51 protein-coding genes, 2 pseudogenes and 1 riboswitch are annotated in these 57,671 nt (G+C 61.8%); of the genes and pseudogenes, 36 read left to right on the top strand and 17 right to left on the bottom strand.

The genetic code is table 11. The annotated features are described in order from the left end of the window. Positions 1–82: 82 nt before the first annotated feature. The 3 genes from AC1DUR_RS10755 to AC1DUR_RS10745 all read right to left on the bottom strand — a co-directional run bounded on the left by AC1DUR_RS10755 (position 83) and on the right by AC1DUR_RS10745 (position 1,770). Entirely contained in the window at positions 83–700 is a 618-nt protein-coding gene (locus AC1DUR_RS10755) for a hypothetical protein (protein ID WP_477721578.1), read from the bottom strand. A gap of 61 nt (positions 701–761) precedes the next feature. After that, the gene (locus AC1DUR_RS10750; protein WP_477721577.1) at positions 762–1,085 is read right to left on the bottom strand and encodes a hypothetical protein; all 324 of its coding nucleotides are present in this window, start codon (positions 1,083–1,085) and stop codon (positions 762–764) included. Between the two features lie 76 nt (positions 1,086–1,161). After that, positions 1,162–1,770: a hypothetical protein gene (locus AC1DUR_RS10745; RefSeq protein ID WP_477721576.1), complete on the bottom strand. Its 609-nt coding sequence runs from the start codon at positions 1,768–1,770 to the stop codon at positions 1,162–1,164. A gap of 300 nt (positions 1,771–2,070) precedes the next feature. Between AC1DUR_RS10745 and AC1DUR_RS10740 the strand changes: the two genes are divergently transcribed. Next, the gene (locus AC1DUR_RS10740) at positions 2,071–2,994 is read left to right on the top strand and encodes a LysR family transcriptional regulator (protein ID WP_477721575.1); all 924 of its coding nucleotides are present in this window, start codon (positions 2,071–2,073) and stop codon (positions 2,992–2,994) included. A gap of 33 nt (positions 2,995–3,027) precedes the next feature. On the opposite strand, the gene AC1DUR_RS10735 is transcribed toward AC1DUR_RS10740, so the two are convergent. Further along, on the bottom strand, positions 3,028–3,693 hold the full coding sequence (locus AC1DUR_RS10735) for a LysE/ArgO family amino acid transporter (protein ID WP_477721574.1): 666 nt from the start codon (positions 3,691–3,693) through the stop codon (positions 3,028–3,030). Between the two features lie 158 nt (positions 3,694–3,851). Between AC1DUR_RS10735 and AC1DUR_RS10730 the strand changes: the two genes are divergently transcribed. Together AC1DUR_RS10730 and AC1DUR_RS10725 are read left to right on the top strand one after the other, a co-directional pair. After that, a complete protein-coding gene (locus tag AC1DUR_RS10730) occupies positions 3,852–4,760 on the top strand; it encodes an HTH-type transcriptional regulator ArgP (protein WP_477721573.1) in 909 nt (302 codons plus the stop codon). A 145-nt stretch (positions 4,761–4,905) separates the two neighbouring features. Then, positions 4,906–5,184: an acylphosphatase gene (locus tag AC1DUR_RS10725; protein WP_477721572.1), complete on the top strand. Its 279-nt coding sequence runs from the start codon at positions 4,906–4,908 to the stop codon at positions 5,182–5,184. Between the two features lie 118 nt (positions 5,185–5,302). Here AC1DUR_RS10725 and AC1DUR_RS10720 read toward each other — a convergent pair whose 3' ends face one another. Then, positions 5,303–6,607: a D-amino acid dehydrogenase gene (locus AC1DUR_RS10720; protein ID WP_477721571.1), complete on the bottom strand. Its 1,305-nt coding sequence runs from the start codon at positions 6,605–6,607 to the stop codon at positions 5,303–5,305. 223 nt (positions 6,608–6,830) lie between these two features. Continuing rightward, positions 6,831–6,922, bottom strand: a riboswitch (glycine riboswitch). 62 nt (positions 6,923–6,984) lie between these two features. Between AC1DUR_RS10720 and argS the strand changes: the two genes are divergently transcribed. From argS to AC1DUR_RS10675, 9 genes are all read left to right on the top strand, one after another. After that, entirely contained in the window at positions 6,985–8,670 is a 1,686-nt protein-coding gene (argS, locus tag AC1DUR_RS10715; RefSeq protein ID WP_477721570.1) for an arginine--tRNA ligase, read from the top strand. Between the two features lie 81 nt (positions 8,671–8,751). Further along, positions 8,752–9,381, top strand: coding sequence for an SPOR domain-containing protein (locus AC1DUR_RS10710; RefSeq protein WP_477721569.1), 630 nt, complete (start codon positions 8,752–8,754; stop codon positions 9,379–9,381). 303 nt (positions 9,382–9,684) lie between these two features. Then, complete coding sequence (locus AC1DUR_RS10705; protein ID WP_477721568.1) at positions 9,685–10,347, top strand: thiol:disulfide interchange protein DsbA/DsbL; 663 nt, start codon at positions 9,685–9,687, stop codon at positions 10,345–10,347. A 160-nt stretch (positions 10,348–10,507) separates the two neighbouring features. Further along, a complete protein-coding gene (lptA, locus tag AC1DUR_RS10700) occupies positions 10,508–11,119 on the top strand; it encodes a lipopolysaccharide transport periplasmic protein LptA (RefSeq protein ID WP_477721567.1) in 612 nt (203 codons plus the stop codon). Between the two features lie 14 nt (positions 11,120–11,133). Then, complete coding sequence (gene lptB, locus AC1DUR_RS10695; RefSeq protein WP_477721566.1) at positions 11,134–11,970, top strand: LPS export ABC transporter ATP-binding protein; 837 nt, start codon at positions 11,134–11,136, stop codon at positions 11,968–11,970. Between the two features lie 141 nt (positions 11,971–12,111). Beyond that, positions 12,112–13,659 carry an RNA polymerase factor sigma-54 gene (locus tag AC1DUR_RS10690; RefSeq protein ID WP_477721565.1) on the top strand — a complete coding sequence of 516 codons (1,548 nt, stop codon included), beginning with the start codon at positions 12,112–12,114 and terminating at the stop codon, positions 13,657–13,659. Between the two features lie 137 nt (positions 13,660–13,796). Further along, on the top strand, positions 13,797–15,221 hold the full coding sequence (locus AC1DUR_RS10685; RefSeq protein WP_477721564.1) for a THUMP domain-containing class I SAM-dependent RNA methyltransferase: 1,425 nt from the start codon (positions 13,797–13,799) through the stop codon (positions 15,219–15,221). A gap of 49 nt (positions 15,222–15,270) precedes the next feature. Continuing rightward, positions 15,271–15,681: a putative toxin-antitoxin system toxin component, PIN family gene (locus AC1DUR_RS10680; RefSeq protein ID WP_477721563.1), complete on the top strand. Its 411-nt coding sequence runs from the start codon at positions 15,271–15,273 to the stop codon at positions 15,679–15,681. 104 nt (positions 15,682–15,785) lie between these two features. Next, positions 15,786–16,625 carry a UPF0149 family protein gene (locus tag AC1DUR_RS10675; RefSeq protein WP_477721562.1) on the top strand — a complete coding sequence of 280 codons (840 nt, stop codon included), beginning with the start codon at positions 15,786–15,788 and terminating at the stop codon, positions 16,623–16,625. A 917-nt stretch (positions 16,626–17,542) separates the two neighbouring features. On the opposite strand, the gene AC1DUR_RS10670 is transcribed toward AC1DUR_RS10675, so the two are convergent. The 6 genes from AC1DUR_RS10670 to AC1DUR_RS10645 all read right to left on the bottom strand — a co-directional run bounded on the left by AC1DUR_RS10670 (position 17,543) and on the right by AC1DUR_RS10645 (position 21,549). Beyond that, complete coding sequence (locus AC1DUR_RS10670) at positions 17,543–18,013, bottom strand: OsmC family protein (protein WP_477721561.1); 471 nt, start codon at positions 18,011–18,013, stop codon at positions 17,543–17,545. 2 nt (positions 18,014–18,015) lie between these two features. After that, positions 18,016–18,969: an alpha/beta fold hydrolase gene (locus AC1DUR_RS10665; protein WP_477721560.1), complete on the bottom strand. Its 954-nt coding sequence runs from the start codon at positions 18,967–18,969 to the stop codon at positions 18,016–18,018. Positions 18,970–18,972: 3 nt separating this feature from the next. Next, positions 18,973–19,464: a nuclear transport factor 2 family protein gene (locus tag AC1DUR_RS10660; protein WP_477721559.1), complete on the bottom strand. Its 492-nt coding sequence runs from the start codon at positions 19,462–19,464 to the stop codon at positions 18,973–18,975. A 122-nt stretch (positions 19,465–19,586) separates the two neighbouring features. Next, a complete protein-coding gene (locus AC1DUR_RS10655; RefSeq protein WP_477721558.1) occupies positions 19,587–20,102 on the bottom strand; it encodes a CinA family protein in 516 nt (171 codons plus the stop codon). After that, positions 20,099–20,644 (bottom strand): phosphatidylglycerophosphatase A family protein, encoded by a 546-nt coding sequence (locus AC1DUR_RS10650; RefSeq protein WP_477721557.1) that lies wholly within the window; start codon positions 20,642–20,644, stop codon positions 20,099–20,101. The genes AC1DUR_RS10655 and AC1DUR_RS10650 overlap by 4 nt, the downstream gene beginning before the upstream one ends. After that, the gene (locus AC1DUR_RS10645) at positions 20,641–21,549 is read right to left on the bottom strand and encodes a LysR family transcriptional regulator (RefSeq protein WP_477721556.1); all 909 of its coding nucleotides are present in this window, start codon (positions 21,547–21,549) and stop codon (positions 20,641–20,643) included. The genes AC1DUR_RS10650 and AC1DUR_RS10645 overlap by 4 nt, the downstream gene beginning before the upstream one ends. Before the next feature lie 132 nt (positions 21,550–21,681). On the opposite strand from AC1DUR_RS10645, the gene AC1DUR_RS10640 reads away from it, so the two are divergent. Together AC1DUR_RS10640 and AC1DUR_RS10635 are read left to right on the top strand one after the other, a co-directional pair. Continuing rightward, entirely contained in the window at positions 21,682–21,882 is a 201-nt protein-coding gene (locus tag AC1DUR_RS10640) for a hypothetical protein (protein ID WP_477721555.1), read from the top strand. Positions 21,883–21,993: 111 nt separating this feature from the next. Continuing rightward, positions 21,994–23,391 carry an esterase-like activity of phytase family protein gene (locus AC1DUR_RS10635; protein WP_477721554.1) on the top strand — a complete coding sequence of 466 codons (1,398 nt, stop codon included), beginning with the start codon at positions 21,994–21,996 and terminating at the stop codon, positions 23,389–23,391. 85 nt (positions 23,392–23,476) lie between these two features. Here AC1DUR_RS10635 and thiL read toward each other — a convergent pair whose 3' ends face one another. The 5 genes from thiL to apaG all read right to left on the bottom strand — a co-directional run bounded on the left by thiL (position 23,477) and on the right by apaG (position 29,476). After that, a complete protein-coding gene (gene thiL, locus AC1DUR_RS10630; RefSeq protein WP_477721553.1) occupies positions 23,477–24,463 on the bottom strand; it encodes a thiamine-phosphate kinase in 987 nt (328 codons plus the stop codon). A gap of 32 nt (positions 24,464–24,495) precedes the next feature. After that, positions 24,496–25,635, bottom strand: a complete 1,140-nt coding sequence (locus tag AC1DUR_RS10625) for a YbdK family carboxylate-amine ligase (protein WP_477721552.1) — start codon at positions 25,633–25,635, stop codon at positions 24,496–24,498. Next, positions 25,625–26,884 carry a cation:proton antiporter domain-containing protein gene (locus tag AC1DUR_RS10620; RefSeq protein ID WP_477721551.1) on the bottom strand — a complete coding sequence of 420 codons (1,260 nt, stop codon included), beginning with the start codon at positions 26,882–26,884 and terminating at the stop codon, positions 25,625–25,627. The genes AC1DUR_RS10625 and AC1DUR_RS10620 overlap by 11 nt, the downstream gene beginning before the upstream one ends. Before the next feature lie 223 nt (positions 26,885–27,107). Continuing rightward, a complete protein-coding gene (locus AC1DUR_RS10615) occupies positions 27,108–29,072 on the bottom strand; it encodes a site-specific recombinase (RefSeq protein ID WP_477721550.1) in 1,965 nt (654 codons plus the stop codon). A gap of 8 nt (positions 29,073–29,080) precedes the next feature. Further along, on the bottom strand, positions 29,081–29,476 hold the full coding sequence (gene apaG / locus AC1DUR_RS10610; protein WP_477721549.1) for a Co2+/Mg2+ efflux protein ApaG: 396 nt from the start codon (positions 29,474–29,476) through the stop codon (positions 29,081–29,083). A gap of 101 nt (positions 29,477–29,577) precedes the next feature. Between apaG and rpe the strand changes: the two genes are divergently transcribed. The 8 genes from rpe (at position 29,578) to AC1DUR_RS10570 (ending at position 42,350) form a co-directional block, all read left to right on the top strand. Next, a complete protein-coding gene (gene rpe, locus AC1DUR_RS10605; protein WP_477721548.1) occupies positions 29,578–30,273 on the top strand; it encodes a ribulose-phosphate 3-epimerase in 696 nt (231 codons plus the stop codon). Between the two features lie 55 nt (positions 30,274–30,328). Continuing rightward, positions 30,329–32,053 (top strand): adenylate/guanylate cyclase domain-containing protein, encoded by a 1,725-nt coding sequence (locus AC1DUR_RS10600; protein ID WP_477721547.1) that lies wholly within the window; start codon positions 30,329–30,331, stop codon positions 32,051–32,053. Positions 32,054–32,213: 160 nt separating this feature from the next. Further along, complete coding sequence (locus AC1DUR_RS10595; RefSeq protein ID WP_477716221.1) at positions 32,214–32,966, top strand: response regulator transcription factor; 753 nt, start codon at positions 32,214–32,216, stop codon at positions 32,964–32,966. 190 nt (positions 32,967–33,156) lie between these two features. Beyond that, on the top strand, positions 33,157–35,688 hold the full coding sequence (locus AC1DUR_RS10590; RefSeq protein WP_477721546.1) for a PAS domain S-box protein: 2,532 nt from the start codon (positions 33,157–33,159) through the stop codon (positions 35,686–35,688). Positions 35,689–35,776: 88 nt separating this feature from the next. Further along, positions 35,777–37,414, top strand: coding sequence for a hypothetical protein (locus AC1DUR_RS10585; RefSeq protein WP_477721545.1), 1,638 nt, complete (start codon positions 35,777–35,779; stop codon positions 37,412–37,414). Next, complete coding sequence (locus AC1DUR_RS10580; RefSeq protein ID WP_477721544.1) at positions 37,411–40,008, top strand: hypothetical protein; 2,598 nt, start codon at positions 37,411–37,413, stop codon at positions 40,006–40,008. The genes AC1DUR_RS10585 and AC1DUR_RS10580 overlap by 4 nt, the downstream gene beginning before the upstream one ends. Positions 40,009–40,213: 205 nt before the next feature. After that, positions 40,214–41,170, top strand: a complete 957-nt coding sequence (locus AC1DUR_RS10575; protein ID WP_477721640.1) for a TniQ family protein — start codon at positions 40,214–40,216, stop codon at positions 41,168–41,170. Between the two features lie 436 nt (positions 41,171–41,606). Then, complete coding sequence (locus AC1DUR_RS10570) at positions 41,607–42,350, top strand: hypothetical protein (RefSeq protein WP_477721543.1); 744 nt, start codon at positions 41,607–41,609, stop codon at positions 42,348–42,350. A 263-nt stretch (positions 42,351–42,613) separates the two neighbouring features. Here AC1DUR_RS10570 and AC1DUR_RS10565 read toward each other — a convergent pair whose 3' ends face one another. After that, entirely contained in the window at positions 42,614–43,333 is a 720-nt protein-coding gene (locus tag AC1DUR_RS10565; RefSeq protein ID WP_477721542.1) for an NUDIX hydrolase, read from the bottom strand. A gap of 105 nt (positions 43,334–43,438) precedes the next feature. Here AC1DUR_RS10565 and AC1DUR_RS10560 point away from each other — a divergent pair, with 105 nt between their 5' ends. From AC1DUR_RS10560 to AC1DUR_RS10495, 14 genes and pseudogenes are all read left to right on the top strand, one after another. Next, positions 43,439–44,491 carry an SPFH domain-containing protein gene (locus AC1DUR_RS10560; protein WP_477721541.1) on the top strand — a complete coding sequence of 351 codons (1,053 nt, stop codon included), beginning with the start codon at positions 43,439–43,441 and terminating at the stop codon, positions 44,489–44,491. Positions 44,492–44,507: 16 nt separating this feature from the next. Next, the gene (locus AC1DUR_RS10555; protein ID WP_477721540.1) at positions 44,508–45,443 is read left to right on the top strand and encodes a diacylglycerol kinase catalytic domain-containing protein; all 936 of its coding nucleotides are present in this window, start codon (positions 44,508–44,510) and stop codon (positions 45,441–45,443) included. A 58-nt stretch (positions 45,444–45,501) separates the two neighbouring features. Beyond that, positions 45,502–46,365, top strand: coding sequence for a cysteine hydrolase family protein (locus AC1DUR_RS10550; protein ID WP_477721539.1), 864 nt, complete (start codon positions 45,502–45,504; stop codon positions 46,363–46,365). A gap of 32 nt (positions 46,366–46,397) precedes the next feature. Further along, positions 46,398–46,895 (top strand): annotated as a pseudogene (locus AC1DUR_RS10545) (beta/alpha barrel domain-containing protein); the annotation flags it as partial. Positions 46,896–47,252: 357 nt separating this feature from the next. Continuing rightward, positions 47,253–47,471: a TA system antitoxin ParD family protein gene (locus AC1DUR_RS10540; protein WP_477721538.1), complete on the top strand. Its 219-nt coding sequence runs from the start codon at positions 47,253–47,255 to the stop codon at positions 47,469–47,471. Between the two features lie 86 nt (positions 47,472–47,557). Beyond that, positions 47,558–47,812 carry a HigA family addiction module antitoxin gene (locus AC1DUR_RS10535; protein ID WP_477721537.1) on the top strand — a complete coding sequence of 85 codons (255 nt, stop codon included), beginning with the start codon at positions 47,558–47,560 and terminating at the stop codon, positions 47,810–47,812. A gap of 30 nt (positions 47,813–47,842) precedes the next feature. After that, entirely contained in the window at positions 47,843–48,286 is a 444-nt protein-coding gene (locus AC1DUR_RS10530) for a hypothetical protein (protein ID WP_477721536.1), read from the top strand. A gap of 119 nt (positions 48,287–48,405) precedes the next feature. Continuing rightward, positions 48,406–49,107: a BPSL0761 family protein gene (locus tag AC1DUR_RS10525; RefSeq protein WP_477721535.1), complete on the top strand. Its 702-nt coding sequence runs from the start codon at positions 48,406–48,408 to the stop codon at positions 49,105–49,107. 386 nt (positions 49,108–49,493) lie between these two features. Then, a complete protein-coding gene (locus tag AC1DUR_RS10520; protein ID WP_477721639.1) occupies positions 49,494–51,959 on the top strand; it encodes a DUF6531 domain-containing protein in 2,466 nt (821 codons plus the stop codon). An 86-nt stretch (positions 51,960–52,045) separates the two neighbouring features. Further along, positions 52,046–52,258, top strand: a complete 213-nt coding sequence (locus tag AC1DUR_RS10515; protein ID WP_477721534.1) for a hypothetical protein — start codon at positions 52,046–52,048, stop codon at positions 52,256–52,258. 16 nt (positions 52,259–52,274) lie between these two features. Then, positions 52,275–52,619: a hypothetical protein gene (locus AC1DUR_RS10510; protein WP_477721644.1), complete on the top strand. Its 345-nt coding sequence runs from the start codon at positions 52,275–52,277 to the stop codon at positions 52,617–52,619. Further along, positions 52,513–53,106 (top strand): annotated as a pseudogene (locus AC1DUR_RS10505) (DUF6531 domain-containing protein); the annotation flags it as partial. The gene AC1DUR_RS10510 and the pseudogene AC1DUR_RS10505, both read left to right, overlap by 107 nt. Before the next feature lie 27 nt (positions 53,107–53,133). After that, the gene (locus AC1DUR_RS10500) at positions 53,134–55,452 is read left to right on the top strand and encodes a LamG domain-containing protein (protein WP_477721638.1); all 2,319 of its coding nucleotides are present in this window, start codon (positions 53,134–53,136) and stop codon (positions 55,450–55,452) included. An 86-nt stretch (positions 55,453–55,538) separates the two neighbouring features. After that, the coding region (locus tag AC1DUR_RS10495; RefSeq protein WP_477721533.1) for a beta strand repeat-containing protein at positions 55,539–57,671 on the top strand (2,133 nt) is incomplete at its 3' end.

Here is a 57,671-nt window from a genome sequence, read left to right as displayed (position 1 = left end):
CGGAGGCGCCCATATAAGTCCATATACGACCTGTTGGGCCGCTCGCCCCATGAGCGACGGTCATTAAGCACGTTCTCCCCCCTTACTTCTTGCGAGGTGCCGCAGCTGCGACTGGGCCACCCTGCGCCGTGAATCCTAGTCCGACGGACGCATACAACTGTTCTAGATCCATTTTCTTCGCAACCTCCAACACCCGTGCCTCTAACTCCTTGCATTTGGCTGCCACGTGGTGTTGCGCTAAGCTCGCCAGCCTTCCAAGTTGTTCGACACCATCCGCGTCGTAGGTGATGAGACTCGCTGTTAGACATGCCACGCCTTCCACGTCGCGAACGGGAGCTTCCGGATGCGATAGCACCGCGCCTACCAGCATCTCCTCGAAAGGGTTCACTGAGTGCGCAATGTGCTTGTCCCGAGTGTCCTTGTATTGCTGGTGGCAGGCCAGCGGCTCACCGGAAAGGGGCGCAAATATGTCGGGAGTAAGAACGGCCCGCTTTCCTGAGCTAAAGCACCGGACGTACGCCACTAGCGCTGCCGTGAACAGACTGCGCGCAATCACCGGATCGGAAGCGCCACCTTTTAGCAAGGAGGCGAGCTTCTTTGTCGCTTGGACCACAAAACCGAGATCCTGGAAGATCGCAGCGGCTTCGGCGAGCTCTCGCGCTGCGGGGAAGTTCAGTTTCGAAATGGGGTGGTTTTCCATCCGAGAATAGTCCTGTGGCATAACTACGTTGGAAGCAACCGGACCGCAACATTCATGGCACTCAGTCGTCGACATACTTGATTTGTCCTGCTCTGAACGGGGGCGTCCATGCCTTGACCAATCTCCCGAAGGTGTCGGCCATGAATTTGTCGTCCGCAGCGGCGTCCGGGCCAACGTAACCGCCACCCTCGCCAAACGTTTCAAACCTCACCTGCATTGAGGGCGTTTCTTCCTCGAAGCCAAGCGGCGTAAGCTCCTCAGGTATGAGGGACACGTGTACCTCTCCGGCCTTATCAATCCAAAGAGAATGATGGCCTGCTTCATCGTCTGCTTCCGCAAAAAGCACTCTGAGCTGGTCCACAGTGGGGGAGCGGTTCATGTTCATAGCGATCTCCTGCATTGAAGCCCTTGTGCGTCCGTGTCGAAGGATCTGTTAGACCGCTTGTCGCCGAAACAGTACGTCATTCCAGATGGCCTTCCTGTTCCAATTTTGTAGCAGACGGCATGAACGCCGAAAGAAACATGTCGGTGACCTCTTCGATCCTTCGAAGACTCTCCAGTGTCAGATCAAGGTGGTAGATCTTCCCCTCGTACGGGGAGCTGAACCGATGATCCTCGCGAAACCCAACGAGAGCATACTCACCCTCGGGAGCATGTTTTCTTGGATTGGTATCGATTGATGCGGTGTGCGCTACCGCGTCTCTCAATTTGTCTATGTAAGGGAAGTAATCATCCAGGGCCTTTGACGCCTGCCGCAGCTTCGCGTGCTCGATCGTTTCCATCAACGAGGGGCACTCACGAATCTTGAAGCCCTTCACCTTCTTGATCCGCTCCTTCAGGTGGTAAAGCTGCATTACGCACTCGTTCGCCGCCAGGAATTTCCAACTCCGCACTGCGTCCCGCGACACTCCAGTAGGGCACGACTCTGTGAATTGATAGAGCTGCAACGCAGCGCACCACGCGTCCACGTTGTATTGCACACCAGCGAGATTGGCGTACAGGTCCTTCACTGCCTCGATCTCGTTCGCAGGCGTGACGCGCGACGGCCACAGAACTGGAACGTTGTGCATGCGGTCTAACGTGATATAGAAGTGAAAACCGTCTTATGAACAAGGCCGTCGTGCATCTGGCGCCCCTCCCGTAAAGATTTGTAAGTGCTTGATTTATATCAGATGGCGCCGTACGGATGCCCGCCCCACCGCCGCCACGAAAATCCCCGCCAAACCCTGCAAAGCTGCTGACGAACAAGGTTCGGTCAGCAAAAAGGGTAGGGCACCATGGCGGCTATTGGGGCCACCTTAAAAAGTCAGGATTGTTGGAATCGTCATCAGAAAGTAGCTGATTCGGAACATTTGTATACATAATGCGGAATGGACAAACTCAAGCAACTGGAATCTTTCGTAGCGGTGGTGGCGCGTGGCAGCTTGACGGCGGCGGCCAAGGCGGAGGGGGTGGCCCCGGCCATCATGGGCCGGCGGCTGGATGCGCTGGAGGAGCGGCTGGGGGTGAAGCTGCTGGTGCGCACCACGCGGCGCATCACGCTCACCCACGAAGGCAGTGCTTTCCTCGAGGATTGCCAGCGCCTGCTGGCCGACCTGGCCAACGCGGAGGCCAGCGTGTCGGCGGGCGGCGTCAAGGCCAGCGGCCACCTGCGCATCACGGCGCCTGCCGGTTTTGGCCGGCGCCATGTGGCGCCGCTGGTGACGAAGTTTCGCGAGCAGCATCTGGACGTGACGATTTCGCTGAACCTGAGCGACCGCGTCGTGGACCTGGCGGGCGAGGGGTTCGACTGCGCGGTGCGTGTGGGCGACTTGCCCGACTCCTCGCTGGTCAGCGTGCGCATGGCCGACAACCGGCGCCTCTGCGTGGCGACGCCGCGCTACCTCCAGCGCCACGGTACGCCGCAGCACCCCAGCGAGCTGGCCCGGTTTGACTGCCTCACCCTGTCCAGCGATGCGTCCCAAACCCGTGGCTGGGCCTTCCAGATCGACGGCGAGTTGGTCCACCTCAAACCCGGCGGGCCGCTGGACTGCTCGGACGGGCAGGTGCTGCACGACTGGTGCCTGGACGACTACGGCATTGCCTGGCGCAGCACCTGGGAAGTCGAATCAGAAATCGCCAGCGGCCACCTGGTGGCTGTGCTGGAAGCGTTTGCGGCGCCGCCCAACGGCATTTACGCCGTCTTCCCGCAGCGTAAGCACTTGCCGCTGCGCGTGCGCCTCTGGATCGACTTCCTGAAGCACCATTACAGCCAGCCGGATTTCTGGCGCTCGGCGGCGGCCTCGGCCGCTTAGTCCGCTTGGCCGCTTTGCTTTGTATTCGCCACCCTAGAGCAGGCCGAGCAGCAGCCAGCCGGCCGTGCCCCACATCATCACTGCCACCAGTCCATCGAGCGCGCGCCAGATGCGCGATGAGTTGAGTCGCTGGCCCAGCCACCACATCGTCAGGCCGAGCGCCGTGAACCACAGCAGCGAGCCAGCGGCCGCACCCAGGCCAAACAGGGCGTTGTCGGGTTGCGCGTAGGCCAGCGAGGCCGAGCCAATCAATACGGCGGTGTCCAGCCAGGCGTGCGGGTTGAGCCACGACAGGGCGAGCGCCAGCGTGATGGCCCGGCCGCGCGACACACCTTGGCCAGGGGGCAGGTGTGGCAACGGGTCTGGCTTGGCTGTGGTGGCTGCCGGTTCGGGACGGAGGAAGCGGCGCATGGCCTGGCCTCCGTAGGCCAGCAGCACCGCGGCGCCCGCGCCCACCATGGCGCCCTGCAGCTTGTCTGACAGGCCGCCGAGTTGCGCCAGCCCCAGCACGCCGGCTGCAATCAGTGCCACGTCGGTCGCGATGCAGACCGCAATGGTCAGCCACAGGTGCTGGCGCAAGAGGCCCATGCGCATCACATGCGCGTTTTGCGGGCCGATGGCCATGATCAGCGACAGGCTGAGCGCCAGTCCGGCGGCGAAAGCCGGGGCCGGGAACATGAGGGTGGAGAAGGCGGGCATGGTGATTTTCTGTTCTGTTCTGCTGTTCTGTTTTGTTCGGGGAATGATCATGTGAACGAGTCATGGAGTGTTCGGGAAAATCGCCTTGAGTTAAATGAATTTAAGTTAAATTGGTGTTGGTCAATAAATACTTGATAAGACCCCAAAGGAACACTGCGATGCTGGATGCCCGCCAACTCGATGCCCTTGCGGCCGTGATCGAATACGGCAGTTTTGGTGCGGCCGCCAAGGCGCTGAGCCTGACGCTGGCCGCCGTGTCGCTGCGCATCAAGTCGCTGGAAGACGCTTTGGGCCAGCGCCTGCTGGTGCGCGGCAAGCAGCTGCATCCCACGCCGGCCGGCCAGGCGCTGCTGGGGCATGTCAAACAGCTCAGGCTGCAGGAGGCGGACTTGCTGGCGAACCTGCAAGGAGGGCGCGGTGCGGGCGCAAAGGCCGTGCCGCTGCAAAGCCTGAGCGTGGCCGTCAATGCCGACTCGCTGACCGGCTGGTTCCTGGCCGGCGTCGCCCCGGCGCTTGAAAAACATGGGCTGCTACTCGACATCGTGGTGGACGACCAGGACCACACGCATGACGCGCTCAAAAACGGCGATGTGACCGGCTGCGTGACGACGCTGGCGCAGTCGATGCGGGGCTGTGTGGCCGAGCCGCTGGGCATCATGCGCTACCACTGCGTGGCGGCCCCCGCGCTGGTGCACAAGTGGCGCGCCGGCAAGGCAACGGTGGCGGCGCAGCGCCTGCTGGCCAGCCCGGCCATTATTTTCAACCGCAAGGATGCCCTGCAGGACGCTTTCCTGGCGCAGCATTTCAATTTGCGCGACGCCCTGTACCCGCGTCACTTTGTCCCGGCGGTGGACGCCTTTGAACTGGCGCTGGAGCTGGGCCTGGGCTGGGGCATGGTGCCCGAGCAGCACCTGGCCGCCCGTGCGCACCGCCCGCCGCTGGCCGAGGTGCTGCCCGGCAAAACGGTCGATGTGGCGCTTTACTGGCAGCACTGGGCCCGCGAGCCTGTGCTGGCCCAGCGCCTCACGCGCGCGGTGAAAGACGCCGCCCGCGTCTTGCTGAACTAGGGCCCGCGCTGGCGCCACGATCTGCGCATCCCGAATGTCGATTCGAAACGGATCGTCGCCTGCCGGCCAGCATTGGCGGAAAATACCTGACAACGCTGCTGAAGCAGCAACAGCGCATCCGGCAACAGCACAAGGGAGATGAGACATGGCAAAACAGTTGCGCATCGCCGGTCTGGTCCAGGGCATCGGCTACCGTGCGGCCTTTGCGGAGCAAGCCCACGCATTCAGGCTCTCCGGCTGGGTGCGCAACCGCCTTGATGGCTCCGTGGAGGCCACTGTGGCCGGCGAAGCCCAGGCAGTCCAGAACATCATCGACTGGGCGGGGCACGGACCGGCCGGCGCGCAGGTGCGCAGCGTGTCGGTGGTCGAGGTGGATGACACGCTGGTGACGGACGGGAAATTTCACATCCGGCCGACGGCTTAGTGCTGCTGATTCGCATGGCCCGGTTGCGCCGCGCGAATTTCAGCAGCCTGCCGGTCGCCGGCGCCGCCCGCGCAAACCGGCAGCAGCCAATCCCGCCGACTCAACCGATTTAGCCGATTTATGCCTGCGTTGCGGGCCGGCCCAGTGACACCCGTTTGCGCTCGGGCACCTGGCCGGTGAAGGCAAAGTCCACCTGAGGTGCGCGTCCGCTGACGATGTCGGCAATCGCCGCGCCCGAGCCGCAGGAGTGCGTCCAGCCCAGCGTGCCATGGCCGGTGTTGAGGAACAGGTTGCGGGTTTTGGAGGCGCCTATGTAGGGCACGTTGGATGGTGTGGCCGGGCGCAGGCCGGTCCAGTACTGCGCATTTTGCCCGTCGGTCATGTCGGGAAAGAGCTGGCGCACGCGCCGCACAATCGCCTCGCAGCGCACCAGGTTCAGGTCGGTGTTGTAGCCCCCCAGTTCGGCCGTGCCCGCAATGCGCAGGCGGTTGCCCAGGCGCGAGAACACCAGCTTGTACTCGTCGTCGGTGAGCGATACGTTGTAGGACGCGGCTTCGTTGATGACCGGCAGCGTGACGGAATAACCCTTGGCCGGGTAGATGCGCAAGGTCTGGCCCAGCAGCCTGGCCCACTGCGGGCTGTAGGCGCCCAGGCACATCACATAGGCGTCGGACTTCAGCTCGCTCACCACCCCTTCGGCGCTGGCAATCTGCACGCTGCTCAGGGTATCGCCCTCCTTGCGCGCGCCCACGATGCGGGTGTTGTACAGGAACTCCACGCCTTGCGCGGCGCACAGGGCTGCCAGCTGGCGGGTGAAGGCATGCGCATCACCCGATTCGTCGCTAGGCGTCATGCTGCCGCCGACGATTTGCGGGCGGCTGGCCGCCAGGGCGGGCTCGATGGCCACGCATTCGTCTGGCGTTTTCATGTCCAGCTCGCAGCCGTGCTCGCGCATCACGGCGGCCGGGCCCTGCGCATCGGCGTACTCCTGCTCGCTGGTGTAGAAGTGCAGGATGCCTTCGGTCTTTTGTTGGTAGTTGATGCCGGTGTCGGCGCGCAGCTTTTGCAGCGTGGCCCGGCTGTACAGGCCCAGGTTGACCATCTGCTTGATGTTGTGCCGGGTACGGCCCGGCGTGCACTGGCGCAAAAAGTCCAGGCCCCAGAGCCACTGGTTCAGGTCGGGGCGCAGGCGAAACAGCAGCGGCGCGTCTTCGCGCATCAGCCACTTCAGCACCTTCAGGGGCGCGCCCGGGTTGGCCCAGGGTTCGGCGTGGCTGACCGAAATCTGCCCGCCGTTGGCAAAGCTGGTTTCCAGGCCGGCGCCGGGCTGGCGGTCGACCACGGTGACCTCGTGGCCGGCCTGGCGCAAAAACCAGGCGGAGGTGATGCCGGTCACGCCGGCGCCCAATACGGTGACTTTCATGATGAAATTCCCAAGGAAAACAAGGCAACAGGCCAGCACGGATGCGCGCAGGCAGCTATGAAATCAATCGTGAATTTCAGGGCGGCAGCGTGCACCAGTGCTGGTGCCGCTCCCACTGTCCTTGGTACCTGAGAGATTCAGCCCGGTATCAGCAGGTGCTGATGGCCAGGATTTGCTCCTTCGGTGGCGGCAGCGTTGCGCTGCAGCTCTCTCCAGATTCGGCATGTTTCATTCAATACGGGGACCTGAGCGATCATGGGAGATTGCGCCTTCGGCGGCTGTTGCAGGGCAACAGCGCTCTCTTGAATGAAAGCAGATTCTCGCATATTGCCCAAGCGCTGGCCAGAAGCGCGGGGCCCACGCCCTAAAATCTCTCCATGCTTCAAATCAAACAAGACTTGCTGGACGCCCTGGGCCAGGCCCTCAAAACCATGGCGCCCGACAGTACCGTGGCGGCAGCCTTCGAGTCGCCCAAGGTGGCGGCCCATGGCGACTTTGCCTCCACCGCGGCCATGCAGCTGGCCAAACCGCTCAAGCTCAACCCGCGCCAGGTGGCGGAAAACCTGCGCGGGCTGCTGCTCCAGGCGCCCGCGTTTGCGCGCTGGGTGGACGCGATCGAAATTGCCGGCCCCGGTTTTCTCAATATCCGGCTCAAGCCCGAAGCCAAGCAGCAGGTGGTGCGGGAAGTGTTGCAGGGTGCAGACCAGTACGGCATGCAATTGGCCGACAGCCCGCATCGCATGATTGTGGAGTTCGTCTCGGCCAACCCGACCGGGCCGCTGCATGTGGGCCATGGCCGCCAGGCGGCGCTGGGCGATGCGATTTGCAACCTGTTTGACACGCAGGGCTGGGATGTGTGGCGCGAGTTCTATTACAACGACGCCGGCGTGCAGATCCAGACCCTGGCCACCAGCACGCAGGCGCGCGCCAAAGGCCTCAAACCGGGCGATGCCGGCTGGCCCGAGCCCGCCTACAACGGTGACTACATTGCCGACATCGCCAATGACTTTCTGGCCAAAAAGACCGTCAAGTCCGACGACCGGGAGTTCACCGCCAGCGGTGATGTCGAAGACATCGACTCGATCCGGCAGTTTGCCGTGGCCTATTTGCGCCATGAGCAGGACCTGGACCTGCGGGCCTTCTCGGTCAGGTTTGACAACTACTACCTCGAGTCCAGCCTGTACAGCTCGGGCCGTGTCGACAGCGCGGTGCAAAAGCTCAAGGACGCCGGTAAAACCTACGAGCAGGACGGCGCGCTGTGGCTCAAGTCGACCGACTACGGCGACGACAAAGACCGCGTGATGAAAAAGGGCGACGGCAGCTACACCTACTTTGTGCCGGACGTGGCCTACCACCTGGCCAAATGGGAGCGCGGTTTCAGCAAGGCCATCAACATCCAGGGCATGGACCACCACGGCACGATTGCCCGCGTGCGCGCCGGGCTGCAGGCCGCCAGCGCCGGCATTCCGCAGGGCTACCCCGACTACGTGCTGCACACCATGGTGCGCGTCGTGCGCCATGGCGAAGAGGTCAAGATCTCCAAGCGCGCCGGCAGCTATGTCACGCTGCGCGACCTGATCGAATGGACCAGCGCGGACGCCGTGCGCTTCTTTTTGCTCAGCCGCAAACCCGACACCGAGTACGTCTTTGATATCGACCTGGCGCTGGCAAAAAATAATGAAAACCCGGTGTACTACGTGCAATACGCCCATGCGCGCATCTGCTCGATTCTCGGCACTTGGGCCGCGCAGGGCGGCGATCAGGGCCAGCTGAAAAGCGTGGACCTGTCGGCACTGGTCAGCCCGCAAGCCCAGGCCCTGATGCTGCTGCTGGCCAAGTACCCCGACATGCTCAGCAACGCGGCCGCCGGTTTGGCGCCGCACGACGTGGCCTTTTATCTGCGCGAGCTGGCCGCCTGCTACCACAGCTATTACGACGTCGAGCGGATTCTGGTGGACGATGAAGCCGTCAAGCTGGCGCGCCTGGCGCTGGTCGCCGCGACGGCGCAGGTGCTGCACAATGGCCTCAAGGTGCTGGGCGTCAGTGCGCCCCACAAAATGTAGGCAACCATGAAGCACACACAGCGGAATTCAGAGCGAAATTCAGAGCGGGATTCAGAGGCAGGCAAGAAAATTGGGCAAGGTATGAGAAAACAACAAGGCGGAACCCTGCTGGGTCTGGTTATTGGCGCGCTGATCGGCCTGGGCGCCGCGCTGGCCGTGGCGGTCTACATCACCAAAGTGCCGGTGCCTTTCATGAACAAGAGCCAGTCGCGCAATCCCGACAGCGACGCCGCGGAAGCCAAAAAGAACCGGGACTGGAACCCGAATGCCCCGCTGGCGGGCAAAACGCCTGTGAAGCCGCTCCCTTCTGCTTCCAGCGCTTCCGGCGAACCCGGCATTGTGCCGGCCCCCGCCACGGCGACCGCGCCCAAGGCAGCTCCCGCGCCCCCGGCGAAGCCCGCCACCTCCGCGGATCCGCTGGGCGATCTCGCCAAGGCCAGGGCGGACGCCGCGCCCGCCGTCTCGGGCGTTGACCCGTTCAGTTATTTTGTCCAGGCCGGTGCATTCCGTACGCCAGAAGACGCGGAGCAGCAGCGCGCCAAGCTCATGCTGCTGGGCGTGCAGGCCAAGGTGAGTGAGCGCGAGCAGTCGGGCCGAACGGTGTACCGCGTGCGCGTTGGCCCCTTTGATAAAAAAGAAGACGCCGACAAGGTCAAGGAGCGGCTGGACGGCAACTCGATAGAAACGGCCCTCGTCAGGGTGCAGCGCTAGAGTGTGGTGTTGCACGCTATCCGGTACATAAAACCGTGTCTTTTTGCCCATGGCGGCGTTGCAAATCCTCGCAATAGTGGAACTATTGCTGTGGTTTGCGCCTTGCCCTGAACAAAAATCCATCGGTTTTATTTGTACCGTCAAGCATGCAACACCACACAGGGTGAACTTTTATGGGCGGGGGCGTACCAACCCCTGTACGAAACGGCCGGCCGGCTTGTTTTTTTCACTGAATAAGTAAGTGGCCGCTTTGCAAAATACCCCCACACAGACCCACAGACCAGGAAACCAGGAGAAAAATTGATGCAACGACGTGAGTTTTCGCTTTCAGCCGCTACCGTGGCAGCCGCCGCCACTTGGGGAGGCGTTGCGCTGCCCACAGCCGCGCAGGCTCAGGCCCGCGCCTTCAAGGAGGGAACGGATTATTTGACGCTGGGCAAACCCGCTCCCACCGACGTGCCTGCCGGCCAGGTCGAAGTGGTGGAATTTTTCTGGTACAGCTGCCCGCATTGCAACGCCTTTGAGCCGCAACTCGAGGCCTGGATCCAGAAAGCACCCAAAGACGTGACCGTCAGGCGCGTGCCGGTGGCCTTCCGTCCCGATTTTGAGCCGCAGCAGCGTCTTTTTTATGTGCTGGAAGCCATGGACAAGCTCAATGAACTGCACAAAAAGGTGTTCAACGCGATCCATATCGAGCGCCAGGCGCTGAACACGGCGGATCAGGTGGCGGCCTGGGCGGAGAAGCAGGGCCTGAGCAAGGCCAAGTTTGTCGAGCTGTACAACTCGTTTTCCGTCAGCACCAAGGCGCGCAAGGCCACCCAGTTGCAGGACACCTACGCGGTCGACGGCGTGCCGGCCCTGGGCGTCGGCGGGCGTTACTACACGTCTGGCCAGCTGGCCCAGACCATGGACAGGGCCCTGCAGGTCACCGATTACCTGATCGCGCAATCGCGCAAGGCCAAATAAGCGCACGGCAAGTCGAACGTCATATGCCAACGCCCGGCGTTGGCCCGAAAACCTGCCCACCCGTGGCGGGTTTTTTTATGGGCCCAATTCGCCCTCGCCGCCATTCCCGTAGCTGGCATGGCTACAATCACTCCAAACCAGCAGCAAGATTCGTGCCTTTATGAAACACCCCTTTTTTCCCTTGATCGTGCTGGCCGCACTGGCGGCCGGAGCGGTGTTTCCCGCCGCGGCCGAGCGGGCTGACCGCGACAAGCCGATGAATGCGGAGGCCGATGCCCTGCGTTACGACGACCTGAAACAAACCAGCGTGTTCACCGGCAATGTGGTGATCACCAAGGGCACCACCATTGTTCGGGGCGAGCGTGTGGATGTCAGCCAGGATCCCCAGGGCTACCAGCAGGCCGTTGCCGTGGCGGCCCCGGGCAAGCTGGCCTTTTACCGGAAAAAGCGCGACGGCGTGGACGAGTACATCGAAGGGGAAGGCGAGCGGATCGAATACGACAGCCGTGCCGATACCGTCAAATTCATCAAGCAGGCCGTGGTGCGGCGCTACAACGGCGCGACCCTGGTCGACGAAACGACCGGCTCCCTGATTGTTTATGACAACAACACCGATGTGTTCACTGTGGATGGGGGCGCGCAAAACCGCACGGCCACCAATCCCACGGGGCGGATTCGCGCCATGCTGTCGCCGCGCGGCGCCGCATCGGCTCCGCAGCCGCCGGCCGGACCCGCGCTCCGTTTGCGTCCCGGCACCACGCTGGGGCCATGACGGAAACCCGAAAAATGGACAGAACGGACAATCAAGCCGCGGATGCGGTGACTGACACATCGTCGGTCAATACCCCGGCAGTCAACAGCCCGGCGGCCAGTACCGCACCGCCCAGCCGCTTGGTGGCCCAGGGGCTGCAGAAATCCTATGGCAGCCGCAAGGTGGTGCAGGATGTCTCGCTGTCCGTGCAAAAAGGCGAGGTGGTGGGCCTGCTGGGCCCCAATGGCGCGGGAAAAACCACGTCGTTCTACATGATCGTGGGGCTGGTGCGTGCCGACGCGGGTGAGATCTCCATTGACGGCCAGTCGGTCGAGCACATGCCGATTCACCTGCGCGCCCGCCTTGGGCTGAGTTACCTGCCGCAGGAAGCGTCGATTTTTCGCAAGCTCACCGTCGAAGAAAATGTGCGCGCCGTGCTGGAGCTGCAGCTGGACGCCAGCGGCAAGCCGCTGGGCCGCGCAGACCTTGAAAAGCGGCTCGATGCGCTGCTGCAGGACTTGCGGGTCGATCATCTGCGCGACTCGCCGGCGCCGGCGCTGTCAGGGGGCGAGCGCCGCCGCGTCGAGATTGCGCGTGCCCTGGCGACGCAGCCGCGGTTCATCCTGCTCGACGAGCCTTTTGCCGGCATTGACCCGATCGCCGTGATCGAAATCCAGCGCATCATCGGTTTCCTGAAGTCGCGCGGCATTGGCGTGCTGATCACCGACCACAATGTCCGCGAAACGCTGGGCATTTGCGACCATGCCTACATCATCAGTGACGGCCATGTGCTGGCGACCGGCACCCCTTCCGAGATTGTGAACAATGCCGATGTACGCCGCGTTTACCTCGGTGAACACTTCAGAATGTGATGGCTCCCCCCCGTTGTCGCTCACTGCGTGTAGCTCCCTCCCCCCTGCAGGGGGCGGCGCCTGCGCCCCGGCAAAGCCGGTTGCGCGGCCCCCGCTTGGTTAATACATCCCAACTCGCTTTGTCGTGCGCTTAGGGATGTCATGAAACAAGGCCTGTCCCTCCGCGTTTCGCAGCATTTGGCTCTCACGCCCCAGCTGCAGCAGTCGATTCGCCTGTTGCAGCTGTCCACCCTTGAGCTGAGTCAGGAAGTCGAGCAGATGCTCGATGAAAATCCGTTCCTGGAAGTGTCGGAAGAAGCCGCGCCACGCGAGGAATTTGGCCTGGAGAATGCCGACACGCCGGTCAGCCAGGACAGCCGGGAGTTTGAGTTTGCTGGTGATTCAGTAGCAGGAAGCCCTGATGAACCAAGGGTTGCAAGCCAAAACGATGTAGATACAGGGCCCGAGATCAGCTCCGAGGCCAAGCTGGAAGAAAGCTGGGAAGGCGACGGCACGGTGGAGTCGGCGCCGGACGACAGCGAATGGGGCGGCGACGCGCCGGCCCGCAAAAACAATGTGGACGACAGCGAGGCCGAGGCTTCCGACCTGGCCCGCAGCCATGAGTCGCTGCAGGACCATTTGCACCGCCAGTCGCTCGGCCTGCGCCTGTCGGAGGAAGACCAGGCGGCGCTGCATTTCCTGATCGAGTCGCTCAATGACGACGGCTACCTCGAAGACAGTCTCGCGTCACTGGCCGCCGGCCTGGCGGGCGACGACCTTGAGCAGGCGGAAGAGCTGGAACAGCACTTTGCCATGGCCCTGAAGCTGCTGCAGCACATGGAGCCCGCTGGCGTCGGCGCCCGCAACCTGGCCGAGTGTCTCGGCCTGCAGCTGCTCGACTGCAAGGACTGCGACGAGACCCGCGCAGCGATCGCCATGTGCAAGCAGCCCATGGAACTGCTGGCCAAGCGGGATATGAAGCGCCTGTCCTACCTGTGCGGGTTTCCGGAGAGCGTGATCAGGGGCGCCATCGCCGTGATCGGCCGGCTGGATCCCAAGCCCGGACGGCGGTTTGTCAACGTCGAGCGCAACCTCATCGTGCCCGACGTGATCGTCATCAAATCGGGCCGCGGCTTCAAGGTCTCCCTCAACAGCGAGGTCATGCCTCGTCTGCGCGTGCACGACATCTATGCCAATGCGCTGAAGCAGCACAAGGGCCAGAACGGGCAGGCCTTGCAGCAGCGCTTGCAGGAAGCGCGCTGGTTCATCAAAAACATCCAGCAGCGCTTTGACACCATCCTGCGCGTGAGCAGTGCGATTGTGGAGCGGCAAAAGAATTTCTTCACCCACGGCGAGCTGGCCATGCGTCCGCTGGTGCTGCGCGAAATTGCCGACGAACTGGGCCTGCACGAGTCCACCATCTCGCGTGTCACCACGGCCAAGTACATGAGCACGCCGTTCGGCACCTTCGAGCTCAAGTACTTTTTCGGCTCCGCGCTGGGCACCGAGACCGGCGGCAACGCGTCGAGCACGGCGGTGCGCGCCCTCATCAAGCAGTTTGTCTCGTCCGAGAGCCTGAAAAAGCCGCTCAGCGACAACCAGATTTCCGAAATGCTCAAGGAGCAGGGCATTGAATGCGCGCGCCGCACCGTGGCCAAGTACCGCGAGGCTTTGCGCATCGCGCCTGCCAACCTGCGAAAGTCGCTTTGAATGTAGCCCCCACGGTCGCCCACTGCGTGTGGCTCCCTGCCCCCCGGGGGGGCCGCTGCGCCTGCGGTCTGGCAAAGCCAGCCGCGGCCCCTGCTTGAAAAGAAGCCCGTCACCCAGCCAGCCGCAAACCTTCATTCATGAACCAACTTCAACTCTTTTTACCCTGCGCCGCCGGCGTCGAGGCCTTGCTGGCCAGCGAGGTCAAACGCATCACCGGCATCGAAGGCAAGGCCTGGCGCGCCGGCGTGCAGCTGCAGGGCTCCTGGCGCGACGCGCTGCAGCTCAACCTGCACAGCCGCCTGGCTCAGCGGGTGCTGATCGAGCTGCAGCACAACCAGTACCGCAGCGAGCAGGACCTCTACAACGCGGCAGCCAGCGTCGCATGGGAAATCTGGTTCACGCCGAAGCAGACCTTCAAGGTCGAGATCACTGCGCAGCACAGCCCGCTGACCAGCCTGAACTTTGCGGCACTCAAGGTCAAGGACGCCATTGCCGACCGCTTCCGCGCCAAGTACGAGGTGCGCCCCGATGTGGACACGCGCTGGCCCGACGTGCGCGTGTATGTGCACCTGACGACAGACACGGCGACCATCTACATCGACACCTCGGGCGAGCCGCTCTTCAAGCGCGGCTGGCGCGAAGACAAGGGAGACGCCCCCCTGAAGGAAACACTGGCCGCCGCCATGATTGCCGCCAGCGGCTGGGACCAGCAGTGCAAAGAGGGTGTGCCGCTGTACGACCCGTGCTGCGGCTCCGGCACCATCGTGATCGAGGCGGCGCAGATTGCCTGCAACATCGCGCCCGGCATCAACCGCCGCTTTGCCTTTCAGAAATATTTGCCCTTCCAGGCTCACGTGTGGGAGGGACTGCTCGACCAGGCCGAGGCGGCCATCACGGAGCCGACGGCACCGGTGTTTGGCAGCGATGTGTCGTTCCGCATGGTGGATTTTGCCGAGCGTAATGCCGAGCGCGCGGGCGTGGCCAACGCCGTGCAGCTGCGCGGCGGCGACGCGCTGCAGCGCATGCCGCCCGCGCCGTCGGGCGTGATGCTGGTGAACCCCCCCTATGGCGAGCGCATTGACGTGGCCGGCGTGGCCGGCATCACCGGCGTGCAGGGGCGCGACCAGCGGCGCCAGCAGGGCCATGGCGTGAGCGGCTCCTGGGACGGCACCCAGGCCATCGACGAGTTTGGCCAGCCGCTGCCGCGTGATGCATCCGAAGCCGGCCCGGCTGACGCTCCGCGCGACCGCTCGGCCAACCCGGGGCGCGAGCAGGCACAGACAGAAACCGGCGAAGAGGCCTCCGACTTCTTTCCCCGGCTGGCCACTCACTGGAAGAAGAACTACGCCGGCTGGACGGCCCATGTGCTCACGCCCGACCTGAAGTTGCCCGGCAAGATGCGCCTGAAGGAGTCGCGCCGCGTGCCCATGTGGAACGGCCCGATCGAATGCCGGCTGTTCCGCTTTGACATGGTGGCCGGCTCGGCGCGCGGCAAACCTGCATCTACATCCACTCCTGGTCTTGCTCCCTCTTCCTCTCCCACCGGGAGAGGGCAGGGGTGAGGGTGGTGCATCACCGGCTTGCCTGCAGGCACGCCATGGCCTTCAGCGCATGAGCATTCAACCCATCGTCCTGGACACCAACATCGTTCTCGATGTGTTTGTCTTCAACGATGCGGCGGCGCTTCCGGTCAGGCTGGCGCTGGAAGCCGGCGAGCTCGACTGGTTGGCCACGCAAGCCATGCGCGACGAGCTGGCGCGTGTGCTGGCCTACCCGCAAATCGTGCCGCGCCTGGCGTTTTACCAATTGAGCGCCGACGACGTGCTGGCCGCCTTTGACCGGCATGCGCGGCTGCAGGAAGTCGCCGGCAAAGCCGGTGTGACCTGCAGCGACCCGGACGACCAGAAATTCATCGACCTCGCGGTGGCCAGCCAGGCCCTGCTGCTGAGCAAGGACCGGGCTGTTATTTCAATGGCAAAAAGGCTTCTGGCCCATGGTGTACGGGCGCAAGCAGCTATTTAATTCATGGTGGGCCGGCCAGCAGTAAGAGACCTGGAAACTCAGGCCAGACTCTACGCGGCAGATACACTTTGGGTCACCAGCGCCCACCCCGTTCAGGATTTTTCATGAAGACCCCCTCCGCACCCCCTGCCTCCACAACGCCTGTTGCCGCATCGCCCGCCACGCCTTGGCTGGAAACCGAGGCCTTTGACGAACTCGACACCATCCTGGACGAGCTGCGCACGCGCTATGACGAAACACCACAGTGGGAGTTTTGTGAAGGCTTCATGGCCGCAGTGATTTGTTCGCGCCGCCCGATTGACGCCGATGAATACCTGCCGGTGTTGCTGGCCACGCCGGCCGCGGGCGAAGCGCCCGACGCCGAAGGCGGCTCATTTGCCGGCGAGGCGCAACGCGAACGCTTTCTCACGCTCTGGAACCAGCGCTGGAATGAAGTGGCCACGGCGCTTGATTCGGAAGTGGACTCGCTGGAAGACGACAACTGCTACCACCCTGAAGTGATGGACGTTCGGGGAGCCGTGGCCGACATGCCGCCCGAGGAGCGAGCCGCCTTCAAAGGCGAAGAGCTGCCCGCTTTTGCCCAGGTGTGGGCGCTGGGTTTCATGTTTGCCGTGGAAAGCTGGCCCGAGGAATGGGCCGCACCGCGCGACAAAGACGCCGCCAAATGGCTGGACGGCGCCCTGCAGGCCGTGGTGGCCATGACCGAAGACGACGAGGCCGCACCGGAAGTGTCACCTCTGAGCGAAGACGGCGCGCCCAGCACCAGCATTGCCCGGCTCAATGCCTTTGGCGAGGCGATTTGGGCGGTGTATGACCTGCGTGAACTGTGGAAGACCTTGGGCCCCAAGGTGGAGACGGTGCGCAAGGAAGTCACGCCCGGCCGCAATGATCTTTGCTATTGCGGTAGCGGGAAGAAATACAAGAAGTGCCACGGCGCGGGGTGATGGTGAGAGCCTGAAGAGTGGCTCTGATTGCTTCTGATTTTGTAGCGGATGGTGATCGCATCTAGAGGGCTTGTGGTTGATTTGATGGTCAAAAGAGTTTTTTGACCTTTCAAGCAAGACAGCGCCGCTCAACGTTTGAATTAGGCGTCTGCTAGGAACTTGTCGAAGCCTTCATAGATTTGAGCGCCATGTTCTTGGCGAGCATGCCGGGACTCGCCCCGGCGGGCGACTTACTTTCTCTTGCGTCGCCAAGAGAAAAGTAAGCAAAGAGAAGGCGACCCGAAGTCTGGGTCCCTGCGCTTCGCTACGGGCAACCTGCGCTGCTCGACTCCGGCGGGGGTCCGCAGAACTCGCTACGTTGCACTTCGCTCAAACAACTGCGGCCCTGATCCCGCCTGCATCTGCGCTGCTCGGCCCAGCCACACGGGTGGGGAACAGACAGCAATACCGAATACACAAAGAAAATACCAAGACCAACAAGGACACGCCRYGGCGTGTCCTTGTGGTTTTAGGTATTCGGRTTCTGGTATTTGGCTGTTTGGYGTTTCTGGTCCACCCCTTCTGTCTGCGCCGAGGAGCGCAGGGCCAGGCGGATCAGGGATCGCGATTGTTTGAGCGCAGCGAGTTGAGCGAGACCCCGCCTGGACCGAGCACCGCAGGCTGCCCGCAGCGAAGCGGAGGGACGCAGACAGCAGGGTCGCCTTTTGTTTGGTTACTTTATTTTGGCGAAACAAAATAAAGTGACGAGCCGCCGGGCTCCCCCCGGCTTGGTCGTGAAGGGCACCTGCTCTCTTCAACAAAGACCGGCCTCTTGGCTCTGTTTCTCAGGAATTCAAGCGGGGTTCCATCAGCTAGCAAATCACGCGCTGCTAGCCCCCATCCCAGCCTTCCCCCAATGGGTGAAGGAGCAAATCAGGCTAACCGGGGTACACCGGCTCGCAGCGCACCTCGGTCTTGACCGAGTTGGCAATGAAGCAGGCCTCGTGCGCCTCGTGGTGCAGCTTGTCCAGCTCTTCGCGTGTGGGCAGGCGCTCACCCGAAAACGCCACATCGGGCTTCAGCGTGACGACGGTCATGGCCATTTTTCCGTCGGCATTTCTTTCCATGATGCCGGTGGCCGCGTCGAAGTAGCGGTCGACGCAAAACTTTCGTTTGGCGGCGATCGACAGAAACCAGAGCATGTGGCAGCTGGACAGCGAGGCCACAAAGGCTTCCTCGGGGTCCAGCGCTGACGCATCCGACATTGGCAGCGGCACCACATGCGGCGACGAGGAGCCCGGCACCTGCAGGCCGCCGTCAAACAGCAGCAAATGGCGGCGGCTGTAGTGGTTGCCCAGAAAGTCGCCGTCGTTGCGCAGCCATAAAACTTCTGCGGTGTAGCGGGCCATGTTCAAACCCGATCCAGCTCAGGCAAAGCAAAGAACTCCAGCAGGGCCTGCGCCACCGCCTGGGGCTGCTCTTCGGGAATGAAATGCCCCGCCGGCATGGTATGCCCCGCCACGATGCCGCTGCATTGTTCTTGCCACAGCGCCATCGGGTTGAAGAGCCGGTGCACCACGCCGCGCTCACCGCTGAGCACCAGCATGTCGCAGCCCACCTTGAGGCCATGCGCGCGGCTTTCGCGGTCGTGCTCCAGGTCGATGCGGGCGCTCGCGCGGTAGTCTTCGCAGGCCGTGTGCAGTGCTTCGGCATTGCAGAAGCAGCGCTCGTACTCGGCCAGTGCCTGCGGTTCTATGTAGCCGAGTCCGGAGCTGCCCCAGCCGCCCAGTTTGGCGTGCAGATAGGCTTTGGCCGTCTCCAGGTGGTTGGCGCCCATCATGATTTCCGGCAGCGGGGCTGGCTGCAGCATGTGAAACCAGTGGTAGTAGGCCTGGGCAAACGCCATGTAGGGCTCGGTCATGCCGCGGCCTTCGTACATGTCCAGCGTCGGGGCAACGTCGATGACGCAGAGTTTTATCACGCGGGCTGCATGGTCCAGCGCCAACCGGTGCGCCACCCGCGCGCCGCGGTCGTGGCCGCACAGAAAAAAGCGGTCCACCCCGAGGGCGCTCATCACCGCCACCATGTCGTGGGCCATGTTGCGCTTGCTGTAGTTGCTGTGGTCTGGCAGGCCCGGTGATTTGGACGAGTCGCCATAGCCGCGCAGGTCGGGCATCACCAGGAAGTAGTGCTGGGCGAGGCGCTCCGCGACACGGTGCCACATCACATGCGACTGCGGGAAGCCGTGGATCAGCAGCAGGGCCGGGCGCGGCGCATCGCCGAGCGCCACTTTGGAAAAGCGCGTTTGGATGGAGGCCCCATTGACCTCGAAGCTGCGCGACTCAAAGCCGTCAAACCAGGTCATTATTCAACTCCCGTGTGATGTCAGGTATTTTTGCAGATTTGCCGCCGCCTGCGTCCTGACTTTTTGTCGCAAAAACGGTGTCCAGCCCAGCAGCAGGCCGGGCAGGCCCAGGGCCTGGCGCGACCAGGCCCAGAAATCAAAGCGGTCGCGGTGGCGGGAGATCAGGCCCTGCTCATTGAATTCAAATACCCCGTCGATCATGTTGTGCACCATACGCCCCGTTGCGCTGAAACGGTAGTCCGCCTCCCAGTGGGCCTTGCCGCTGCGCGCATCGGCTTCAATGCCACTGTACGCCAGCTTCCAGACATCTGCCCCCTTGGCCCGGGTCACGTCACAGAGCATGCGCCACATACCGGTGACCTGTGGGTGGCCGCGCAGGGAAAACACCTCGTCGTCAAATTGCGCATCCGGCGCATAACAGGCGGCCATGGCCTCGGCGTCGAGGCGGGCAAAGGCTGCGTAGAAGCTTTCAAGCTGGCTCTGGTTCGGGTGCATGCGACTCCTTGGATGGCTGACGGGTTTTTGGTCGTTCTCTTGGCCGCACCGGGCCTGCACTGGAGCGCGACCGCCACCGCCTCGGCGTTGCCCGCGAGTTGTGTCCTTCTGCGCCGCGCCTGTCAGGGGGTGGGTTGCAATAATTCCACCAGACGCTGCAGCGCATGCCGTACCGTGGCTGCCCGCACCGCGGCCCGGTCACCGTCAAAACGCCGGGCTTCTGAAACCACCTGGCCCGGCAGCGCAAAACCAAACCATACCGTACCCACGGGTTTGGCCGCACTACCGCCCGTCGGACCGGCCACGCCGGTGACGGCAGCCGACACCTGCGCCGGCGAACGGCTCCGCGCCCCCGTGGCCATGGCGCGCACCACTGCCTCGCTGACGGCGCCGTGCTTCTTGATCAGCGCCGCGTCCACCCCGAGCAACTCGGTCTTGGCGGCGTCGGAATAGGTCACAAAGCCGCGTTCAAACCAGTTGCTGGAGCCGGAAAGGTCCGTGCAGGCGGCGGAAATCATGCCGCCGGTGCAGCTTTCGGCGGTGGCCATCATCCATTGTTTTTTCTGAAGAAAATCAGCCACCAGCCCAACAAGTTCCGGGGTAGATCGCTCGCCTGTTGATGGCAATTGAGTGCTCACCAGATTCTCCAGAGGGCGATCACCAGCAGGGTGCAGAACGCGGCGACGATGTCGTCGAACAGGATGCCAAAGCCGCCACGGGCACCCAGGCCCTTGAAGTGCCGGTCGGCCCAGGCCACGGGTCCTGGCTTGACCGCATCAAAAAACCGGAACAGGCCAAATGCCACCAGCTGGCCCCAGAAGCCCGCAGGCATCACCAGCCACAGCACCAGCCAGAAAGCCACCACTTCGTCCCAGACGATGCTGCCGGGGTCCAGTACCCGCATGTTTTTAGCGGTCACGGTACAGGCCCACCAGCCCACCAGCGCCGAGGCGGCAATCAGCCAGCCCATCTTTGCCGGCGCCAGCCAGTTCTGCAGCACCAGAAATGACAGCCAGGCCCACAGGGTGCCGGCCGTGCCGGGCGCCACCGGGCTGAGGCCAGAGCCAAAACCCAGGGCGATGAAATGCGCCGGATGCGCCAGCAGAAACCGGGCGTTGGGCCGGGTTCCGGGCGGGTTGAGGGGCTCTGGCGGAGGGGGGGAATCGCTCATGGTGGTCATGGGGTGGTTCTGGTTTTTTCAAACCATTCGGTCCAGTGGTCGATGCAGGCCCTGATCTTGGGCAGGCGGTGGCGGCTGGTAAGCGTAACCGCATAAACGGGGCTGGGCTGGTCATCGACGAAGTCCGCCAGCACCGGCACCAGCAGGCCCTGGCGCACCAGCGGCTCGGCCACCAGGGTGGCCATGCGCGAGATACCCAGGCCGTGCAAGGCGAGCTTGGTGGTGATGCCCGTGCTGTCCGAGCGCCAGCAGGCTTCGGCCATGATCGTGCTGGATTGGCCCTTGCTCTGGAACGGCCAGCGGTTGAGCATGGGCACGGCGCTGTTCGTGATCAGCTTGTGGCGGCGCAGCTCGTCGGGATGCCTGGGCGTGCCATGCGCCTGCAGGTAGCCCGGCGTGGCATACAGCCTGCGGCCCAGCGCGCCGATTTGCCGCGCTACCACGGTGTCAGTGGGTGGCACACCAGTGCGGATGGCGATATCGATGCCGTCGTGCGCCATGTCCACCAGCCGGTCTTCCACCTGGAATTCCACGCACAGCCGCGGGTGGCACTGGTGCAGGCTTGCGAGGCTGGGCACCAGCAGGTATTCGGCGATCACGGTGCTGGCGGCCACGCGCACCCAGCCGCTGGCTTGCCGGGTCTGCTGGGCAAATTCGCCTTCCAGCTCGTCGAGCGTGCCCATCATGCGGCGGCAGTACTGCAAAAAAGTTTCACCCTCGGCCGTGGGCGCCAGGCCGTGGGTGGAGCGGTGGATCAGCCGCGCGCCGCAGGCTTTTTCAATGCGCGCCAAGGTGCGCGAGACCTGGCTGACTGGCACCTCGCGCTCGCGCGCCACGGCCGATAGCGTGCCCAGCTCGGCCACGCGGGCGAACAGGTGCATGTCGTCGAAGTCGAGGTGGCGCATGGGCCAATGGTAACCAGCACGCTTCCAGCGGCTTTGCAGTGAATGCAAAACCCATTTGCGCCACCTGCCGTTTCCGGCGTGGCAGCCCTTGCCTAGAGTGGCTGCATCCCCATCGCAACGAAAGGAAGCGTCATGAACAGCAAGATCAATCCAGCCGAATACGGCCGCCTGATGGATGCGGCCAAACTTCAGGCTCAGCAGTTGCGGCGCCAGGCGAGCGAGGAATTCTGGAGCGGGACAGGCCGGGTCGCCGTGCGAGTGCTGCAAGCTGCGCGCCGTAGCGCCTGGCGACTGCTGCGTCGCGTCGCGCCCGAGCACCGGCACGAGGCCTGAAAGACCGACCCTTGCTTTCGGGACCCGCACCAGGCGTGATGCTGGTTGTCCTTTTGTCATACCGGTTTCACACAGACCCGGCACAGTCCAGCCACTAAATGGAGGATGAGCATGTCGGTGTTGAAACAAATGAATGCGTTGACCATTGCGGCCGCCTGTGCACTGTGCCTGGCCTCGGGCGGCAGCCGTGCCGAGCTTGCGCCGGCGCCAGCGGTGGAGGCCGTGCTGGCGGGCCATGCCACCCTCCCCGCCACCGGCGCCGTGAAAGCGCCGGGCGATGCCGGTGCTTTTTTTGCCACGGCCGGCAAATTTGCCAATGCCAGGCGCCAGCGCAACGAGCAACTGGGCTCTGAGGCGGCCAACACCTTTGTGGGGGATGCCAAATACCCGCGCGCCTCGGGCGGCACGCTGCCGATGAAAGGCCAGTCCGTGCAGGGCTTCTCCGGCATTGTGTCGGTGGGAAAGGGCGAATTTCTGGTGCTGACCGACAACGGTTTTGGCAACAAGGTCAATTCGCAGGATGCGCTGCTGATGGTGCACCAGATGTCGGTGAACTGGGGCAAGGGTCAAGTGGTTCGCCGAGGCACCATCTTTTTGAGCGACCCCCATAAACGCGTGCCTTTTCACATCCAGAACGAAAACACGCAGCGCCGCTACCTCACCGGCATCGATTTCGATCCCGAGTCGATTCAGGTGGTGGGCAACGAATGGTGGATTGGTGACGAATTTGGTCCCTACATCCTGCGCACCGACCCCCAGGGCCGCGTGCTGGGCGTGATCGAGACAGTCATTAACGGCAAGCTGCACGCCTCACCCGACCACTACCTGCAGGGGCGTTTGCCCAATCTGCCGGGGGAGGCATTGTTTGAAGTGCGCCGCTCCAACGGTTTCGAAGCCATGGCCAAGTCGCCCGATGGCAGAAAGCTCTACCCGATGTTTGAAGGCCCGCTGTTCGATGCCGCGGCCAAAAGCGTGGAGAAGCTGGGCGACAAAACCTATGTACGCATCAATGAAGTCGACGTCGCCTCGCGCCGCTACACCGGCAAGCAGTGGAAATACCTGCTGGAAGAAGTGGGCAACGTTGTTGCTGATTTCCAGATGCTGGACGCCACGACCGGCCTGGTGATTGAGCGCGACGATGCTACCGAAGGCCAGGCGCCGGCCTGCCCCAACGAAGCGCGCACCGACTGCTTCACCCGCCCGGCCCGTTTCAAGCGTGTTTACAAGATTGACTTGTCGGCGGTGGATGCCGACGGCGTGGTGCGCAAGGTCGCCTACATTGACCTGACCCGTATCGCCAACCCGAATCGGCTTGCCCGTCTGGGCCCGAATGAAGCCAATTTTGTGCTGCCGCACCTGGGCCCCGAAGGGCTGGCGATTGTCGATGCCACGCACATTGTGCTGGTCAATGACAACAACTTCCCGTACTCGTCAGGCCGTGTGATCGGCAAGCCCGATGACAACGAGCTGACCCTGCTGGACATTCGCACGCTGGTGGAGGCGAAGTAATACGAGGCGGGGGCGCGGTAGCACTTGCTTGCTGCCCGGAGGGCCGGCGGCAGCTATTTGGGTGCAAATAATGGCTGCTGCCGTGTCAGGCAAAGTGGTCAAATGACGAGAACCCGCCGGGCATGAGCTGCCCCAGGGCATCGACCAGCCGCAAGCCGGTCTCGCTCTCGATACTGCCAATGCGTGTGACCGGCGTTTGTGCCAGCTGCGAGGCGGCCCGCACGGCATCACGGGCGGACATGGGCGCCGTGAAGGCCAGCTCGTAATCGTCGCCGCCCGAGAGCACGAATTCAAGCTGTTTTTCTTGGGAAATAGCGGCCCCCTCCACGGCCAGACGTGAGCCGGCAGCGGCCAAATCCATAGCGAATTCGGTGTGGATGGTGGCGCCGACGCGAGAGGCCGCGAGAATGTGGCGCAGGTCGCCCAGCAGCCCGTCGCTCACGTCGATTGCGGCGCTCGCCACGCCGCGCAAGGCCTGGCCCAGCGCCACCCGGGGCGTGGGCTGCTCCAGGCGGGTGCGGGCTTGCGCCAGTGCCTCGGCGGGCAGCTGCAGCGCGCCGCGCAGGGTCTCCAGTGCCAGCCGTGCATCGCCCAGCGTGCCGCTCACATACAGGTCATCGCCTGCCCGCGCGCCCGAGCGCAGCAGGGCCTGGCTTTTGCCGCCCACCACAGGGACCTCGCCGAACACGGTGATGCAGATATTGAGCGGCCCCTGCGTCGTATCGCCGCCGACCAGCTCACAGCCGTGCGCATCGGCCAGGCCCAAGAGGCCGCGCGAGAAGGGCTCCAGCCAGGCCTCGTCGGCGCGCGGCAGCGCGAGCGCCAGCGTGAAGGCCAGCGGTGTCGCGCCGCAGGCGGCCAGGTCGCTCAGGTTGACCGCTAGCGCCTTGTGGCCCAGCGCGAAAGGATCGACATCCGGAAAAAAATGCCGTCCCTCGACCAGCATGTCGCTGGAAATGGCCAGCTGCGTGCCCGGCGTCGGCTGCAGCAGCGCGCAGTCGTCGCCCACGCCGAGCACGGCACGGCGTGCAGGACGTGTGAAGTAGCGCGCAATCAGATCAAACTCACCCATGCGCCAAGCATACAGGCAGTGCGCCTGCCTGGTCAGGGCAGCTGGGTATGCGTCACGCCGCCGCGAAAGCGTTGCGCCGCCTGCCGGATGACTTCGGCCAGCAGGCGCTCCTCGCCCTGCTTCTCGCGCAGCCAGCGGGCGTCGTTGTCGCCGCGCTCCACGCTGGTCTGCAGCAGGTGCAGCGAGGCGCCGGCGCCCACCGCTCCGGCGTGGCGCTCAATCTGGCCCATGGTCATCAGGATGTGCTCGCGCAGCGGCATGTGGCCGCCGGTGGCCGGGTCCACATAGACGGCGTCGAGGCCGAAGCGGCAGGCCTGGAAGCGGTTGTAGGTGTAGACGAGGTAGTCGTCTTCCGTCGGCATGAAGGGCTGCTCGTTCATGAACCACGAGGCCAGCGACTGCACGAAGCCCGCCAGCGCCGTGGCACGCTCCACCGTGAGCGGTGTGTCGAACACCCGTATCTCGATGGTGCCGAATTCCGGTTTGGGCCGGATGTCCCAGTAAAAGTCCTTCATGCTCTTGACCACACCGGTGCGCGTCATCTTGTCGAAGTACACGGTGAAGTCGTCCCAGGTCAGCGCAAACGGGGCACGACCCGACAGCGGAAAGGCAAACACCGAGTTGAGCCGCGCCGAGTCAAACGCCGTGTCCTGGCCCTGCACATAGGGTGACGAGGCCGACAGCGCGATGAAATGGGGGATGTAGCGTGACATGCGGTGCAGCGTGAGCAGCGCGCTGTCTGCATTCGGGCAGCCCACATGCACATGCTGGCCGAAAATCGTGAACTGCTTGGAGAGGTAGCCGTAGAGCTCAGACAGTTCGCGAAAACGCGGCTTGTCGTAAATGCGGCGTTCGTGCCACTGCTGGAACGGGTGCGTGCCGCCGCCGACCACGGCAATATTGAGTTTGTCGGCGCTTTTCACGAGCGCATCGCGGATCTGCGAGAGCTGGCCCAGCACTTCCGACGACGAGTTGCAGACCCCGGTGGAGATTTCAATCATGCTCGAGGTCATCTCGGGCACCACCGCACCGGGCAACGGGATTTTGTGCATCAGGCGCAGCATGTCCTCGGCATAGGGGGCCAGGTCATAGTCATGCGTGTTCACCAGCTGCAGCTCAAGCTCCACGCCCAATGACAAGGCGGCAGATTTATGGAAGGTTTCAAGACTCATGACGGGGTCCTGCAGGGGGGTTGCGCCGCAGCGGCGGCCAGGGGGTTGAGCTTTCGCCGGCGCGGTAGATGGCCACCGTGGCCAAAATGGCACCGAGCACCCCCATCAGCAAAATGGCCGGCAACGCCACCCCGGCAATCTGCCGACCCAGCGCGCCGGAAGCGGCCACAAACTGCGACACCAGCAGCAGCGTCACCGACGACATCGGGGACATGGCGCAGCCGACCCACAAGGCCTGCTTCCAGCTGGCACCGCTGCCGACATTGCCCAGCGCCACGCCGATAATCTTGGCCAGCACGCGTGCCACCACCAGTGCCAGCACCAGGCCCGCCACCGGGCCGCTCCAGTCGGCCTGGGCTGCCACAACCGACACCAGCACAAACATCAGCATGGTGAGCATGGAGGAGGCCGTGCCCATTTGCCGCGGCCAGGACCAGGGGCGCGGATTGAGCTGCTTGAGCAGCATGCCGCCCAGCAGTGCCGCCAGCGGCGCGGAACCGCCAAAGTTGGCGGCCAGCGCGGCGCCGGCCGCAATCAGCGCGAGCAGCAGGATGGCGGTGTTCTCACTGGTGGGGCTCATCACCCGCAGCGCGGTGCGCAGCGTGAGTGCCAGCACGGCGCCGACCACCACCGACAGCCCGAGYACCACCAGCACCGGGTAGAGCGAGTTCGTCAGTTCGGCTTCGCCCCGCGGCATCATCCCCGCGCGGGCGCTGCAAAGCGTCAGGGCATACAAGGTGCTGAGGGTGGACAGCACCTGCGCCCGCTCAGTGACCGGGCCCGCCGCCCGCGTGTCGATGGCCACGCGAGCCAGCACGGCGGGCGACGCGGCGATGGCCAGCAGGGCCAGGGATTCGGCGACGACTTCGCGCATGCCCATATAGTCCAGCGCCCAGCGCACCACGAAGAAGGTCAGTGTGGATTCGGCCAGGCTTTGCACCAGCACCATGGGGTTGTGGCGAAACCAGCGCAGCGGAATGCGGCCGCCCGCCTCAAACAGCACGACCGCGACGCCCAGTTCCAGCAGGAAGAGCCCGATACCCTGCAACGGCCAGGCAGCGCCCGTGAATCCGGCCAGACCGGCTATGCCGCCGAGGGCCGAATAGCCGATGACCTTGGGCAGGCCGGTGTAACGGTTCACCAGATGGCCGGAAGCGGCTGCCAGGGCCAGCAGGATGGACCACTGCACCGTAGGCAACCCTGCCGATGGCTTGATCCACTCGGCCCAGATGGCCAGGATTTCATTCATGCAGGAGGCTCTCCACTCTGGTCAGGACTCTGCAGCCACGCCTGCCGCGGGGGAGAGGCAAAGGCGGGTGCGCTTTTGGTTGGCCAGCAGTTATAGCTTGAAGCCCGGCCGTCACTCGAGAAGCGACGATGCGTTGCACTAATTTACAGGTGTCATGGCGCCCGCCCTGTAGGACAATAACTGAAACCACCTGATGGCCGGACAGCGGTCCGCCGTGACGGCACTACGCCGGCATGAAGAAGCTGCGTGCTTGGGTGCGCCAGCGGGCCCAGATGGCTGCGCGAATGCGGGCGCGGTCCACCCCGCTGACGTTGTGGGCCTGCAGGGCTAAACGGAACGCGAGGTAAAAACTCACACCCAGGTTCAGCGCCCCAATGAGGGGAATCGCGGCCATGCACCACCAGATCGCCGGGTGCCGGAAAGCCTCAAAACCGAGCGAGGCGCCGGCCGCAGCGAGTTGCCCTGTCGACAGCGTGACGTGGCGTGCTTCGAGTTCGATGCCGAAGAAGCCGGTGAACGCCGGGATCAGGCCCAGCATGAAGCCCAGGGCAATGTTGGAGGCAAAGCCGGAAATGTTTTCGCGCATGAAGGCTGACCAGCGCGCCGCCCGTTCACTGCCCAGGGCGCTGGTAAAGCGCGGGTTGTAGCGCATGGCCGAATCGAGGCGGTGCAGCACAAACCAGTTCTCGGCCCACCCGGCGATCATGCTGGCGGAAAACAGCAGAACGCCGGTGAAGGCTGCCCAGAGCAGCGTCGGGCCCAGCAGCGTCAGCGTGGCAAGGATGTGGCGGGCTTCATCGTGGCTGATCATCGGATGGCCCAGCAGCAGCAGGATCAGCGCGTTGATCAGCAGCACGGCCGGCACGACCATGAACACGTTGCCGAACACGGCCGCCACCTGCGAGCGCACCAGGTGCGTCACCTCATCGACAAAATCCTCCACGGCATTCGTGGCCTCGGCCGATCCGATGTCCTTGAGCTTGGCGGCCATGGCGGGCGCCGTCATCGCCGGTTGCTTGGTAGCCAGCGTGAAATGCAGCAGCTGGATCATGACGAAGGTGCCGGCGTAGGCCACGCTGGCCCAGAAGCCGCTCCAGAAAGCCGACAGTCCGATGCCCACCACCATGAATTTGAGCAGCGTGGTGAAGGCCGTGACCGCACCGCCGCCCATGGCCTTGCCCAGCATGTCGCGGTATTCCTCGCGGTTGCGGGTGATGTAGCGCTCGCCGGTTTCAGCGCTGCGTTCGGCCATCTTGGCCGACAGCAGGGTGGAGTTGGCGCTGATCAGCGCGCCGATACTTTTACTATCGTGTCCGATGACCACCCGCCGCACCAGCAGCTTGAGTGCGGCCATGGCCGGTTTGGGTGAGAGCAGGGCGTCCAGCAGTTCCCGCACACGCATCATGCGCTCGCGCAGCTGGCGCAGGCGGAACACCATGCCGACCGAAATGCCGTTTTCCTCGATGTGCGCGTAGACGCTGTTGACCGCCTGGCGACAGGCGTCAAGCCGCCCGCGGTACTGCGTGACGGCGGCCTGAAGCTGCGCCTCGTCACGTTCGGGGTTGAAAAAAATGCTGCGAAGTTCTTCGATGTCGGAAGGCAGGGCGTGAAATGCCCGCGCGTGGGGCGTGGCCCGGTCCATGCGCAGCCGCAACTCGGGCGCGAAACCGGTGGCACGGATTTGGGCCGTGCAGTAGGTCAGCGCGTCCACCAGGCTGTACTGCCAATGCAGGGTGTCCAGCTGGCCATGGGGTGACAGCAGGCAGGCCAGCTGGTCGATCTGCGGCTCTTCCAGGGCGCCCATCCATTGGGCATCGAAACGCCTCGGCGCCACCAGCGGGAACAACTCCGACGCATCGGTGGTTTCGGGCGTGCCCGGCAGCATCTTGCGGCGCAGGCGTTCGCCGAGTTCGCTGACAAAAGCCGTGCGGGGTGCAAAGCCAAAGTCCGCCAGCAAGGTGGTGATGTCGACCGTCTGTATCAGCTGCTGCCACCAGGCCTGCAGGCGGCGCTGAACGTCCGGCTGCGCCTCGGCGGCCTCCAGGAAAGCCTGTACCCGCGCCACGGCCGCCTGGACCGAGGTCTGGTCGCCGCGAATCCATGCGAACAACCGGATCAGCCACACATGGCGCCCGGTCAGGTCGGCATCGGGGTTCAGCGCCCGGAGCAGGGTGGGCAGGTCTTTCATCGGCCGGGTCAATGCAGGACGCGGCCGGCCGGATTGCCCCCCTGGTGCGCCTCAAGCACAAACATCGGGATGGCCACTTCGAAGCGCGCGCCGTCTTCCGCCACACAAAAATAACTGCCGTGCATGGTGCCGGTCGGCGTGCGCAGGCGCGAGCCGCTGGTGTACTGGAAGGACTCGCCCGGCTTGAGCAGCGGCTGGTGACCCACCACGCCCAGCCCCTTGACTTCTTCGGTGTGGCCGTTCGCGTCGCTGATGATCCAGTGGCGGGAGATCAGCTGGGCGGTCACATCCCCGGTGTTGGTGAGGGTGACGGTATAGGAAAACCCGTAAATCAGGTCTTCGGGCGCTGACTGGTCAGGCTGGTACTGGGGGACGACTTCGCAGGAAAAATGGTATTTGGACATGGCTGGAAAAACTGTGGGCGTCCATATTAACCGCCTCAACCCGTGCCGGTGTAACGGCCCCCCCCCGGCAGCGGGGGGCGGCTTGCTGCGACAATCGCCCCATGAGTAAAACCACGCCGCCCACCTACCGGATTGCTCCGTCCATTTTGTCCGCCGACTTCGCCCGCCTCGGTGCGGAACTTGAGGCCGTCATAGCGGCGGGGGCCGACTGGATCCACTTTGATGTGATGGACAACCACTACGTGCCCAACCTGACTTTCGGGCCCATGATTTGCCAGGCGCTGAAACCCCACGCCAGAAAATCCGATGGCTCGCCGGTACCGATTGATGTGCACCTGATGGTGCAGCCCGTCGATGCGCTGGCTGCCGCGTTTGCCGATGCGGGCGCCGACCTGATCAGCTTCCATCCCGAGGCGTCCGGCCACGTGCACCGCAGCGTGCAGGCCATCAAAGCCAAGGGATGCAAGGCCGGGCTGGTGTTCAATCCGGCCTCGTCCATGGAGGTGCTGGACTGGGTCATAGACGACATAGACCTGATCCTGATCATGAGCGTCAACCCCGGCTTTGGCGGGCAGAGCTTCATCGACTCGGCGCTGCGCAAGATCGAGCAGGCGCGAAAACGCATTGACGCCTCGGGCAAGGATATTCGCCTGGAAGTCGACGGCGGCGTCAAGACCGACAACATCGCGCGTGTGGCCGCCGCCGGCGCGGATACCTTTGTGGCAGGCAGCGCCATTTTTGGCAAACCCGACTACAAGGCGGTGATTGACGCGATGCGGGCCGCATTGGCGAACTGAGGCGGCGCGCCGGGGCGCAAAAAAGTGCCTCTGGTTTTAATGGAGGAGCCGGACCATGCATAACGTAGCGAGGCCGGGAGCGGGCGAGCTGCTCCATCCGGGTGCTGGTGCCATGACTGCCCCGGTGCAGCCGCACCGGCCCCGCGTTCTGGTGATTGACGATACGGCGGATATCCGCTATTTCCTCGAGGCCTTGCTGCGGGAGCGATACGAGGTGCTGGTGGCTGGCGATGGCGAGGCCGGCCTGCAATTGGCAAAGGGCAATCCGCGCCCCGGGCTCATCCTGCTGGACGTCATGATGCCCGCCATGGATGGCTATGAGGTCATGCGCCGGCTGGCAAGGGACCCGCGCACGGCCGATATCCCGGTCATTTTCCTCACCGCCCTCGGCAGCGTGGCGGATGAACAAAAAGGACTGGATCTGGGTGCCACGGACTACATCACCAAGCCGATCAGCCCGCCCATTTTGCTGGCCCGCGTCAGGCTCCATCTGGAACGCAGCGCCAATGCCAAACGCCTGAAGGATTTGTCCGAGCAGCTGTCGCGCTACCTGGCGCCGCAGGTCTACCAGTCGCTGTTCGACGGTTCCCGCCAGGCAGAAATTCAGACGCAGCGCAAACGGCTGACCGTGTTTTTTTCCGACATCAAGGATTTCACCGCCTCGACGGCGCAATGGCAACCCGAAGAAGTCACACTGCTGCTGAACAGCTATTTCGCGGAGATGTCGCAGATCGCGGCGGAATACGGCGCGACGCTGGACAAATTCATCGGCGACGCCATCGTCATATTTTTTGGTGACCCCCACAGCCTGGGGCCGCGCCAGGATGCCTTGCAGTGCGTGAGGATGGCGATGGCGATGCAAAAGCGCATGCAGGATTTGCAGCGGCGCTGGCGCAGCATGGGCATCAGCAAGACGTTCGAGATACGTGTCGGTATCAATTCCGGCTTCTGCGATGTGGGCAATTTCGGCAGTGCGCTGCGCATGGAGTACACCATCATCGGGCGTGAGGTGAACCTCGCTGCCAGGCTTGAGCAGGCAGCAGAGCCCGGCGGGATCCTGATCTCCAGCGAAACCCATGCCCTGGTGCAGGGCGAGATCCTCGCTGATGCGCGGGACCCCCTGCTGGCCAAGGGCTTCTCCGAGCCCATCGCCATCTATGCTGTCCGTAACACGGCCATCGCCCCGGCAGGCGATGCCGGCATCATCCAGAGTGACAAGCCGGGACTGCGCATGGACATCGACCTGGGCCGGCTGACGGATGCGGAGCGGGCGCAAGCCGCTGCCCAGCTTCGCAAGGCGCTTGAGAGCCTGGAAGCGCCGGCGGCTGCCGCCGCCGTGCCAGTCACTGAAGCTGCCCCCAGGGCCGGGGCGGTAGAGGTGGCGGTGGAGGGGGATTCAGCCGATGTTTTATTGCCCGACCACGTGGTGGGCCTGGACCTGGCGTTGGGACTGTCTCGCGCGATGGGGCTCAACCCGCTGTACGTCTCGATGCTCCGCCGCTTCCAGCAAAGCCACCAGGAAACGATCGCGCGCATCCGCCAGGCCCTGGAAGAAGGTGAGCTGAAAACGGCTGAGATGCTGAGCCATGCCTTGCGGGGTATCGCGGGGCAGATTGGTGCAACGCGTGTGCCACATGACGCAGAAACGCTGGAACTGGCCCTCGGTGAAAGCCTGCCGCGTGAAGCCATTGACGGGCGACTGGCAGCGCTGGAGGTATCCCTGGGCGAACTGATGGGCGCGCTGGATGCCGGCTTGCCGCCCGAAGCCGCTGCGCCTTGATCTTTCTGAGCCGGGGTCGGGGTAATATGCAGAGGCTGGTGCGCCAGAATCTGAGGGTATATTTTGGGGAGGTGCTTGCGGATGAGCCGCCCCTCAAGCACCAGAATTTGACAGCAACCGGGCGCATGTCACGCCGCATGTCACGAGAGGAGCCAATACCTTGGACTACACCGATGTTTACGGGGTTACTTCGAACGGCGAACAGGAGTTGCGTGGTTCGGTCACCACCATTTCGCCGCCCGAGGTCGAATTGCTGGTGCGACTTGACGGTGTTTTGACGCTGGCGCAGATTCGGCAGAGCATGAGTGCAGCGGCTCTCGAAACATTCGATGAGACGCTCCGGAATCTGGTCTTCAAGAACCTTGCGGCGGTGGTCCATCCGGATTCCTTTGCCGCGTCGCTGCAGTTCCAGTTCAGCGCCATGGCGTTGACCCAGGCCAACGCTGAAGCCGATGCCTGTGCCGCGTCACTCAAGAACTCCAGCTACTACGTCCGGATTGCGCACAAGCGCGCGGTGCATCCCACGCGTACTCCGGGGCAGCGCTTATCGGCCATTGTTGTGGATGACGACCCGCTTCTGGCCAGTTTCCTGAGCCAGTATCTGATTTTTGAAGGGTTTGATGTGCGAGTCGCCGGGTCCCGTGCCGAGGTCGTGGCCGAGTTTCGTAAACCCCCGAGGCCCGATCTCGTTCTTCTCGATGTGATGCTTCCCGATGCCGATGGCTTTGACATTCTGCTCAGAATGCGTGCGCACCCGGCACTCAAGGATGTGCCTGTCATCATGCTGACTGCCAAAGCAACCCGGGAGTCTGTGTTGAAAGGCTTGGCGGGTGGCGCCAATGGCTATATCACCAAGCCCGTCGAGATCGATTCCCTGCTGGAGGCAGTGCGGACGGTGGTCGGGCAGCAGTAATGCAGGCCCCGGGCGATGGACGGCCTGCCAACCCGTGTATAAATCACTCGGGCATGGCATGCCGCGGTGGCGTATCCGGCCTGCATACACCTTCACGCGCTGCCGTGGATGAGCCGTTTCGGGGGAGTCCGCGGTCACCGACCCTGGCACATTGAACCCTGCGACGAGGTCCAAACCCAAAAAAGCCACCATGAAGCTACCCTTTCGCGCCACTGTCAACCTGGCCCTGTGCATGGGGCTGGTCCTGATCGTCCTGAGTACGGCCGCGTCGTACATCACGATCAATGCATTGATCAGCGATGCAAAGGAGACGAAAACCCGGGAAACGGCACTGCTTCTGGAGGAAGTCGTTTCCCAGTTCAACACCACGGAGTCCCTGCAACGGCGCTACCTCCTCACCCATGCGGCAAATGACCTGACGGCGTACCGGCAAGGCGGGGCACGGTTGCAACAGGCGCTGCTGCACGTGTCCGGCGCGCAACCGCCAACCGACACGTCGCGGGCGTTGCTTGCGCTGAAAGACCTGATCACCCGGCGGGTTGAAGTGATGGAGCAGACCGTCGCGGCCCGGCAGCAGGTGGGGCTGGAGGCTGCCGCGGCCCTGGTCGGCAATGGCCCGAACCGTCAGCTTCACCAGGAGATTGACGCGTTGGCCCATCGCATCAAAAGCGCTGAAACGCTGGCGCTGGAGCGCTCAAAGGAAGAGACCCGGCAGAGCGCCCAGACCGTCAAGCGGCTGATTTTGTCAGGCGGCGTGCTCTCGCTTGCCGTATTGGCATGGGCCCTCCTGATGATCAGCCGCTTTCAGGCCCAGCGCCGCCTTGTGGAGGCGCGGCTTTCCGACAGCGAAGCCATGAGCCGGGCCGTGACCGAGAGCATGGCAGAAGGGGTGGTGACGGCCACCCCGGAAGGCATTATTGTCGGCGCCAACAGCGCCGCGCGGTCCCTCTTCGGCTACACGCTTGAAGACCTGGTCGGCCGCCAGGTGGCTACTTTGTTGCCGGCGCGCTACCGGGCGAATTTCACCGCATTTTATGAGGCCCTGGCCCGCCGCCCCCGCGATTTCAGGGAGGCCGGCACCGAGGTCCGCGGGGTGCGCCGCGACGGCACCGAATTTCCGGTCCACGTGTCTTTCGGGGACGTCCATGTGGGCGGACAGCGGCTGTTCACGGCCATCATTCGCGACATCACCGAAAGCAAACGGATCAGCCAGGCATTGCGCGACAGCGAAGCACAACTGCGCCAGCTCACGGATACCGTTCCCGCGCTGATTGCCTACGTTGACAAAGACCAGCGCCTCCAGTTCCACAACAAGGCCTATGAAGAAGCGTTTGGCCTGTCGCACGAGCAAATTCACCAGAAAACCCTGCTGGAGGTGATGGGGGCAGAGTTTTACGCAGGGGTGAAAGACCACGTCGCGGAAGCGCTTGGGGGCTATTCGGTGCGGTATGAGCGCGAGCAGGTGAGCGCCACCGGCCGGCGCCGCGAATACGTGATGGATTATTTTCCGCGCTATGGCGAGGGCAAGGAGTGGGACCAGGCCATCGGATTTTTCGCGCTGGGCAACGACGTCACCGAGCTCAAGCGCGTTGACCGCATGAAGAGCGAGTTCGTGTCCACCGTCAGCCACGAATTGCGGACCCCCCTCACGTCCATACGCGGCTCGCTGGGGCTGGTCTGGGGCGGCGTCACCGGCGAGTTGCCAGAGAAAGCGAAAGCGCTGGTGGGCATTGCCAAAAACAACTGTGAACGGCTCATCCGCCTGATCAACGACATCCTTGACAGCGAAAAAATCGAGTCCGGCAAAATGCGCTTTGAGATGCAGCCGGTGGAACTGGAGCCCCTGATGGAGCAGGTGCTCGCCGCGAACGAGGGGTTTGCAGCGCAGCACCAGGTGAAGCTGGTGCTGCGTACCGGCCGCCGTCCGGTGAGTGTCTACGCGGACAGCGATCGCCTGATTCAGGTGGTGACGAACCTGCTGTCAAACGCCATCAAATTCTCCCCGGCGGAAGGTACGGTGCAGATTCTGCTGCGCAGCGAGGCGGAGCGCGTGCGCGTCGAGATCCGCGACAAGGGCCCCGGCATACCTGAAGAATTTCGCAAACACATCTTCCAGAAGTTTTCCCAGGCCGACGCGTCTGACACGCGGCAGCGGGGTGGAACAGGCCTGGGCCTCAACATTTCCAAAGCCATTGTGGAGCGCATGGAAGGAAGCATTGGCTTCACGACGGAGCAGAACGTCGGAACGACTTTCTTTTTCGAATTGCCGCAATGGAAGGAGGCCCCGCCCGTGACGGCCCCGATGAGCCTCTATGCGGTTGCACGGCCACGGATTCTGGTGTGTGAGGACGATCCGGATGTCGCACAGCTGATTGGCATGATGCTGGACAGAGGCGGATTCGATGCGGATGTGGCCCATACGGCGGCACAGGCACGCGACTACCTCAAGATGGAGTCCTATGCGGCCATGACCGTAGACATCAAACTGCCCCATGAAAACGGCCTCGACCTGATTGCGGAGTTGCGCAGGGACAAGCGCACCGCCGGCCTGCCTGTCGTGGTGTTGTCGGTGACACCGGAGGAGGATCAAGTGCGCGCCGAGCGGCTGTCGCTGGAGATTTCCGACTGGCTGGAAAAGCCGCTCGATGAACAACACATGCTCGACTGCCTGCGCCGGGCCGTCAGGAGCGGGCGTGCCCGCCAATGGAAGGACTCTCATTGATGGTTGACAATTTTCCTCATTTGAACCCGGGTGTAGTTCAAGATGCAGCCACCGACGGGGGCCCAGGCGTGAACCGGGGCCTTCTCTGATGCCGGTCGCGAAGAGCCTTCAATCCCCGGAGTGGATCAATAGTAGCGCCGTGATCACCGGCGGCCTGGATCTGCTCGGATTGCGTCTTCCGGTCCAGTTTATTGGCGGCACGTTGCTCGATGGGGTTACCACCGTGACGCCATCGGTACGTTATCTTGCGTTTCGGTCCTGGTTGATTCATCGATACGGTCAGAGTGGGCAACCCGATAGCTGGCAGACCTTCACGGACTTCGCGGCGCGCCTCGAGTCCGCCTTGGTCTTAGGGAATTTGACCCAGAACCGGTTTATCAGTGGCCTCATCGGGGCTGATCAGGCACTGGTGCGTCTCGATGCAAAAACGTCGGAGATGGAAGTTTCCGCACTCGTCATGGCGCCGGCATCCACGATCTATGCCGGCCCATCAGACCAACTGGGCCTCACTAGGACGCGAGATAAGGCCGTACCCGCTTTGGTTGCCGAACGCGGGGTGCCCCTTGCAACTGCGATGGATCAGCGGTTGTCACGGGTTCCCATAATCTGGCGTTTGCTGTCGCAGGGGGATCTTGCCCGGGTGTCCATGGATGATCTGCATGAAATCGGGGCGGTTGCTCGCATCGACCAGATTCCCGACGATGAGCGGGAGCTATTGCTTGCGGCCATAGTCCCGGCGAAACCGCGTCCCAAAGCACGGCATCCGACGGAGTGGGCACGTATTGAGACTTACGCGAGCCTGCTGGCGCTGGCATCGAAACTGAAGAAACGGCCATCAGAGGGCGACCTGTTCGACACGGCGTGCTCAGTGGCACGTTTCGGTGAGCCGTCTCTCGATCATGCTGCCGATGGTTGGACGACCTACTGCGTGCGAGATTCCGTCGCTGTGACACAGGAGGCCGTGCTGGCCGCCGTGATGGACGAGATCCTGGGGAGTCCCGATGGTGGCCTTTCGGGAGCTGACCGTGATGTCGTCATTGCGGCGCTGATGGAGCGCGTTGAAGAGCACGACTCCGCTCTACGGGACCTTGGGCTGCTTGGGGCTGGCGAGTCGGTTACCGCACTGTCGTTTCGGGACCTTCAACGCCGCATCGAAGACTGCGTTTCGGCTGGTAGCTTGCAGACGCACGGGATCAGCCGATGGTCTGACAAACTGATTGAGCCGATGCTGTATAAGCGAGCATTGAAGTCGGGTGCCGGAGCGTTGTCGCTGGCCGTGGTGGCCTGGATTCTTGCGGCCGCTCGTGTTGGCGATGCCGTGCGCGAGAACGGCAGGGAGTACGGCAGTCTCTCGTACCAAGGATGGCGGCGTGTGGGTGTGCGTGATGTCATCCTGCCTGAGCTGGAGCGCTTCCATCGCGAGGATCGACCCTTGCGCGACGTCGCCGCCGAATTCGCTTACCGGACGGTGCAGCAGCATCTTCAGATCACGTGGTCGCGGCTGCAGGTCGATCTTCAGCGCGACGTCGCGCTGCTCACCGCTGAGGGCAACAAGTGGTTCTCCCGGCGCAAAGGCTTCGCCGCAGGGCGCACGGCGTCGCGGATTCAACAAGCCTTGGGTTGGCTCAGTCAGCTCAAGTTGATCGACGCCGGAGGCATCACTGCCGATGGTGATGTAGTGCTCAAGCGCGCCTTCAAGGTGTTGTCGGAAGGGGCTGCGGTGTGAATCCTCGTCTTTTTTTCCGTGAGCGGTCCTATCACAAGGCATTGCTGCTGACCTATTCGTTCGATCCGATCTTCTTCGAACAGGTGGTTTTGCCCGACCTGTGGGCGGGGCGGTCGAGTGACATTCTTGTCCTTGGCGATCAAGGCCAGATCGAAGTTTCGACGGAGGCGGCCGCCGGTCAGCTCTGGCATTTGGGCAAACAATATCTCCTTGCAGGCGCGAAGCACTTGGGAGCGTTCCATTCCAAGGTGTTTCTGCGACTCGGTCCGAAAGATGGCGTGGTTATGCTGGGTAGCGGCAACGTCACTAGTTCCGGCTGGGGCGGCAATCAGGAGCTGGGAACTGCCTGGATGCTTGGGCCTGAGCAAGCCGACAAGGGGGGCTGGCTACATCCGTTCCTCGACGATGTACTTTCCTGGTGTGGCGGTGATCTGGAGCGCGACGCCGTGCGCCGCATGAAGGACGTGCCGTGGCTTAGCTTGACGCCGGTGGTACCAGGGGCGCTAAGCCCGGTGCTTCACAGCCGGCAGGGGCGAGCGCTGGGACCCGCCCTTGCGCAGCGGTGGGCCGGTCGGCAATTCGACGAAGTCAAGATCCTCACCGGGTCGACCGACGAGTCCGGCGCATTTCTGAGGTGGGCGCACTCGACCTTCGGTGTGAAGCATGCCACCGTGGCGCTCACACCATCGACAGCCAGTTTTATCCCCGAACAACTGGCGGATCTGCCACTGCAGCTGCGGCTAGTTGCCGCGCCGGTGGGTCGCCCCCTGCATGCGAAGCTCTGCTGGTTCGAGGGGCCGAGCGGTCCTGCCGCAGTCATGGGCTCGGCAAACTGTTCTGCGGCTGCCTGGTTGCTACCTCCGAATCAGGGGGGAAATGTAGAAACAGTGGTCGTTTACGATCAACCGAATGATGAGGAGTTTGAGGGAGTGCTCGGCGTGTTCAGCGCACCGACGCAGCATCCTGCCGACTTGCTGGAGCCAAAGACGGTCAGCACGACCGAGTTGGCAACCAGTGCCAGCGACTACGCACTGAAGTCTCTTCGTTGGGATAGTTTGGCCCGCCGTTTGCAAGCAAATATAGGCCCGATGCCAGCGCCAGACATGACCGTTGAACTTCTGCTCGCCGGTCATCGCCTGCCGATGATGCGCCCGCATGGCCCGGGTGGGTACTGGGAATGCGCATTGCAGGAGGGCCTTGGATCGGCAACGGCTTTCGCGTCGGTATTAATCACGCGCGGGGATGATCGCTGGACGACGCTATCCAAGTGGGTGAACGACATCACTGCACTAGAGCATGCAAGCCACGCCGCCAGGCTGCTGGAGCCATTCAAGGGACTTGAACGCATTGCAAATTCGGGAGAGCAACGTCAGATGCTTGACGAGCTTCAAGAGGTCGCCCAGGCCTTGTTCAATGACACGGCATCCTTTCGCGATCCTGGTTTCGGCTCAGGCGCTAACGACAAGGCCGAGGACGAAGAGGATGCGCCCTCTGCGCCAGTCAACCCGAACGATTTGATTGTTCACCTGGAGGATCAGCAAGAGTCATTGCCGCATTTCAGTTCGCCCCAACCTGGAAATCTGTCCCTTACTGGCATCCTTCAACTGCTATTCGACGCCGAAGCTGACGAGGGGGCTGGTTCGGCTGCGGCCCAGGACGAACAACTCGATGAGGAGCAACTGCCCGACGAGGGGGGGGCGGCAGGAGTCGAAAAAGAAACAGGACAAGAAAACGCCACTCAGGAGCCTGTCCCCGTCGAAGACCGCTTCCGAGAGCGACTGGCCGCGCAGATCACTACCTTTCTTGGGCAGATGTCCTCGACGACGTTCGCCAACCGTTGCACGGCCACGCAGATGGTGCAGGCTGTGTCGTTTCCTTTGGCGGTGGCGCTGCGGGGGAAGCGTAGGGGCTGGGTCAGACCGGCTCTCGCAGAGAGGTGGGCACTGGAGGTGTTCTCGATCCTTTTCTGCGGGAATGGGCCGAGAACTGGTGGGCTGCTAGGTGTCGTCGAGCAGCGCTACAAGCAGAACGATCAAAAGTCGACTTTTAACGACGTGGTTGGCGATGGAACGCTCTGGGTAGTGCTTGTCGCCACGCTGGGCAATGCAAATTGGCAGGGGATCGGAACTGACATCGACAAGGCAATAGCCATGAGGGAAGTCTTCACCTCACCGCAACTTCTGGCATCTGCACTGCCGGGCCGAATCGCTGGACTATTAGGGAATATCCGCATCGACGACGCCCGGTCGTACCTCGTTGAGGTAGCCCCAACCATAACGCGACTGCTATTCGAGATTGAGGAGTTCCTCTGGCCAGTTTGGGAGACGGAAATGCGCGAGCAGAGCGAGAGGTCTATCACTCACAAAGTCGGAGACCTGCTTTGGCGTCAGAACGTCGGCTGGGCAGTCTGTTTGGCTGTGACGAATCCTGGGTCCGATAGTCCAATACACGTGCGCCTGAGGGGATTCGAGAAAGAGGTGGCGAGAGGCTTTTACATCAACGTAACCGAACTTGCCGACCGGGACAAACCCTTGCGAGCACTCATCGACCAGCTTCGTGATTTGACGTGTGAGCGGGACGTATTAGATGCTTAATCATGTCAACCTTCCCAAGCAGCAAGGGCAGTTGCCCATTCATCAGTCTTGCGTCGAATATGCGGCTGGTTTGAACTCTATTAAGTTGAATCAGGGCGTGGTTTGATTGAATAGAGTCCACAACAGCCTTTCAGAGAGAGATCTGCATTTTGGTGCCAGCGTTTTATCGTCTAAAGTCCACAACTTTTCCAAAGAAGCTGTTTTCGTGAACGTAGCGTCAAGAATAGAGTCCACAACAGCCCTTCCAGCGTCTTCTCCGCTTCTTCCTCCGGGCTCGTTGATCTATTCAGCGGCAGTAATTGCCCAGAGATTTGGGGGGTATCCGAGTAGAGGACTTGCTGTGGAACGAGTTTACGGGCACCGCAAAGGGATCCCATCCAACTTTTTCGGTGCGGGTGCGAATAACATTGCCCGCAGCTACTTTGCGGATTACCTGACACCAGATCAGGTACTTCGGCAACATACCCTTTTTGGGTTCTACGCATTAGGGTTGAGCAAGTCTGTAGAGTCAAAATGGGCGGCCCAGTTAAAGGTGGGAACGTCGGTAAGATCTGCTCAATACAAAAGAATCCATGTGCCTGAGGCGGGAGCCCTCGGGTTGAGGTGGTGCTCAATTTGCGCTTGTTCCGATCAGTTGAAGCTGGGGTTTGCCGCTTGGCGAGTTATTCATCAGCTGCCATTCATCCGCTCCTGCTCAGTCCATGGGGTGCCCTTAAGCGTGTACTGCGAAAACTGTAAGAAACCGTTAGACACCGGAAATCAGTTCAGGCTACCAGGGGAAAGCTGTACCGCATGTGGGTCTGCACTGTTCGCTGATCTACCGGCAACTGCGAATGAAGGATATCTCTCTTTGATTTCGCAATGCGAGGACGCGTTTAGCACGCGAAGTGAAAAATTCAGACCAAGCGCATGGGTAGAGCGGGTAAAAAAGTTTCGAGCATTTTTTGATTCTCCTCGTACCGCACTAGAAGTTTTATCAGACCAAATTTGTAAAAAGTGGGGGGTGCAATCGCCTGAAGGCGTGAGTGAAATTCTCTCGTTTCCACTTGGCAAATATTACGTTCAGTCTTCGCTTAGCGGACACACCTCAAGCAGCCCACTTGTCGCTCAACTAATTGTTTTGGATGCTATGTATATGGGTATGCCAGATGGATCTACATAAACGGGCACACGAGGTGGAAAGTACCGTCAGGCCCCTCCCTCCGAACCCGGTGTGCGGTTTTCTCCGCGACGGGCTCTCCAGCCAGTTGTTTCCTCATCGGGATTGGCGCGCCAATTTATGGACCTTTGACATCGTGAATAGCCCAAGATCAGCGAAGAAAGTATCTGATCGGCGAAGTCGGTGCGCTTTACACCTCACCCTGTTTTGATGGAATATGAGTTTGGAGCGGTCTGACCACGATTCGTGCCTACAAATTCTCGCCGCGAGCCAAGCCTGTGCAAGAGTGCAAGCACCTTGCGCACGTCGGCCAGACGTGGGAGCGAATTTTTGCCCGTGTCAGCCCATGGGCGTTCGGTGCGGATCTGGCGCTTGCCCACTCAAAACACGAAGATCTTGCAGGCTTTGCCCGCATGTGGCTCAATCGAAAGGATTGTCCATGAATACAAATGATCTACTTAGGCTTTGGAAACAGTCACTTTCTAAACGCCTTGGACGCTCTGAAGAAGCCATCCTTGAGGATGGACTTTGCGCCAGCGATTTCCCAGATTCGAGTGTACATATCGTATTTGAAGATGGCAGTGATCTGACCTTTCGACGCGCGTTTTATCTGGGCGATATTGATAAACGGAAGGTAGACAAATCCATTTGTAGAGTCGCAGTGTTTTCAGAACATGCGGGGTGCCATGAATTTTGGGTTGGTCCTGAGGATCGCATTGACGTTGTCATGCGACCAAAAGGGTCATTGGCAGATCATTTGGAAAAACTCGATTCAAATGCACTGCCCTCAGATGAGGATAGAGCGTGGGACAACATGCCTCCAGTTGGAAGGGAGTTCGGGAGCCCGGACTACGAGAGACTGATGGAGCAAGACCGGGCGGAGTTTCAATCGAAATTGTCCTACCTCATCAAGGCTTGCAGTGATTTGGCCGAGTCCAGGGCTGGCGGCGTTCAGGCGGATGAACGCCAGGATGCAGTCAATGTACAAATCGCACTAAAAGAATTAGGGCAACAGGTAAGCCTCGGCGTCGCGGCAGAGGTATGGAGGCACCATTCCAACTCGTTGATGGCGGGCTGGATGTCTGGCGCAGAGACAATCGCCTCGGCCAAGAAGACTCTGTTTTTCTATGTAAGCGCCTTACATGGCGGTATTCAGAACAGCAATTTCAACTCGACTGATTAATGTAGGAAACGGCCAATTTTGTGCGGCGCAGCATTGCGACCCGTTGGAGTCAGTGAGCATCGCTATTTGGTCGCCACATTGCAGACCTCCCAAGAGTGGAAGCTGGGGGTGTCGGTTAACCGGTTCACCAACCCACCTGTTGAGTGGCTGTCAGCGACCACAAGCGGGCATTAGCGAACCGCCTCGATGCCATGAAACCCTGCAAGGTCTCTGTGGGTAGAGTGACCCGATCTCGGGGCAATAAGAGGTCTCGGTCCCATTTATTAAGTACTCCTGGGACTGAACGTTCTGGGGAAGTACGCCGCAGAGTCGCGGGCTTTGAGGCGGTATCCCATGGCCGGCCGAGGCGATCCAACGTCCAGGAATCCATCCTCTGTAAGAAAGCCAGCGGCCAATGCGCGAGTCCGGAAGCCGCTCTTGTCGATGGCTCGCCCCAGAACGACTTCATAGACCTTCTGCAGTTGCGGAAGCGTGAACGGTTCGGGCAGGAGAAACGCGGGCAGCGAGGTGTACTCCACCTTGCTCCGAAGCCGCTCCAGCGCGGCCTGCAAGATGTCGCCATGGTCAAACGCCAGCCGCTTGCGCGGTGATGGCTCGTCCACCGGATGCCACTTGGCCGGTGCGACCTCGTCCTGCGCCAGTTGCACAGAGTCAGCCGGCAACAACGCAAAGTAGGCATGCGTCGCCGACCAGCCGCGCGGATCGCGGCTCTTGCCTCCCCAACTGCCCAGTTGCTCCAGATACGGACTCTTCACGCCTGTCTTGTCGAGTAGCTTGCGCCTGGCGCAGGCCTCCAGCGAGTCGTCCTTCCTCACGTCCACGAAGCCGCCAGGCAGGGCCCAGGCATTCGGGAAGGGCTCCGCAGGTCCATCGGGCCGCTTGACCAGCAGGACCTGCAAGTGGTCATTCAACACGGTGAAGATCGCCACATCGACCGTGGTCAACGGTCGTTCAAAACTCAGGCTGCTTGCTTTGGTCGCCATTTTTGCGCTCCTGGTTGACAAACTTGAATTAAGTTGTATTATGCAACTCATATTAGGTTGTTCAGTACAACCTAATAAGTTCAGCAACCAAAAGGAGAGCGCGCCATGTTAGGCATCAGATTCATCAAGTCCCAACCGACGGTTCACCTGATCCAGTTCAAGAAAGGCAAAGTGGTCCGCGAGGGCGCCGGCCAGTCGTTCTACTACTATGCGCCCACTTCCCCCGTGGTGGCGGTGCCCGTGGCCAGCGCCCATCACCCCTTCATGCTGACCCTGGTGACGTCCGACTTCCAGAACGTGACGGTGCAGGGTCAGGTCACCTACCAGGTCAAAACGCCCCAGCTGACCGCCCGGCTGATGGATTTCTCCCTCAAAGCCAATGGTCAGGGCTATGCATCGGACGATCCGCTCAAGCTCGGTGACCGGGTGGGCATGCAGGTCCAGGTGATCATCCAGCAAAAGGTCCAGGCCCTGGCCCTCAAGGAGGCCTTGCTGTCCTCAGCCGAAATCGCCCGGCACGCCGAAGCCAGCCTTGGCGCCCAGCCCGAGATCGCCGCCTTGGGCCTGCAAGTCCTTGGCGTCTCCATCCTGGCCATCAAGCCGACCCCCGACATTGCCCGGGCCCTGGAAGCCGAATCCCGCGAGGCCAACCTGAAAGCCGCAGATGACGCCATCTACCTGCGCCGCATGGCCGCGGTCCAGAACGAGCGCGCCATTCGGGAGAATGAACTGGACACGGAAGTCGCCGTGGAAGACAAGCGCAGCCAGATAGAAGATGCCAGGATGGCGGCCAAGGCATCGGTCATGCGCAAGGAAAACGCGCTGCGCACCGAACAGATGGACGCGGACGTCTCGCTGGAAGAAAAGCGCAAGCTGTACGTGAATGGCCAGGCCGCCAATTCGAGAACCCTGGCCGAGGCAGAGGCCGCCCGGCTGGAAGCCATCATGAAAACCTTCCAGGCGGTGGATCCCCGCACCATCCAGGCCTTGGCTTCCGCCGGCATGGACCCGGCCCAGCTGATTGCCCAGGCCTTCGGCGGCATTGCCGACAAGGCCGAGAAGATCGGCCAGCTGAACATGTCGCCTGAACTGCTCAATTCGCTGCTTGCCGGTGCGGGCGCCAGCAGCCGGCTCGGGCAGACAGCAGCCCGCAAGTAAGCGAAAGGAAGCCAGCATGTCTGCAGCCGAGAACCGCAAGGTCGTCCTGGTGACGCGCCAGACCCGACTGGAAGAGCTGGTGGCGCGCTACCAGACCCTGGGCCAGGCCAGGTTCTACCTGGAGCACCTGGGTGCGGACTTCACGGACTACCTGCGGGAAAGCGAGGCCTATGCCTCCAGCCTGCGGGTGGTGGTGGAGGCGCTGCAGGCCTGGGGCCGCTACCAGATCATCGACCGCGCGCACCTGACCAACTACATTTTTGCGGCGGACGACATCGTGGTGACGCTGGGCCAGGATGGCATGGTGGCCAATACCCTGAAATACCTGAACGGCCAACCGCTGGTTGGCGTGAACCCGGAACCCAAACGCTGGGACGGCGTATTACTTCCCTTTGAACCGTTGCAGGTGGGCGCGGTACTGCCCGGGGTGGCCAGGGACAGCCGCGCCACCTCGCTGGTCACCATGGCGGAGGCCACGCTGTCTGACGGCCAGGTGCTGAGAGGCGTCAACGATTTGTTCATAGGCCCGAAAAGCCATACCTCGGCGCTCTACGACATCGAGTTTCGGGGAATGAAAGAGGCGCAGTCCTCTTCCGGTCTCATCGTCTCGACCGGACTGGGCTCCACGGCCTGGCTTAAAAGCATCGTCACGGGTTCGGTCGGCATTGCCAGGGCCGTGGGGCATGGGCAGGGCGATGGCTACGAACCCCTGCCCCGCGACACGGATCATTTGATCTTCGCCGTAAGGGAACCATTCGCCAGCCGGGCATCCCAGACCTCCCTGCTCTATGGCGAGATCGGGGAGTCGGAAGTACTGACGCTGCGTTCGCGCATGCCGGACAACGGGGTGATCTTCTCGGATGGCATGGAATCGGACTTCCTGCGCTTTACCGCAGGCATGGAAGCCCGCATCGGTGTTTGCGCCACTAAGGGCGTTCTGGTGGAGCAATAGCGAACCGCTGCTGCGAGAATCGGCGGCATTGCACCCATTCATATCAAAGGAGGACAACATGAAGAAAAACATCCAGCTTCTGATCATCGACCCGCAAAACGACTTTTGCGATCTGCCTGCCGATTGGCGGCCCATCGATCCCGTGACGGGGGCAATCACCTCTCCAGCCCTGCCCGTCGCCGGTGCCCACGCGGACATGCTGCGCCTGGCGAAACTGATACAGCAAGGCGCATCCGGCATCTCCGCCATCGGCGTGACGCTGGACTCCCACCACAGGTTTGACATCGCCCACCCGACCTTCTGGAAAACCGGTGCGGGTGAGGATGTGGGGCCATTCACGCCCATCACCGCCGCGCAGGTGCGCAAGGGCGACTACGTGCCCCAGGAGGCGTCGATGCTGCCCAGAGCACTGGACTACATCGACGAACTCGAGCGGCGCGGCCGCTACACCTTGATGGTGTGGCCGGTGCACTGCGAAATTGGCAGTTGGGGCCACAACGTCCATGCGGCGGTCAAGGCGGCTTACAACCTCTGGGAAGACAGCCAACTGGCCATGGTGCAGAAGATCAGCAAAGGCAGCAACCCCTGGACGGAGCACTACAGCGCCATGCAGGCCGAGGTGCCGGATGAAGACGATCCTGCGACGCAACTCAACACGGCCCTGATTGCTTCGCTAGACCAAGCGGACCTACTCGTCATCGCGGGTGAGGCCAGCAGCCACTGCGTGAAGGCGACTACCGAGCACATCGTCGAAAACCTTCCGTCCGGCAAAACCGGCAAAGTGGTGCTGCTCACCGACTGCATGAGTCCCGTTGGCGGCTTTGAGACGCAGCACCAGGCCTTCCTGGACGACATGGCCCATCGTGGCGTAAAGCTGTCGACCAGCGCGGAAATGTTGAGCACCTTGCAAGCCAACGCCTGACCGGCGTCCCTCTTCAATCACAGACCCCATTTATGCAACCCATCATTCAAAGCCTGCTGGATACCGACCTGTACAAATTCACGATGTGGCAAACCATGCTGCACAGGCATCCGCAGACCGATGCGGAATACAGCTTTGTCTGCCGCAACCAGCCGGCTTACCCGCTGAGCGAGTTGCTGGGAGAGGTCAATGCGCAGCTCGACCATCTCTGCACCTTGCGCTTTCAGCCGGAAGAACTGGCCTACCTCCGCGGCCTTCGCTTCATGAAAAGCGACTTTGTGGACTTCCTGCGCATCTTCGAGTTCCAGCGGGAATTCATCACAGTTACGGTAGACGGTCCCACGCTGGCGATCAAGGCCGTGGGCCCGCAGGTGCACACCATGGCCTTCGAGATCTTCGTGCTGGCCATCGTCAACGAGCTGTACTTCCGCCGCTTCGACCAGGGCGCCGCCCTTGTGGAGGGACGAAGGCGCCTGCAGGACAAGATAGCCATCCTGCGTGCGTTTGAAAAGGAACCCTCGCTGCGCAATGAGTCGTTCTGCAAGACGCAATCGTTCTGGGGTATCCCGGACGACCAAAATTCCGGTGCGCTCATCGGCCGCCACTTCCTTGAGTCTGAGCATTGTCTTGAGCATGCTGCTCAGGTATTTGATGTCCGCGTTGGTGACCCGAAATGAACGAATGGTGTCGTGCTGCTTATTGGACTCTGCCATCCGCATGCGCAACCCTGGCGGCTTTTTTCAAGGTTTTTCAGTTTTTCGTGCTGCACCGCTAATAGTTGCTATTGACACAAGATTTTGCCTATCTATTCTGGGAGTCTGTGGTCTTTGTGCTTAAAAGATTGCTTGAATACGTTTAATGAAACCCTTTTTTAAAGGAGTGCCGCTATGGCTGTCGCCATGAAACTTTCTGATGACCTGGTGGAAGACGCAAAGATCGCTGCGGCGGCTGAGCATCGTTCTGTTCCCAAGCAGATCGAATACTGGGCGCGTATCGGCAAGGCTGTTCTGGACAACCCAGATCTCCCCTTGCGGATGATCCAGGACACGATGTTGTCCCTTGAGGAGGCTAAAGCTGGCCAGGTCTCGGCCTACCAGGTCGGGTAAGGGATGGKAGCTTGGCCAAGTCGAGTTCGACTGGATCATGGTTAGATTGCGATCGCAGTTCCTGTGAAGCCTCAAGGAGACTGAACGTGACACGTATGCATAACCCACCCCATCCCAGTGAGGTGCTCAAGGAATACCTGGGCGACAGAGCTGTCACCGAAACGGCTGTGAGGCTTGGTGTGACCCGAGTAACGCTGTCGAGAATTGTGTCCGGCACTTCTGGTGTTTCAGTCGACATGGCTTATCGACTCGGTGATGCCTTTGGAACAAGTCCTGAGCTATGGGCAGGCATGCAATTGCAGTACGATTTGCACCAGGCAGGCACGCACAGAAGAAGATGATCCGAGAAGGATCTTCGAAGGAGGCTGGAAGTGAACAGCAGGAAACGAAAACGCAGCGTAAGCCAACTTTTCCATGCAAGGCTTCATAACTCCAGATTTTTCTGGCAATCGGCTGAGGACAGAGATTGGGTAAACATGGTTCCAGTTGGTGGGGAATTTGGAAGCCCGGACTACGACCGATTGGCGCAACAGGATTTCAGTGATTTGAGGTCGAATTTATCTAGCCTCGTCAATAAATGCAGCGATTCGAGTGTGGACAGTGACGCCCCCTCTGATCCCACTCAACGCAAGCATGCGGTCAACCTGCAAATCGCGCTCCATGAACTTGGACAAGATGTAAACCTTGCTGTGGCCGCGGCCGTGTGGAGACACCATTCCAACTCATTGATGGCTGGTTGGATGTCTGGGGCAGAAACTGTTGCTTCAGTTAAAAGAACGCTATTTGCCTACTGCGCACGGAATCCAACGGATTGAGATCATTTCTTGAGTCTAAATTGAGGCCAGTGGTGACTTCATTGAAGGTATCGAGGACTTATCCGTATCCCGGGTTCGCCAATTGAAATTGAAACAGGAAATGAAATAAGGGAGTCGTTATGACCACGCCAGCAGAGCGAACCCGTGCATTGCGATGGGCGGGCGAATTCATCCAGGAGCTTGTCACCACTGGTGAACTCTCGGAAAAGCGTAAGCACGAAGCCCTGGTGATCCTGCGTCATTACCCAACCGCAACGGAAATCGAGCTCCAATTCGCTATCGGAAGGTATGACGTTGCAGAGGGGCAGTCCCCTGGTATTAAGGTTCCTCCGGAACGGGGCTTCAACACCTTGGACCAACTGGAATCAAAGTCTATTGAAGGCCTGCAGGATCCGAAGCTTGAGCCGTTGCTCCGCAACCGCGGCCGCTTTGCGCATCTATACGGCGTGCTTACCGCCCAGGAGATGGCTGATCACCTGAAGTGTTCGCCGGAGGCGGTTTATGAACGCGCGGTCGCCGGCGAATTCATTTTCCTTTCATCGCCAGCCCGAGTCGATGACCGGCGCTACCCCGCATTCCAACTCGATGAACGCCTGGACAAGTCGCTGCTGAAGCAAACCATCCAGGAATACCGAGACGCCGACGTCAACTCGACCCTGCTCTGGGTTTTCTTGCGGAGCCCGCAAAAGATATACGCCGGCCTGACCGCCATTGAAATGCTGCTGGGCGGTATGCCCCCTGGATATGACACGCTGACGCCCGACGAAAGGACCGAGATCTTCCTCGATGTGGTGGCCGAAGAGCTTTCGCGCGTGCGCTGAGCCTTTCTATTCATGAGCGACTTGATGCTCTTCCTCGACATCGATGGCGTGCTGCACCCGTGGAGGCGCGAGCCTACCTTTTGCCGGTCTTCCAGGATCAATTGTCCCATCTCCCCGAGTGACATCGCTTCGTACTGAAAGTCCAAAAAAAAGTTGATTGCTCAATGCCAGACCGATGACGAGCGGCACGCCCGGTTCTTGGCGATCATCGGAGGCAGTGCCACTTCGCAGGCTTGGTCTCGGCAGTCCAGAGCGGCGGTTGCTGCAGTGGCTTCGACGCGACACTGCCCTCCAAATAGAGGACGACAGAACCGCACCCCGCCGCTAGACTGCGACGCACATTCGCCTAACTTGGCGAGATAAAAAAATGGGGCGGGGGGAAATCAATGCGTTTATTACAGCCGCTTGCATCGGGCACGATGCGGGTGAGTCGACTGCGGCCCTTATTCTGGGCGCGGTGGTGCGTTATCGCCTTTTTCGCCATCTGCGCCACGGGGGGTGTTGCGCCCGCCTTTGCTGGCGTTAACGCGCCAACAAATAGTGGTACCTGCGTTAATGCAGCGCCGTCAAATTTCACCACCAGTAATGTTGATGAGTGCTATGCCGCGTGGCAGGCGAGGGACGGAGGGATTCACCTTCAATACTGCATCACGCGTGGCGGGTCGATGCAGTACGGGGCCAATTATTATTCCAACGGTCGACTGTATGCGGAGGGGTATGCTTGCCAGCCCGCGTCCGTCGGCGGTGGCGGCATGGCGTTCTATCCTATTTACTATTGCCCGAGTGGTGAGACGCCTGAGATGGGCGTGTGTCCAGATGTTGCGCCCACACTGAATCCAACGCCAAAGCCAGAAAAAAATCTCCCATCCGACCGTCCTGGCTGCCAGAAGACAGCACCAGACCAGGGCAACCCAATCAACGCTGCGACTGGACTCAAGCATCAAACTGAGTTGGATTACGAAGCCGTGCAAGGCCTGGCTTTCCGGCGCATTTACACGAGTGTCGGTGCCGATGTCAGCTCGCCATTGGCCGGTCCATTTGGGGGAGTGGGCTGGCGCCTGGACTGGCACCGTGCCGTAGTTGGCAACGCCTTAACCGCCTCGGTAATCCGAGGGAAGGGTGCGATCCGTACCTACACGTTAGTGGCTGGCGTATGGACAAGTGATGCAGATATTACTGCCACACTAACGCGCAAACTAAATGCGTCGAGCCAGTTGATCGGTTGGTCATACGTGGTCGAGGATGGCAGCATTGAGCAATATAGCGCCGCCGGTAGGCTGACTTCTGTCGCAGACACGGCGGGGCGGACCACCACCTTAAGCTATAGCGACGGCACCACCCTTGCCCCGAATGGCGGCTTCGTTTTGGATGGTGCTGGCGCACCAACATCCACCGCTCTGGCCGCCGGATTGCTGATCCGTATCACCGATCCGCAGCAACGCAGCATCCGTCTTGGGTACGACGCGCAATTGCGTGTAGTCAAGATGACGGATCCCGTTGGGGGCGTGTATAGATATGCCTACGATACCGTTGGTAACCTGGTCTCCGTCAGTTATCCGGACGGGAGCGGCAAACAATACCGCTACGAGAACGCTGTTTATATTCATGCCCTGACCGCCATCATTGACGAAAAAGGCAATCGTTACGCTGAATGGGTCTATGACGAACAGGGCAGGGCCTTGTCTAGCGAGCACGCTAACGGCGTGGAGAGGACCACCCTTACCTACAACTCAGACGGCACCACGAGTACCACCAATGCGCTGGGAATCGCTCGTACGCAAACTTTCCAGGTTCAGCAAGGCGTGGCAAAGAGTGGCGGGTTTCTTCAGCCTGGGGGCAGCGGTTGTGCGGCGGCCGCCTCAAACTTTACCTATGACGCCAACGGTAATATTTCCAGCGGCACGGATTTTGCTGGCACCAAGGTGTGCTACGCCTACGACAGCAGCAACCGGGAGATCGTGCGTGTGGAGGGGCTTGCCAACACGGTCGATTGCACCACGGTCACACCTGTAGGTGCAACGCTGCCAACGGGAGCGCGCAAGATCACCACCAGCTGGCATGCGGACTGGCGCCTGCCCACGCAAGTGAGCGAATCACTGCGCAAGACCAGCACCGTCTACCACGGCCAGAGCGACCCCTTCAACAACAACGCCACGGCAAATTGCACCGTCGCAGCCGCTTTGCCCAACGGCAAACCCGTGCCGCTAGCATGCAAAGACGTGGAAGAGGCCATCCTGAGCAACGGCACGCCCGATCCTGCAGTTGCGGCCAGCACTAGACAATTCACTTACGACGCATCTGGCCGGGTCTTGACCAGTGTGGATGCCAACAACCGCACGACCACCTATGCGTACTACAGCGCCGCTAGTTTCACGGGTGTGGATCCGAATGCGATCGGCCATTCCGCCGGCGACCTGCAAAGCATCACGAGCGCAGCTGGTCACGTGACCCAGTTCACGCAGTACGACCGGGCGGGCAGAGTGCGGCAGATGATCGATGCCAAGGGCGTGGTGACCGACACCGTGTACACCCCGCGCGGCTGGGTGGCCAGCGTCACCACCACGGCGCCTGGAGGCGTTGGGCGCACCACGAGCTACACCTACGACGGCGTCGGCCAGCTCACCCAGGTCAGCCAGCCCGACGGCACCACCCTGGGCTACAGCTACGACGCGGCGCACAGATTGGTGGGCGTTACCGACGCCCGCGGCAACGCCGTCAGCTACACCCTGGACAACGTAGGCAACCGCATCGCGGAGGAAGTGCGCGACCCCACCGGCGCCCTGCAGCGCTCCATCAGCCGCTCCTTTGATGCCCTGAACCGGCTGCAACAAGTCAGCGGCGCTGCCCAGTARGYGCCGGGCAAGTAAAACCAATAACAGATCGAACAAACACCGCAAACCACAAAAGCGGTGCTGCAACCACCCGGGAGGGGTACAACATGARCAAGCTTCAGGGAMTAGTGAGTAACTTCGGGCMGGCCATCCGGCTGCTGCGCACCCTGTGCGTTGCCGCCCTCATGCTGCCGGCGCTATCGGCGCTGGCACAAACAGCGAGCAGCACCACGCTGGGAGCCAGCACCTTGAGTGCGGGAGCGGCGGCGCAGCCGACGGTCTCCCTCCTGTTGATTCATTTCCAAAACTGCGCCATTTAGAGAACACTGGCTCAGCTTGCGTGATGAATCAACAAACAGCACTCCGCTCAAGATCGCGCGGCCCTGCGCCGCATGTCGGTTGCTTATTCCAGGTGAATACTTCCCTTTGGGAAAACCTGCTGTCAGACATGCCAGGGTTGGCGGGCTCAAATGCCTGCTCGACACTTCTCCCAATATTAAAAAGAGGGTGGAATTCAATGCACAAGCGCTTCTTTCGTTTGAGGCGCTTGCACAGCGTTTTCGCAGCGCGTCCGATGCTTCAAAGCGCTGCCATTATTCGTGCTTCTGTTTTTTCTCGTGTGGCGGCATGTTTGACCATGCTTTTGGCGTCCACTGGGGCAATTGCTGCTACCTGCATTGAGCTTGAGGCTTCGCTGACTGCGATCGGCAACCAGGCTTATGCGGATCAGCACGTGAATGTCGTTTACTGTTTGTCTCTGTATCCCGATGGCTATGTATGCGGCTCTGATATTTTTTATCATATCGAAAGTCAAGAATCCAACGGTAGCCAACAGCGGCGAATTGCGTATCGGTATGTGGGGCCAGCATCAACAGGCAGCGTTGTGTCTTTGTGGTTCACCCCATGGGAAAGCTGTACGGTGTTTCCACCACCCCCCGAAATTGAATCTTCGTCCCAAAGTTGCAAACCGCCACCCGCCGGTTTCAAGACCCTTCACCCCATCCTCCCCGCCACAGGCGAGAAAGTACTAGACCATGAAGACCATGTAGGACGGGGCGCTGACGCACTAAGCCTCGTCAGAAGCTACAGAAGCAGCCGCATAGTAGGCGCGCAGACCGGAGCGGCAGCAGCAGGCTTGGGCCAGAGCTGGTCACACAACCACAGCACCCAGCTCATGCAAGTAGGAACTGCAGGCATGGCAGGCAGCGCAGCGCGCATTCTCTTCGGAAACGGCAGCGTACGCGCCTTCAGCTGGGATACCAGCAGTAGCACCTACAAGCCAACCAACAGCGCCGACCTCCTCACGGTCAATCAATTCCAGGGCGCAGCAGGGCTGCTGTATCAGCGTCTGGACGATGACAGCCGCTGGCAATTTGATGCGGCAGGCAAACTGCAGACGGTGACCCAGAGAAACGGCTGGGTCAACACCTACAGCTACAGCACCGCCAGCACCCCGGTGAGCGTCGCATCGGTTGCAGGGCTCCTGATCAGCGTGAGCAACCAGTTTATGAGAACGCTAAGGTTTAAGTACAACGCGGCCAGTCAGCTGACGAGCGTGACGGCTCCTGACGGTCGGATCACCAGCTACGGGTACGACGGCACCACCGCGACAGCCCGTTTGACCACGGTTACCTATCCGGCAAGCACCGGCACGGTGAGCAAGACCTACCTATACGAGAACGCCACATTCCCGCAGCTGGTCACGGGCATCATTGACGAGACTGGCAACAGATTGGCAAGCTACGCATACGACAGCGAGGGCCGGGCCATCAGTTCCCAGCACGTAGGTGGTGTGGACCTGTACAGCGTGAGTTACCCCGCCTCGGAAGGCGCAGCCACCACGGTCACCGACCCCCTGGGCACGGTCCGCACGTACAACTACGCCACCAGTCAGGGCAAGCTCGCGGTGACGGGTGCCAGCTTGCCTAGCGGCTCTGGCGGCAGCGACGCAGCCAGCCGGGTGCAGGATGCCAACGGTTTCGTGACACAAGAGACTGACTTCCTGGGCGTGAACACCATGTACACCTGGGACATCAATAGGCGCTTGCCGTTGACAACCACCAAAGCAGCGGGTTTGCCAGAAGCGCAAACCGTCACCACCCAGTGGCACGCTACGTACAGACTGCCCGTGCTCGTCACCGAGGCCGGCCGCAGCACCGCCTATACCTACGACGCTCTGGGCAATATGCTGACCAAGACGGTGACTGATACCGCCAGCAGCGTGAGCCGCACGACCACCTGGACCTACAACGCCACAGGCCAAGTACTCACCGCTAAAGGCCCGCGCACCGACGTCGATGACACCACCCGCTACGCTTACTACAGCACCTCAACGGATTTCACCGATCATTCGCTTAGTCCGGATCCCTCCTTTGACTATGTAAGCTTGCTGTTGCATGGTGACGGTGCGGATGGCGCCACCTCAATTGTTGACGACAGTCCTTACCATCGGACTGCGACGCCGAGCGGCAATGCCAAGATCAGCATAGCGCAAAGCAAGTTTGGCGGGTCCTCGATTGCGTTTGATGGCGTTGGCGACTATCTGTCCATTCTGTATAACGCTGATTTTGCTTTTGGTGCGGGTGACTTCACCATTGAAACGTTCGTGTACAAGAGCGCTAACAACGCCAATAGCAGCAGAATTTGGAATCCCAACGGCGATTATTACGATGGTGTCGTGGCCTCGATTGATCCGAATGGCAACTTTAGCGTCTATGTGTCCACCAACGGAACGAGCTGGACACAATCCCTGCCTGTCGTTGCCAATCTGGCCAATGGCCAGTGGTACCACCTGGCGATCACGCGCAGTGGGGGTTCCATCTTTGCCTTTGTCAATGGCGTCAAGTACACCGTTACGACAGTGCTGGGGACGAGCCCGCTGTACACCAACACGGGAGTGAGCCGCGTCATTGGCGGGCAAATCGGTGTCGACCGGGCCTTGAACGGCTACATCGATGAATTCCGTATCACCAAGGGCAAGGCCCGCTACACCGCCAACTTCACCTCGCCCACGCAGGCTTTCCCGAATACCGGGATAGTTCTCGACCCCAACGCCGTCGGCCAAACTGCTGGCGACCTGCAAAGCATCACCAATGCGGCCGGTCACGTGACCCAGTTCACCTTATACGACGCAGCCGGCAGAGTGCGCCAGATGGTGGATCCCAAGGGAGTCGTGACCGACACCGTGTACACGCCACGCGGCTGGGTAGCCAGCGTCACCACCACGGCGCCTGGAGGCGTTGGGCGCACCACGAGCTACACCTACGACGGCGTCGGCCAGCTCACCCAGGTCAGCCAGCCCGACGGCACCACCCTGAGCTACAGCTACGACGCGGCGCACAGATTGGTGGGCGTGACCGACGCCCGCGGCAACGCCGTCAGCTACACCCTGGACAACGTGGGCAACCGCATCGCGGAGGAAGTGCGTGACCCCACCGGCGCCCTGCAGCGCAACATCAGCCGCTCCTTTGATGCGCTCAACCGCTTGCAACAAGTCAGCGGCGCCGCCCAGTAAGTGCCGGGCAGTAAAACCAATAACAGATCGAACAAACACCGCAAACCACAAAAAGCGGTGCTGCAACCACCCGGGAGGGGTACAACATGAGCAAGCTTCAGGGACTATTGGGTAACTTCAGGCAGAGACTGCGCCAGCCTGACGGCAGGCCGTCACAGGCACCGGCTACTGGCCGAACGAGACAGGCCATCGGGCTGCTGCGCACCCTGTGCGTTGCCGCCCTCATGCTGCCGGCGCTATCGGCGCTGGCGCAAACAGCGAGCAGCACCACGCTGAGTTCCAGCCTGAACCCCTCCGATGTGGGCCAGAGCATCACACTCACTGCTACGGTCACCGGCAACAAACCCAGCGGCACCGTCACCTTCATGGACGGCGCCACCGTGCTGGGCAGCGGCACCCTGGGCGGCAACGGCAACAGCAGCCGCACCGCCACCTATGCCAGCAACACCCTGACGGCGGGCAGCCACAGCCTGACCGTCGTCTATGCGGGTGATGCCAAAAACAGCGCCAGCACCTCGGCCGTGCTGACCCAGACCGTCAACAAGTTGAGCACCAGCACCACCCTGGCCTCCAGCGCCAACCCCGCCAGCTACGCCCAAAGCATCACCCTGACCGCCACCGTCACAGGCAATGCACCCACGGGCACGGTCACCTTCATGGATGGTGCCACCACGCTGGGCACCGGCACCCTGACGGCCGGCGTCGCCAGCTTCAGCAGCAGCACGCTCACCGGGGGCGTGCACAGCCTCACCGCCGTTTATGGCAGCGACACCATCAACAACACCAGCACCTCTGCCGCGTTGAGCCAGACCATCAACAAGACCGTCACCAGCACCACGCTGAGTTCAAGTGCTAGCCCCTCGACCTTTGGCCAGAGCATCACGCTGACAGCGACTCTCAGTGGAGGCGGCAACCCGGGTGGCGCGGTCACCTTCATGGACGGCGCCACGACGCTGGGCACCGGCACCCTGAGCGCCGGCGTGGCCACCTTCGCTACCTCCACGCTGAGCGTGGCCAGCCACAGCCTGACGGCCGTTTATGACGGCGATGCCAACAACACCGGCAGCACCTCAACCGCTGTGACGCAGGTCGTCAACCAGGCCACGACCACGATCAGCCTGGCTTCAAGTGCCAACCCCAGCACCTACGGTCAGAGCATCACGCTGACAGCGACCCTCAGTGGAGGCAGCAACCCCAGCGGCACGGTCACCTTCATGGACGGCGCCGCCACGCTGGGCACCGGCACCTTGAGCGCCGGTGTGGCCACCTTCGCCAGCAGCACACTGAGCGTGGCCAGCCACAGCCTGACGGCCGTTTATGGCGGCGACACCAACAACGCCACCAGCACCTCCGCCGCGTTGAGCCAGACCATCAACAAGACCGCCGCCAGCACCACGCTGAGCTCCAGCCTGAATCCCTCCAGCGTGGGCCAGAGCATCACACTCACTGCTACGGTCACGGGCAACAACCCCAGCGGCAACGTCACCTTCATGGACGGCACCACCACCCTGGGCACCGGCACCTTGAGCGCCGGCGTGGCCACCTTCGCCACATCCACACTGAGCGTGGCCAGCCACAGCCTGACGGCCGTCTATGCGGGCGATGCCAACAACACCGGCAGCACCTCGGCCGCTGTGACGCAGGTCGTCAACCAGGCAACGACCACGGCCAGTCTGGCTTCAAGTGCCAACCCCTCGACCTTCGGCCAGAGCGTCACACTGACGGCAACCGTCACGGGCCAATCCCCCAGCGGCACGGTCACCTTCATGGACGGTGCCACCACCCTGGGCACCGGCACCCTGAGCGCCGGCGTCGCCACCTTCGCTACCTCCACGCTGAGCGTGGCCAGCCACAGCCTGACGGCCGTTTATGCGGGCGATGCCAACAACACCGGCAGCACCTCGTCTGCGGTCGCTCAGGTAGTGAACCAGGGGGCGAGTACAGCCACGCTGGCTTCCAGCGCCAACCCCGCCACCTACGCCCAAAGCATCACCTGGACCGCCACCGTTACCGGCAATGCGCCCACCGGCACGGTCACCTTCATGGACGGCGCCACCACCCTGGGCAGCGGCACCCTGGGCGGCAGCGGCAACAGCCGCACCGCCACCTATGCCAGCAACACCCTGACGGTGGGCAGCCACAGCCTCACGGTGGTCTATGCGGGCGACGCCAACAACGCCAGCAGCACCTCCGCCGTACTGAGCCAGACCGTCAACAAG

The organism is Polaromonas sp. P4_F4, from assembly GCF_056401355.1.
This window is presented reverse-complemented; position numbering and strand designations above follow the sequence as displayed.

What these genes read in the sequence shown, in the direction of transcription:
- rpe (WP_477721548.1), top strand. Translation starts at nt 29,578, where the DNA reads ATGAGTAAAACCACGCCGCCCACCTACCGGATTGCTCCGTCCATTTTG.
- AC1DUR_RS10740 (WP_477721575.1), top strand. Translation starts at nt 2,071, where the DNA reads ATGGACAAACTCAAGCAACTGGAATCTTTCGTAGCGGTGGTGGCGCGT.
- AC1DUR_RS10690 (WP_477721565.1), top strand. Translation starts at nt 12,112, where the DNA reads ATGAAACAAGGCCTGTCCCTCCGCGTTTCGCAGCATTTGGCTCTCACG.
- AC1DUR_RS10755 (WP_477721578.1), bottom strand. Translation starts at nt 700, where the DNA reads ATGGAAAACCACCCCATTTCGAAACTGAACTTCCCCGCAGCGCGAGAG.
- AC1DUR_RS10560 (WP_477721541.1), top strand. Translation starts at nt 43,439, where the DNA reads ATGTTAGGCATCAGATTCATCAAGTCCCAACCGACGGTTCACCTGATC.
- AC1DUR_RS10635 (WP_477721554.1), top strand. Translation starts at nt 21,994, where the DNA reads ATGTCGGTGTTGAAACAAATGAATGCGTTGACCATTGCGGCCGCCTGT.
- AC1DUR_RS10625 (WP_477721552.1), bottom strand. Translation starts at nt 25,635, where the DNA reads ATGAGTCTTGAAACCTTCCATAAATCTGCCGCCTTGTCATTGGGCGTG.
- AC1DUR_RS10565 (WP_477721542.1), bottom strand. Translation starts at nt 43,333, where the DNA reads ATGGCGACCAAAGCAAGCAGCCTGAGTTTTGAACGACCGTTGACCACG.
- AC1DUR_RS10665 (WP_477721560.1), bottom strand. Translation starts at nt 18,969, where the DNA reads ATGACCTGGTTTGACGGCTTTGAGTCGCGCAGCTTCGAGGTCAATGGG.
- AC1DUR_RS10685 (WP_477721564.1), top strand. Translation starts at nt 13,797, where the DNA reads ATGAACCAACTTCAACTCTTTTTACCCTGCGCCGCCGGCGTCGAGGCC.
- AC1DUR_RS10745 (WP_477721576.1), bottom strand. Translation starts at nt 1,770, where the DNA reads ATGCACAACGTTCCAGTTCTGTGGCCGTCGCGCGTCACGCCTGCGAAC.
- AC1DUR_RS10750 (WP_477721577.1), bottom strand. Translation starts at nt 1,085, where the DNA reads ATGAACATGAACCGCTCCCCCACTGTGGACCAGCTCAGAGTGCTTTTT.
- AC1DUR_RS10615 (WP_477721550.1), bottom strand. Translation starts at nt 29,072, where the DNA reads ATGAAAGACCTGCCCACCCTGCTCCGGGCGCTGAACCCCGATGCCGAC.
- AC1DUR_RS10730 (WP_477721573.1), top strand. Translation starts at nt 3,852, where the DNA reads ATGCTGGATGCCCGCCAACTCGATGCCCTTGCGGCCGTGATCGAATAC.
- AC1DUR_RS10720 (WP_477721571.1), bottom strand. Translation starts at nt 6,607, where the DNA reads ATGAAAGTCACCGTATTGGGCGCCGGCGTGACCGGCATCACCTCCGCC.
- AC1DUR_RS10550 (WP_477721539.1), top strand. Translation starts at nt 45,502, where the DNA reads ATGAAGAAAAACATCCAGCTTCTGATCATCGACCCGCAAAACGACTTT.
- lptB (WP_477721566.1), top strand. Translation starts at nt 11,134, where the DNA reads ATGGACAGAACGGACAATCAAGCCGCGGATGCGGTGACTGACACATCG.
- AC1DUR_RS10710 (WP_477721569.1), top strand. Translation starts at nt 8,752, where the DNA reads ATGAGAAAACAACAAGGCGGAACCCTGCTGGGTCTGGTTATTGGCGCG.
- lptA (WP_477721567.1), top strand. Translation starts at nt 10,508, where the DNA reads ATGAAACACCCCTTTTTTCCCTTGATCGTGCTGGCCGCACTGGCGGCC.
- AC1DUR_RS10645 (WP_477721556.1), bottom strand. Translation starts at nt 21,549, where the DNA reads ATGCGCCACCTCGACTTCGACGACATGCACCTGTTCGCCCGCGTGGCC.
- AC1DUR_RS10590 (WP_477721546.1), top strand. Translation starts at nt 33,157, where the DNA reads ATGAAGCTACCCTTTCGCGCCACTGTCAACCTGGCCCTGTGCATGGGG.
- AC1DUR_RS10555 (WP_477721540.1), top strand. Translation starts at nt 44,508, where the DNA reads ATGTCTGCAGCCGAGAACCGCAAGGTCGTCCTGGTGACGCGCCAGACC.
- AC1DUR_RS10680 (WP_477721563.1), top strand. Translation starts at nt 15,271, where the DNA reads ATGAGCATTCAACCCATCGTCCTGGACACCAACATCGTTCTCGATGTG.
- AC1DUR_RS10660 (WP_477721559.1), bottom strand. Translation starts at nt 19,464, where the DNA reads ATGCACCCGAACCAGAGCCAGCTTGAAAGCTTCTACGCAGCCTTTGCC.
- apaG (WP_477721549.1), bottom strand. Translation starts at nt 29,476, where the DNA reads ATGTCCAAATACCATTTTTCCTGCGAAGTCGTCCCCCAGTACCAGCCT.
- AC1DUR_RS10585 (WP_477721545.1), top strand. Translation starts at nt 35,777, where the DNA reads ATGCCGGTCGCGAAGAGCCTTCAATCCCCGGAGTGGATCAATAGTAGC.
- AC1DUR_RS10500 (WP_477721638.1), top strand. Translation starts at nt 53,134, where the DNA reads ATGGCAGGCAGCGCAGCGCGCATTCTCTTCGGAAACGGCAGCGTACGC.
- AC1DUR_RS10600 (WP_477721547.1), top strand. Translation starts at nt 30,329, where the DNA reads ATGCATAACGTAGCGAGGCCGGGAGCGGGCGAGCTGCTCCATCCGGGT.
- AC1DUR_RS10735 (WP_477721574.1), bottom strand. Translation starts at nt 3,693, where the DNA reads ATGCCCGCCTTCTCCACCCTCATGTTCCCGGCCCCGGCTTTCGCCGCC.
- AC1DUR_RS10675 (WP_477721562.1), top strand. Translation starts at nt 15,786, where the DNA reads ATGAAGACCCCCTCCGCACCCCCTGCCTCCACAACGCCTGTTGCCGCA.
- AC1DUR_RS10705 (WP_477721568.1), top strand. Translation starts at nt 9,685, where the DNA reads ATGCAACGACGTGAGTTTTCGCTTTCAGCCGCTACCGTGGCAGCCGCC.
- thiL (WP_477721553.1), bottom strand. Translation starts at nt 24,463, where the DNA reads ATGGGTGAGTTTGATCTGATTGCGCGCTACTTCACACGTCCTGCACGC.
- AC1DUR_RS10670 (WP_477721561.1), bottom strand. Translation starts at nt 18,013, where the DNA reads ATGGCCCGCTACACCGCAGAAGTTTTATGGCTGCGCAACGACGGCGAC.
- AC1DUR_RS10525 (WP_477721535.1), top strand. Translation starts at nt 48,406, where the DNA reads ATGACCACGCCAGCAGAGCGAACCCGTGCATTGCGATGGGCGGGCGAA.
- argS (WP_477721570.1), top strand. Translation starts at nt 6,985, where the DNA reads ATGCTTCAAATCAAACAAGACTTGCTGGACGCCCTGGGCCAGGCCCTC.
- AC1DUR_RS10650 (WP_477721557.1), bottom strand. Translation starts at nt 20,644, where the DNA reads ATGACCACCATGAGCGATTCCCCCCCTCCGCCAGAGCCCCTCAACCCG.
- AC1DUR_RS10640 (WP_477721555.1), top strand. Translation starts at nt 21,682, where the DNA reads ATGAACAGCAAGATCAATCCAGCCGAATACGGCCGCCTGATGGATGCG.
- AC1DUR_RS10725 (WP_477721572.1), top strand. Translation starts at nt 4,906, where the DNA reads ATGGCAAAACAGTTGCGCATCGCCGGTCTGGTCCAGGGCATCGGCTAC.
- AC1DUR_RS10540 (WP_477721538.1), top strand. Translation starts at nt 47,253, where the DNA reads ATGGCTGTCGCCATGAAACTTTCTGATGACCTGGTGGAAGACGCAAAG.
- AC1DUR_RS10570 (WP_477721543.1), top strand. Translation starts at nt 41,607, where the DNA reads ATGAATACAAATGATCTACTTAGGCTTTGGAAACAGTCACTTTCTAAA.